55 protein-coding genes and 1 pseudogene (2 of these 56 running past the window's edge) are annotated in these 54,885 nt (G+C 70.3%); 33 read left to right on the plus strand and 23 right to left on the minus strand.

Going from position 1 to position 54,885, the window contains the following annotated elements:
- The 14 genes from ACX28W_RS24335 to ACX28W_RS24400 all read left to right on the plus strand — a co-directional run.
- Nucleotides 1-112, plus strand: the final stretch of a protein-coding gene (locus ACX28W_RS24335) for an aromatic ring-hydroxylating oxygenase subunit alpha (protein ID WP_459001437.1). 1,265 nt of this gene lie to the left of the window's left edge; 112 of the gene's 1,377 nt are visible here — the last part of the coding sequence; its start codon lies beyond the left edge, outside the window; its stop codon occupies nt 110-112.
- Nucleotides 105-752, plus strand: coding sequence for an isochorismatase family protein (locus ACX28W_RS24340; RefSeq protein WP_459001438.1), 648 nt, complete (start codon nt 105-107; stop codon nt 750-752). Before ACX28W_RS24335 ends, ACX28W_RS24340 begins: the two co-directional genes overlap by 8 nt.
- Nucleotides 749-2,032, plus strand: coding sequence for an NADH-ubiquinone oxidoreductase-F iron-sulfur binding region domain-containing protein (locus ACX28W_RS24345; RefSeq protein ID WP_459001439.1), 1,284 nt, complete (start codon nt 749-751; stop codon nt 2,030-2,032). The genes ACX28W_RS24340 and ACX28W_RS24345 overlap by 4 nt, the downstream gene beginning before the upstream one ends.
- Nucleotides 2,033-2,126: 94 nt before the next feature.
- On the plus strand, nt 2,127-2,321 hold the full coding sequence (locus ACX28W_RS24350; RefSeq protein WP_459001440.1) for a ferredoxin: 195 nt from the start codon (nt 2,127-2,129) through the stop codon (nt 2,319-2,321).
- Nucleotides 2,322-2,332: 11 nt separating this feature from the next.
- Entirely contained in the window at nt 2,333-3,088 is a 756-nt protein-coding gene (locus ACX28W_RS24355; protein WP_459001441.1) for an SDR family oxidoreductase, read from the plus strand.
- 25 nt (nt 3,089-3,113) lie between these two features.
- Nucleotides 3,114-4,133, plus strand: coding sequence for a M29 family metallopeptidase (locus ACX28W_RS24360; protein WP_459001442.1), 1,020 nt, complete (start codon nt 3,114-3,116; stop codon nt 4,131-4,133).
- Nucleotides 4,134-5,258, plus strand: a complete 1,125-nt coding sequence (locus tag ACX28W_RS24365) for a DODA-type extradiol aromatic ring-opening family dioxygenase (RefSeq protein WP_459001444.1) — start codon at nt 4,134-4,136, stop codon at nt 5,256-5,258.
- Nucleotides 5,251-6,123 (plus strand): nitrilase-related carbon-nitrogen hydrolase, encoded by an 873-nt coding sequence (locus tag ACX28W_RS24370; RefSeq protein WP_459001445.1) that lies wholly within the window; start codon nt 5,251-5,253, stop codon nt 6,121-6,123. Before ACX28W_RS24365 ends, ACX28W_RS24370 begins: the two co-directional genes overlap by 8 nt.
- Nucleotides 6,120-6,389, plus strand: coding sequence for a dihydrodiol dehydrogenase (locus tag ACX28W_RS24375; RefSeq protein ID WP_362080358.1), 270 nt, complete (start codon nt 6,120-6,122; stop codon nt 6,387-6,389). The genes ACX28W_RS24370 and ACX28W_RS24375 overlap by 4 nt, the downstream gene beginning before the upstream one ends.
- Nucleotides 6,389-7,213 (plus strand): GntR family transcriptional regulator, encoded by an 825-nt coding sequence (locus tag ACX28W_RS24380; RefSeq protein WP_459001446.1) that lies wholly within the window; start codon nt 6,389-6,391, stop codon nt 7,211-7,213. Before ACX28W_RS24375 ends, ACX28W_RS24380 begins: the two co-directional genes overlap by 1 nt.
- On the plus strand, nt 7,210-7,947 hold the full coding sequence (locus ACX28W_RS24385; RefSeq protein ID WP_459001447.1) for a maleate cis-trans isomerase family protein: 738 nt from the start codon (nt 7,210-7,212) through the stop codon (nt 7,945-7,947). The genes ACX28W_RS24380 and ACX28W_RS24385 overlap by 4 nt, the downstream gene beginning before the upstream one ends.
- A gap of 170 nt (nt 7,948-8,117) precedes the next feature.
- Nucleotides 8,118-10,019, plus strand: coding sequence for an oxidoreductase (locus ACX28W_RS24390; RefSeq protein ID WP_459001449.1), 1,902 nt, complete (start codon nt 8,118-8,120; stop codon nt 10,017-10,019).
- 83 nt (nt 10,020-10,102) lie between these two features.
- The gene (locus tag ACX28W_RS24395) at nt 10,103-10,912 is read left to right on the plus strand and encodes an SDR family NAD(P)-dependent oxidoreductase (RefSeq protein ID WP_459001450.1); all 810 of its coding nucleotides are present in this window, start codon (nt 10,103-10,105) and stop codon (nt 10,910-10,912) included.
- 190 nt (nt 10,913-11,102) lie between these two features.
- Nucleotides 11,103-12,107: a small ribosomal subunit Rsm22 family protein gene (locus ACX28W_RS24400; RefSeq protein ID WP_459001451.1), complete on the plus strand. Its 1,005-nt coding sequence runs from the start codon at nt 11,103-11,105 to the stop codon at nt 12,105-12,107.
- Nucleotides 12,108-12,128: 21 nt separating this feature from the next.
- Here the strand turns inward: ACX28W_RS24400 and ACX28W_RS24405 are convergent, their stop codons facing one another.
- Nucleotides 12,129-12,356: a DUF6243 family protein gene (locus ACX28W_RS24405; protein ID WP_459001453.1), complete on the minus strand. Its 228-nt coding sequence runs from the start codon at nt 12,354-12,356 to the stop codon at nt 12,129-12,131.
- Nucleotides 12,357-12,498: 142 nt separating this feature from the next.
- On the opposite strand from ACX28W_RS24405, the gene ACX28W_RS24410 reads away from it, so the two are divergent.
- Together ACX28W_RS24410 and ACX28W_RS24415 are read left to right on the plus strand one after the other, a co-directional pair.
- Nucleotides 12,499-13,140, plus strand: coding sequence for a TetR/AcrR family transcriptional regulator (locus ACX28W_RS24410; RefSeq protein ID WP_459001455.1), 642 nt, complete (start codon nt 12,499-12,501; stop codon nt 13,138-13,140).
- A 270-nt stretch (nt 13,141-13,410) separates the two neighbouring features.
- Entirely contained in the window at nt 13,411-14,136 is a 726-nt protein-coding gene (locus ACX28W_RS24415; RefSeq protein ID WP_459001457.1) for a bifunctional DNA primase/polymerase, read from the plus strand.
- 46 nt (nt 14,137-14,182) lie between these two features.
- Here the strand turns inward: ACX28W_RS24415 and ACX28W_RS24420 are convergent, their stop codons facing one another.
- The 7 genes from ACX28W_RS24420 to ACX28W_RS24450 all read right to left on the minus strand — a co-directional run bounded on the left by ACX28W_RS24420 (nt 14,183) and on the right by ACX28W_RS24450 (nt 21,634).
- A complete protein-coding gene (locus ACX28W_RS24420; RefSeq protein WP_459001458.1) occupies nt 14,183-15,196 on the minus strand; it encodes a hypothetical protein in 1,014 nt (337 codons plus the stop codon).
- Entirely contained in the window at nt 15,153-16,034 is an 882-nt protein-coding gene (efeU, locus tag ACX28W_RS24425) for an iron uptake transporter permease EfeU (protein ID WP_459001459.1), read from the minus strand. Before efeU ends, ACX28W_RS24420 begins: the two co-directional genes overlap by 44 nt.
- A 2-nt stretch (nt 16,035-16,036) precedes the next feature.
- Nucleotides 16,037-17,299, minus strand: a complete 1,263-nt coding sequence (gene efeB, locus ACX28W_RS24430) for an iron uptake transporter deferrochelatase/peroxidase subunit (RefSeq protein ID WP_459001461.1) — start codon at nt 17,297-17,299, stop codon at nt 16,037-16,039.
- A gap of 13 nt (nt 17,300-17,312) precedes the next feature.
- A complete protein-coding gene (gene efeO, locus ACX28W_RS24435) occupies nt 17,313-18,467 on the minus strand; it encodes an iron uptake system protein EfeO (RefSeq protein ID WP_459001463.1) in 1,155 nt (384 codons plus the stop codon).
- Between the two features lie 190 nt (nt 18,468-18,657).
- Entirely contained in the window at nt 18,658-19,521 is an 864-nt protein-coding gene (locus ACX28W_RS24440) for a heme ABC transporter ATP-binding protein (protein ID WP_459001464.1), read from the minus strand.
- Nucleotides 19,518-20,600 (minus strand): FecCD family ABC transporter permease, encoded by a 1,083-nt coding sequence (locus ACX28W_RS24445; protein ID WP_459001522.1) that lies wholly within the window; start codon nt 20,598-20,600, stop codon nt 19,518-19,520. Before ACX28W_RS24445 ends, ACX28W_RS24440 begins: the two co-directional genes overlap by 4 nt.
- Before the next feature lie 2 nt (nt 20,601-20,602).
- Nucleotides 20,603-21,634, minus strand: a complete 1,032-nt coding sequence (locus ACX28W_RS24450) for a heme/hemin ABC transporter substrate-binding protein (protein ID WP_459001465.1) — start codon at nt 21,632-21,634, stop codon at nt 20,603-20,605.
- Between the two features lie 129 nt (nt 21,635-21,763).
- Between ACX28W_RS24450 and ACX28W_RS24455 the strand changes: the two genes are divergently transcribed.
- The 4 genes from ACX28W_RS24455 to ACX28W_RS24470 all read left to right on the plus strand — a co-directional run bounded on the left by ACX28W_RS24455 (nt 21,764) and on the right by ACX28W_RS24470 (nt 26,279).
- Nucleotides 21,764-23,203 (plus strand): HtaA domain-containing protein, encoded by a 1,440-nt coding sequence (locus tag ACX28W_RS24455; protein WP_459001466.1) that lies wholly within the window; start codon nt 21,764-21,766, stop codon nt 23,201-23,203.
- A gap of 54 nt (nt 23,204-23,257) precedes the next feature.
- A complete protein-coding gene (locus ACX28W_RS24460; protein ID WP_459001467.1) occupies nt 23,258-24,793 on the plus strand; it encodes an HtaA domain-containing protein in 1,536 nt (511 codons plus the stop codon).
- A 238-nt stretch (nt 24,794-25,031) separates the two neighbouring features.
- A complete protein-coding gene (locus ACX28W_RS24465; protein WP_459001469.1) occupies nt 25,032-25,679 on the plus strand; it encodes a PhzF family phenazine biosynthesis protein in 648 nt (215 codons plus the stop codon).
- Between the two features lie 147 nt (nt 25,680-25,826).
- Nucleotides 25,827-26,279 carry a hypothetical protein gene (locus tag ACX28W_RS24470; RefSeq protein WP_459001470.1) on the plus strand — a complete coding sequence of 151 codons (453 nt, stop codon included), beginning with the start codon at nt 25,827-25,829 and terminating at the stop codon, nt 26,277-26,279.
- Between the two features lie 70 nt (nt 26,280-26,349).
- Here the strand turns inward: ACX28W_RS24470 and ACX28W_RS24475 are convergent, their stop codons facing one another.
- Nucleotides 26,350-27,972: an alpha/beta hydrolase gene (locus tag ACX28W_RS24475; RefSeq protein ID WP_459001471.1), complete on the minus strand. Its 1,623-nt coding sequence runs from the start codon at nt 27,970-27,972 to the stop codon at nt 26,350-26,352.
- A gap of 301 nt (nt 27,973-28,273) precedes the next feature.
- Between ACX28W_RS24475 and ACX28W_RS24480 the strand changes: the two genes are divergently transcribed.
- Entirely contained in the window at nt 28,274-29,236 is a 963-nt protein-coding gene (locus ACX28W_RS24480; protein WP_459001473.1) for an NAD(P)H-dependent flavin oxidoreductase, read from the plus strand.
- A gap of 485 nt (nt 29,237-29,721) precedes the next feature.
- Here ACX28W_RS24480 and ACX28W_RS24485 read toward each other — a convergent pair whose 3' ends face one another.
- Nucleotides 29,722-30,840 carry a DUF4037 domain-containing protein gene (locus tag ACX28W_RS24485; RefSeq protein WP_459001474.1) on the minus strand — a complete coding sequence of 373 codons (1,119 nt, stop codon included), beginning with the start codon at nt 30,838-30,840 and terminating at the stop codon, nt 29,722-29,724.
- 252 nt (nt 30,841-31,092) lie between these two features.
- Entirely contained in the window at nt 31,093-31,287 is a 195-nt protein-coding gene (locus ACX28W_RS24490) for a hypothetical protein (RefSeq protein ID WP_459001475.1), read from the minus strand.
- A 98-nt stretch (nt 31,288-31,385) separates the two neighbouring features.
- Between ACX28W_RS24490 and ACX28W_RS24495 the strand changes: the two genes are divergently transcribed.
- On the plus strand, nt 31,386-31,829 hold the full coding sequence (locus tag ACX28W_RS24495) for an NUDIX hydrolase (RefSeq protein ID WP_459001476.1): 444 nt from the start codon (nt 31,386-31,388) through the stop codon (nt 31,827-31,829).
- Here ACX28W_RS24495 and ACX28W_RS24500 read toward each other — a convergent pair.
- Complete coding sequence (locus ACX28W_RS24500; RefSeq protein WP_459001477.1) at nt 31,753-32,277, minus strand: CPCC family cysteine-rich protein; 525 nt, start codon at nt 32,275-32,277, stop codon at nt 31,753-31,755. The genes ACX28W_RS24495 and ACX28W_RS24500 overlap by 77 nt on opposite strands.
- Nucleotides 32,278-32,595: 318 nt before the next feature.
- The gene (locus tag ACX28W_RS24505) at nt 32,596-32,844 is read right to left on the minus strand and encodes a DUF7660 family protein (RefSeq protein WP_459001478.1); all 249 of its coding nucleotides are present in this window, start codon (nt 32,842-32,844) and stop codon (nt 32,596-32,598) included.
- 84 nt (nt 32,845-32,928) lie between these two features.
- Between ACX28W_RS24505 and ACX28W_RS24510 the strand changes: the two genes are divergently transcribed.
- Entirely contained in the window at nt 32,929-33,576 is a 648-nt protein-coding gene (locus tag ACX28W_RS24510; protein ID WP_459001479.1) for a hypothetical protein, read from the plus strand.
- A gap of 208 nt (nt 33,577-33,784) precedes the next feature.
- On the opposite strand, the gene ACX28W_RS24515 is transcribed toward ACX28W_RS24510, so the two are convergent.
- The 3 genes and pseudogenes from ACX28W_RS24515 to lepB all read right to left on the minus strand — a co-directional run bounded on the left by ACX28W_RS24515 (nt 33,785) and on the right by lepB (nt 35,967).
- Nucleotides 33,785-34,351, minus strand: a complete 567-nt coding sequence (locus ACX28W_RS24515) for a Uma2 family endonuclease (protein WP_451272076.1) — start codon at nt 34,349-34,351, stop codon at nt 33,785-33,787.
- Between the two features lie 757 nt (nt 34,352-35,108).
- A pseudogene (locus ACX28W_RS24520) lies at nt 35,109-35,233 on the minus strand (FtsK/SpoIIIE domain-containing protein); the annotation flags it as partial.
- A 68-nt stretch (nt 35,234-35,301) separates the two neighbouring features.
- Nucleotides 35,302-35,967 (minus strand): signal peptidase I, encoded by a 666-nt coding sequence (lepB, locus tag ACX28W_RS24525; RefSeq protein WP_459001481.1) that lies wholly within the window; start codon nt 35,965-35,967, stop codon nt 35,302-35,304.
- A 523-nt stretch (nt 35,968-36,490) separates the two neighbouring features.
- Between lepB and ACX28W_RS24530 the strand changes: the two genes are divergently transcribed.
- On the plus strand, nt 36,491-37,135 hold the full coding sequence (locus ACX28W_RS24530) for an SMI1/KNR4 family protein (protein ID WP_459001482.1): 645 nt from the start codon (nt 36,491-36,493) through the stop codon (nt 37,133-37,135).
- A 369-nt stretch (nt 37,136-37,504) separates the two neighbouring features.
- Here the strand turns inward: ACX28W_RS24530 and ACX28W_RS24535 are convergent, their stop codons facing one another.
- Both ACX28W_RS24535 and map read right to left on the minus strand, forming a co-directional pair.
- Nucleotides 37,505-38,173 carry a biliverdin-producing heme oxygenase gene (locus ACX28W_RS24535; protein WP_459001484.1) on the minus strand — a complete coding sequence of 223 codons (669 nt, stop codon included), beginning with the start codon at nt 38,171-38,173 and terminating at the stop codon, nt 37,505-37,507.
- A gap of 219 nt (nt 38,174-38,392) precedes the next feature.
- Complete coding sequence (gene map / locus ACX28W_RS24540; RefSeq protein ID WP_459001486.1) at nt 38,393-39,250, minus strand: type I methionyl aminopeptidase; 858 nt, start codon at nt 39,248-39,250, stop codon at nt 38,393-38,395.
- A 59-nt stretch (nt 39,251-39,309) separates the two neighbouring features.
- Here map and ACX28W_RS24545 point away from each other — a divergent pair, with 59 nt between their 5' ends.
- Nucleotides 39,310-39,546, plus strand: coding sequence for a hypothetical protein (locus ACX28W_RS24545; RefSeq protein WP_459001487.1), 237 nt, complete (start codon nt 39,310-39,312; stop codon nt 39,544-39,546).
- 304 nt (nt 39,547-39,850) lie between these two features.
- On the opposite strand, the gene ACX28W_RS24550 is transcribed toward ACX28W_RS24545, so the two are convergent.
- The gene (locus ACX28W_RS24550) at nt 39,851-40,453 is read right to left on the minus strand and encodes a hypothetical protein (protein WP_459001489.1); all 603 of its coding nucleotides are present in this window, start codon (nt 40,451-40,453) and stop codon (nt 39,851-39,853) included.
- A gap of 125 nt (nt 40,454-40,578) precedes the next feature.
- On the opposite strand from ACX28W_RS24550, the gene ACX28W_RS24555 reads away from it, so the two are divergent.
- The 3 genes from ACX28W_RS24555 to ACX28W_RS24565 are packed head-to-tail and all read left to right on the plus strand — an operon-like array spanning nt 40,579 to nt 42,668.
- Nucleotides 40,579-41,673 carry a sialidase family protein gene (locus ACX28W_RS24555; RefSeq protein ID WP_459001491.1) on the plus strand — a complete coding sequence of 365 codons (1,095 nt, stop codon included), beginning with the start codon at nt 40,579-40,581 and terminating at the stop codon, nt 41,671-41,673.
- 37 nt (nt 41,674-41,710) lie between these two features.
- A complete protein-coding gene (npdG, locus tag ACX28W_RS24560) occupies nt 41,711-42,415 on the plus strand; it encodes an NADPH-dependent F420 reductase (RefSeq protein WP_459001493.1) in 705 nt (234 codons plus the stop codon).
- A 28-nt stretch (nt 42,416-42,443) separates the two neighbouring features.
- Complete coding sequence (locus ACX28W_RS24565) at nt 42,444-42,668, plus strand: hypothetical protein (protein WP_459001495.1); 225 nt, start codon at nt 42,444-42,446, stop codon at nt 42,666-42,668.
- Here ACX28W_RS24565 and ACX28W_RS24570 read toward each other — a convergent pair.
- Complete coding sequence (locus ACX28W_RS24570) at nt 42,661-43,458, minus strand: site-2 protease family protein (protein WP_459001496.1); 798 nt, start codon at nt 43,456-43,458, stop codon at nt 42,661-42,663. The genes ACX28W_RS24565 and ACX28W_RS24570 overlap by 8 nt on opposite strands.
- Before the next feature lie 189 nt (nt 43,459-43,647).
- Here ACX28W_RS24570 and ACX28W_RS24575 point away from each other — a divergent pair, with 189 nt between their 5' ends.
- Nucleotides 43,648-47,271, plus strand: coding sequence for an AfsR/SARP family transcriptional regulator (locus ACX28W_RS24575; RefSeq protein ID WP_459001498.1), 3,624 nt, complete (start codon nt 43,648-43,650; stop codon nt 47,269-47,271).
- 22 nt (nt 47,272-47,293) lie between these two features.
- On the opposite strand, the gene ACX28W_RS24580 is transcribed toward ACX28W_RS24575, so the two are convergent.
- From ACX28W_RS24580 to panB, 3 genes are all read right to left on the minus strand, one after another.
- On the minus strand, nt 47,294-48,118 hold the full coding sequence (locus ACX28W_RS24580; protein WP_459001499.1) for an ABC transporter permease: 825 nt from the start codon (nt 48,116-48,118) through the stop codon (nt 47,294-47,296).
- On the minus strand, nt 48,115-49,155 hold the full coding sequence (locus ACX28W_RS24585; protein ID WP_459001500.1) for an ATP-binding cassette domain-containing protein: 1,041 nt from the start codon (nt 49,153-49,155) through the stop codon (nt 48,115-48,117). Before ACX28W_RS24585 ends, ACX28W_RS24580 begins: the two co-directional genes overlap by 4 nt.
- Nucleotides 49,156-49,336: 181 nt before the next feature.
- The gene (gene panB / locus ACX28W_RS24590) at nt 49,337-50,203 is read right to left on the minus strand and encodes a 3-methyl-2-oxobutanoate hydroxymethyltransferase (RefSeq protein WP_459001501.1); all 867 of its coding nucleotides are present in this window, start codon (nt 50,201-50,203) and stop codon (nt 49,337-49,339) included.
- A 234-nt stretch (nt 50,204-50,437) separates the two neighbouring features.
- On the opposite strand from panB, the gene ACX28W_RS24595 reads away from it, so the two are divergent.
- The 4 genes from ACX28W_RS24595 to ACX28W_RS24610 form a co-directional block, all read left to right on the plus strand.
- On the plus strand, nt 50,438-52,039 hold the full coding sequence (locus tag ACX28W_RS24595; RefSeq protein ID WP_459001502.1) for an MFS transporter: 1,602 nt from the start codon (nt 50,438-50,440) through the stop codon (nt 52,037-52,039).
- A gap of 124 nt (nt 52,040-52,163) precedes the next feature.
- Nucleotides 52,164-52,784, plus strand: coding sequence for a TetR/AcrR family transcriptional regulator (locus ACX28W_RS24600; RefSeq protein WP_459001504.1), 621 nt, complete (start codon nt 52,164-52,166; stop codon nt 52,782-52,784).
- Between the two features lie 201 nt (nt 52,785-52,985).
- Nucleotides 52,986-54,044, plus strand: coding sequence for an endonuclease/exonuclease/phosphatase family protein (locus ACX28W_RS24605; protein WP_459001505.1), 1,059 nt, complete (start codon nt 52,986-52,988; stop codon nt 54,042-54,044).
- Nucleotides 54,045-54,235: 191 nt separating this feature from the next.
- Nucleotides 54,236-54,885: the 5' portion of an MFS transporter gene (locus ACX28W_RS24610; RefSeq protein ID WP_459001506.1), read on the plus strand. 574 nt of this gene lie beyond the right edge of the window; 650 of the gene's 1,224 nt are visible here — the first part of the coding sequence; it begins with the start codon at nt 54,236-54,238; its stop codon lies off the right edge, out of view.

Below are 54,885 nucleotides of genomic sequence, written 5' to 3' on the forward strand. Positions count from 1 at the left end.
CGCCTACTGGACCCGCTACGAGGAGGGCGTGCAGCGCAACCTGTACCGCCACTACGCGGACATGATGCGTGCCGAGCCCGGCACCTGGCCGAAGTCGAGTTTCGATGAGTGACTGGATGGAGGCGGTGCGGGAGCAGTACCGCGGGCGGGGAGTGGGGGAGCGGCTGGCAGCGGGCCGGAAGCCCGGTGTGGTGGTCGTGGACCTCATCCATGGCTTCACCGACCCCGCTTGCCCCCCTGGCTCCGACCTGGACGCGGTGGTCGAACGCACGGCTGAGCTGCTGGAGCGGGCCCGCGCGGCCGGGCTGCCCGTCTTCTTCACCACGATCTCGTACGAGCCCCGTGACCTGGACGAACTCGTCTGGTTGCGCAAGATGCCCGCGCTGCGGGCGCTTACGGCGGGCTCGCCGTGGGTGGAGGTGGACGAGCGGCTGGTGCCCCGGGACACCGAGCCCGTGATCGCCAAGAAGGCGGCCTCGGCTTTCCACGGCACCGATCTCGCCCAGAGGCTGGCAGCCGCGGGGGTGGACAGCCTGATCGTCTGCGGCGCCACCACCTCCGGCTGCATCCGGGCCACCGTGATCGACGCGTGTGCGGAGAACTTCTCGGTGCGCGTTCCGCGCGAGTGCGTGGGCGACCGGGCCGAAGGGCCGCATGAGGCCAACCTCTTCGACATCGACGCCAAGTACGCCGATGTGGTGGGCCTGGACGACGTGCTGAATGAGGTGCTCGGCGAGGTGATGGCCGGATGACGCCGCCGACCGCGAGCCTCGCAGAGGCCGCCGGGCATGTGCTCGGTGCGGTATCCGGTCTGGCCGTGGACCGTCTGACCGCGGCGCACGCGCCCGGCATCGAGCCCCGCCTGGCCGCCGACCGCCCGCTCGACCTCGCCGCCGAGCAGGAACGCGGTACGTACGGACCGCCGACGTGCCCCGACGTGATCGCCGAACTGGAGGCCGCCGGACTGCGCGGCCGCGGCGGCGCCGGGTTCCCCGCGCACATCAAGTGGCGCGGGGTCGCGGAAGCCGACGGGCCCCGAGTGGTCGTGGCCAACGGCGAGGAGGGCGAGCCGAGTTCGTACAAGGACCGCTGGCTGCTGACACACCGGCCACACCTCGTGCTGGACGGGCTGCTGCTCGCCGCCCGCACCTTCGGAGCCGACCGGGCCGTCGTCTACCTCTCCCACCCCGAGACCGAGACCGCCGTCCGCGCCGCGATCGCCGAGTTCGACGCGGCGAACCTCGACCCGGCGACCGGGGTGCGCCTGGAGGTGCACGTCGTGGCGCCGACCTATGTGGCGGGCGACGAGACGGCGGTCTGCCGGTCCATCAGCGGAGGCCCGGCGCTGCCGACGGCCCGCCCGCCCCGGGTCGGCGAGAAGGGAGTGGACGGCCTGCCGACGCTCGTGTCGAACGTCGAGACGCTGGCCCACGCCGCCTGGATCGCCCGGAACGGTGCGGCGGCCTACCGCGCCCACGGCACCGCAAAGTCGCCCGGCACCACCTTGGTGACGCTCAGCGGCGCCTGCGCGCGGCCCGGTGTCTACGAGGTCCCCTACGGGCTGGCCATCGCCGAACTCTTCGAGCTGGCGGGCGGGTTCACCTCGCCTCCGGCCGGGTTCCTGATGGGCGGCTGGTTCGGTGGCCTGCTCGGACCGGCGCACGCGGAGACCGTCTGCACGTACGAGGACGTCGGCGTGGCCGGCTCGGGACTGGGCTGCGCGGCGATCACCGCGCTGGACTCCGACCGGGACCCGCTCGCCGTCGCGGCCGAGGTCTCGGCCTGGTACGCCGCCGAGTCCGCGCAGCAGTGCGGGGTGTGCGTCAAGGGCACCGCGTCCATCCGGGACGCCTTCGCCTCGCTCGGCGCGGGCACCGCCACGGCCCGGGACCGGGACAACCTCGCCCGCTGGGGACAGACCCTGCCCGGCCGGGGCGCCTGCGCCTTCCTCGACGGCTCCGCGACCTGGGCACGCACGGTGCTGGCGGAGTTCCCCGAGCACATCGGCGCCGGCGACACAGACCCGCAGTAGCAGCACCAGCAGCAGCACCGGACCACCAGCACAGGAACAGCACCACCCGCAACAGCAAGCAACACCCGCACCAGCGACACCGAAGGAGAGCCCCATGAAGGCAACCGTTGACTCCACCAAATGCAACGGATACGGCACCTGTGCGGACGAGGCGCCCACCGTCTTCCAGCTCGACGAGTGGGGCTACGCCGGTGTCATCGGCGAGGGGACGGTGACCGACACCGACAAGGATGCCGCCTGCAAGGCCGCCGAGGGCTGCCCCGAGCGCGCCATCACCCTGCACAACTGAACGGAAGAGTCATGGATCTCGGACTCAAGGGCAAGGTGGCCCTGGTCACCGCCGCAAGCAAGGGCATCGGGCAGGCGATCGCACGTCAGCTCGTCGCCGAGGACGCAGTCGTCGCCGTCAGCGCCCGTACGCCGGTCGAAGCGCAGGGCCAGACCTCGTATCCCACGGACCTGATGGACCCCGGGGCCGTCGAAAGGCTGATCCCCGAGGTGATCGCCGCGCACGGCGCGCTGGACATCCTGGTCGTCAACACACCAGGACCCAAGATCATGCCGGTGCTCGAGACCGAGCCCGCCGACTGGGACACCGCCTACAACCAGCTCGTACGACCCGCGGTGCAGCTGGCCACCGGCGCGGCCCGGGCGATGGCGGCAAACGGCGGCGGCTCGATCCTCTTCATCACCTCGACCTGGGTCAAGCAGCCCGCTGTCGGTGGCGGCCTTTCGGCGTCCATGCGCTCGCTGCTTTCGGCCCTGGCCAAGCAGATGTCGCTGGAACTCGCGGCGCGGGGCGTGCGCGTCAACCAGCTGATGCCCGGGGCCACCGGCACCGACCGGATGGAGAACATCGTGGCGGCCAAGTCGGCGGCCAACGGCACGACCCGTGAAGAGGAGATCGCGAAGGTCGTCTCCGCCATTCCGCTGGGCCGCTGGGCCGAGCCGGAGGAGATCGCCCGGGCCGCCGCCTACCTCGTCTCCCCGGCCGCCGCGTTCGTCACGGGCGAGACGCTCGCCGTCGACGGCGGCGCCATCCGCTCCACCCTCTGACCGACCTAAGGATTGGTAGTTAGACATGCCGAAGACCCTGCGTGAACTGTTCGTCGACCAGTACCGGCTGTGCAAGCTCGCCCCGAACGAGACGGTCGCCATCATCTCCGAGCTCGGCCAGAAGACCGAGTACTCCGAGGCCGCCGTGGCCGCCGCCCGGGACATCGGCGCCGGCGCCCTGGTGCTGACCGCCTCCAGCCTGTCCAACCCGATGCTGCCGCCGTACGAGGCCGACGGCCGCGAGGTCGCCGCGCTGCTGGCCGCCGCCGCGGAGTGCGACCTGGTGATCGACGTGACCGTCGGCGGGCTCATCCACTCCGACGTGCGCACCCGGATCACCGGCAACGGCAAGCGGATGCTGTTCGTCGCCGAGCCCGCCGACGTGCTGGAGCGTCTGATGGGCGACGACGACCTCCGCAAGACGGTCGAGGCCGGCGGCCGGCTGCTGAAGGCGGGCAGCACGCTGCGCGTCACCAGCGCCGCGGGCACCGACCTGACCGCCGACATCTCCGGCGAGGACCTTCCGATCACCCACCAGTGGGGCTACGTCGACGAGCCCGGCCGCTGGGACCACTGGCCGAGCGGTTTCGTCGCCTGCTTCCCGCGCGACCGCACCGCCGAGGGCACCATCGTGCTCCAGCCGGGCGACGTGCTGATCCCGTGGCAGCGCGCCGTGCGCGACACCGTCACCCTCACCGTCGAGAAGGGCTTCATCACCGGCGTCGAGGGCAAGGGCAACGACGCGTTCGTCCTGCAGGACTACTTCGACGCCTGGGAGGACCCGGAGGTCTTCGCGGTCTCCCACATGGGCTGGGGCGTGCACCCGATCGCCCGCTGGTCGGCCTTCGAGGTGTACGAGCCGCGCTCCCTGTACGGGCAGGAACTGCGCTCCACGGCGGGCAACTTCATGTGGTCCACCGGACCCAACCGCTTCGCGAACCGCGAGACCCCCGCACACCTCGACATCCCGATGCGCGGCTGCACCGTCGAGATCGACGGCACGGCGGTCGTCCGGGACGGCAAGCTGACCGGCGAGGGAGCGTAGATGGACACCCGCACACTCGAGCGCGCGATCCTCGCGCTCGGCAAGGACACGGGGCTGCTGGGCCGGTTCCGTGCCGACCCGGCCGGCGTGGGCGCCGCCGAGCTCGGTCTGGACGCCGAATGGGCCGCCGTGATCGCCGGAGGCGACCGCGACCGGCTGCGCTCGGCCGGGGTCGTGGACGGCATCACCATCCTGGTCAGCCGTTGGTTCGCCGACGACCTGGGCGACTCGACGAGCTCCGGCCGCTTCCACGTCGAGACGTCGACGCCGCTGCCCGACCCGGACGTGCCGGAGAACCTGGTGTTCGCCGGGGGCTGCTCGCACGTACCGGACCTGCTGGCCCGGCCCGAGGTGGACCCCGCCGACGCGGTGGCCCGGCTGACCGAGGGCTACCGGCAGCTGGCCGAGCGGATCGCCGCCGCCGAGCCCGACGTGCTCATCGTGACGGCGGACTGTCACTTCCAGAGCTTCAAGACCGGCGCCTTCGTCATCGGCACCGGCAAGGAGCACACCGGGTCGATGGAGTTCTTCAAGCGCCCCGACCTCGACCTCACCCTGACCGGCGCGCCCCATTACGCCCGCGCCATGGCCAACGCGATCCGCGCCGAGGGCATGGAGGTCGAGGAGTCCGAGCAGATCGACCTCGACCACGGCCTGATCGTCCCGCTGCGGCAGCTGCTGCCCCGCCCGGACCTGCCGGTGATCCCGATCATCACGCAGCCCGCGCGCTCCTTCTCCCCGTTCGGCGCCCGCGCCTTCGGCGAGGTGCTGCGCTGCGTGGTCGACGGGCGCGACCTGAAGGTGGCGATGCTGGCCACCGGCGGTCTGTCGCACTGGCTCGACCCGGGCAAGTTCGGCGGTGTGGACGTCGAGTTCGACACCTACATCCTGGAGATGCTGCAGGCCGGACGAGGCACCGACCTGGCGAACCTCGAGCCGTACGCCCTGCTCGACCACGGGCAGTACGAATTCCCCAACTGGCTGATCATGCTGGGTCTCACCGGCCCCGGCGTACGCGGCGAGGTGCTCGCGTACGAGCCCATGGAGGTGTCCGGCGGCGGCTGGACGGTCGTCGACATGCTCCTGCCGGATCGGGAGCCCGTGAAGGCGGGCAGCGGTGACTGAGCGGACACTGCGCGTCGGCCTCACCCAGTGGCACGCCACCCGGGACCTGGCCACCAACACGGCCACCGCCGTACGAATGGTGTGCGAGTGCGCCGCCGCAGGGGCCGATCTGGTGCTGCTGCCCGAGAACGGGCTGATGCTCGGTACCAACACCGAGATGCGTGAGGCAGCCCTCGCGGTGGACTCACTGGAGATCACCAGCCTGCGGCAGGCCGCCAAGGAGTCGGGAACGGTGGTCGTGCTGGGCGGCTTCAAGCGGCGCGGCCCGGACGGCATCCGCAACACGGCCCTGGTGATCGACGCCGACGGTGAGATCGTCGGCGGCTACGACAAGATCCACCTGTTCGACGCCCGCGTCGACGGCCGGTCCTTCGAGGCCTCCGGCGTCGAGACCGCGGGCGACCGCCCGGCGCTGCTACGCGTCGGCGGCACCACCGTGGGCCTGACGATCTGCTACGACGTGCGCTTCCCGGAGCTCTACCGGGCGCTCGCCCTGGCCGGCGCGGAAGTCCTGCTGGTGCCGGCGGCGTTCACGCAGCGGACCGGCGAGGCCCACTGGGAGGTGCTGCTGCGCGCACGCGCCATCGAGAACGCCGCCTACGTGGTGGCCTCGGCGACGATCCGGGGGCAGGGCGACGACGCCGACGACGCCTTCCCCACGTACGGGCACGCCCTCGCGGTGGGCCCCTGGGGTGAGGTGCTCGCCGACCTCGGTGAGCAGGCGGCGGCCTGGCAGGTCGTCGACCTGGACCTGACCCAGGTGGCAGCGCGCCGCCAGGCCCTGCCGGTGCTGAACGGTGTGAAGACCAGCGCTTATGGGGTCCCTCCTGAGATCATTGATGCAGATGCGAGGGAGGGAACATGACCACCGAACCGCCGCTGGGTGAGGGCGTCGTCCGGGCCGGCGAGAGCTTCGGCATCGGCAACGAGTTCACCGGAGTGCAGGTACGCAAAGTGTGGACGCGACAGGGCGAGCGGCTGGAGCTCTTCGTGCCCAAGCGGGGCTACCGCATCCTGCTCGACGCCATGCAGCTGGAAATCATCGCCGCCCAGGAACCGGGCCGCTTCAGCGAGCTGTTCGCCATCTCGTTCGGAGCCGAGGAGCCGGCGCCGGGGGAGGACGACGTCTGATGGCAACGGGAACCAGACCGGGGACGACGGTCGAGGAGATCTACCGGACCCTGCGGGAGCGGATCATAGAAGGGCAGTACATGCCCGGCTTCCGCATGTCGCAGGGCGCGCTCGCCGCCGAGCTGGAGACCTCCCGCACCCCGCTGCGTGAAGCACTGCACCGCCTGGAGGCCGACGGCCTGGTGGTCGCCGAGGCCAACCGCGGCATGGAGGTCGCGCCGACCAGCCCGGCCGACGTGGAACAGCACTACGTGCTGCGGCTGCTGGTGGAGCCGCCGACGATCTCCGGCATCATCGACCAGCTCACCGAGGACGACCTCGAACGGATGACGCGGGACCTGGAGGCGATGGAGGCGGCCCGCCACCGCATCCGCGACTTCCAGGAGGCGCACCACAGCTTCCACCGGAACGCGCTGCGCCGCTACCCGAAGGCGCTGGCCGAGCTCACCGAGTCGCTGACCCTGAAGATCTACCGCCACCAGCGCCTCTATCTGTCGCATCCGCACGCCCCCGAGCACTTCACCAGCGTCGACCGCCGGTTCCTGGAGGCCGTCCGCGACCGCGACACCGAACTCGCCCGCCAGATCCTGGAGTTCCACCTCATCGACGCCGCACTCGGCCTGGTGCTGGACAGCGACCCGGACCACCGGTTCGACGCGCTGCTCGTCGCGACCAGAGGCCTCGGCATCGAGCTGGGCACCACACCCGACAACCGGGTGGACCGCCCCGCATCGCTGCGCTGGCGCCGTCTCGGTGCACGCGCCGACCTCGAACTGCACACGTCCAACCTGCGCCTGCCGCGCACCGAAGGAGACAGCTCATGACCGCGACCCGGGTCGGCCTCATCGTGCCGAGCTCGAACACCACGATGGAGACGGAGATCCCCGCGATGCTCCGGGCCCGCGAGGAGATGCGCCCCGAGCGGTTCACCTTCCACTCGTCCCGGATGCGGATGCAGCAGGTGACCCCGGAGCAGTTGCGGGACATGGACGACCAGTCGCTGCGCTGCGCCCGCGAACTTGCGGACGCCGAGGTCGACGTCATGGCCTACGCCTGCCTCGTCGCGATCATGGCGCGGGCCACCGGCTACCACCGCGAGAGCCAGCGGCGCCTGGCCGAGATCGCGGAGGGCACCCCCGTCGTCTCGTCCGCGGGCGCGCTGGTGGAGGGCCTTGAGCACCTCGGCGCGAAGAAGATCTCGGTGATCGCGCCGTACATGAAGCCGCTCACCCAGACCGTCTGCGACTACATCGAGGCCGAGGGCGTGGAGGTCCACGACTCGATCAGCCTGGAGGTCCCGGACAACCTGGAGGTCGGACGGCTCGACCCGGCGCAGCTCGTCGACATCGCCGCCAAGGTCGACACCTCGGGCGTGGACGCCCTGGTGCTCAGCGCGTGCGTGCAGATGCCCTCGCTGCCGGTGGTCGAGCAGATCCAGAACGCCTTCGACATCCCGGTGGTGACCGCCGCCGTGGCCACGGTCTGGAAGACGCTGCGGGAGCTCGGACTGGACCCGGTCGTGCCGCGCGCGGGGTGGCTGCTGGCTGATCGCGGCTGACCTTCTTTGGCGCTGCTTGTGCATGCACTTGTGCATGCACAAGCAGTCAGGGGGATCCGGCGCGGGCAGGCGCCGCCTTCGCACCACACGCACGAGCCCGGACTCCTCCCGCCCCGACCCGGTCGGAGCCGTCCGGAACCGCTGAGGAACCGAACCAGGAGATGGATGCCATGGCACTGCACACCCTGTTCCGCCCCGGCCGCATCGGCTCGCTCGAACTGAAGAACCGCGTCATCAAGTCGCCCCAGACCACCGCCCTGGCCAACCAGGACGGCACGGTCACCCAGCGGCTGGTCAACCACTACAAGAGGCTGGCCGAGGGCGGTCCCGGCCTGATCATCGTCGAGTACAGCTACGTCGACGACGACGCCAGCAAGTCCATCCATGCACAGCTGGGGATCTCCCGCCGTGAGCACATCCCCGGCCTCGGCTGGCTCGTCGACGAGGTCCACGCGGCCGGGGCGAAGATCGGTATCCAGCTCGAACACTGCGGCCGGCAGAAGTTCCTCGGCACCCAGCCGATCAAGACCGCGTCCGAGGTCTCCTGGGACTACGTCGAGTCCCAGTACGGCGAGCGGCCCCAGGTCCTGACCGAGGAGGAGATCCAGGGAGTCGTCGCGTCCTTCGCGGACGCCGCCGAGCGCGCCTGGCTGGCCCGGTTCGACCTGGTCGAGGTGCACGCCGGCCACGGCTACCTGCTGACCAACTTCCTGTCCCCGCACACCAACAAGCGCACCGACCGCTACGGCGGCTCCTTCGAGAACCGCGCCCGGCTGACCCTGGAGATCGCCACCGCCATCCGGGAACGCGTGCCGCGCGACTTCCCGCTCAGCGTCCGCCTCTCGGTCACCGACTACGAGGACGACGGCATCCCGATCGAGGAGACCGTCCAGCTGGCGCAGCTGCTGCAGGCCGCGGGGGTCGACGTCATCCACGCCTCCGGGGGCCATCACGCACTGATGGAGTACGAGGTCAGCCCCTGGTACATGCCGCGCGCCCTGCACCGCTGGGGCTGGGAGAAGATCAAGCCCGAGGTGACGATCCCGGTCATCGGCTCCGGTTCGCTGGTCACCCCTCAGGTCGCGGCCGAGGCACTGGAGGGCGGCGCCGACTTCGTCTCCCTCGGCCGGGCGATGCTGGCCGACCCGGACTGGACCCGCAAGGCCCAGGAGGGACGGCTGCTGGACATCGTCCCGTGCATCCGGTGCAACGACGGCTGCCTCGACCGAGGGCTCAACGCGGGCCGCAGCACGGGCTGCACGGTCAACCCGTCGATGGGGGAGGAGTACCGCTACCCCGTCGAACCGGCGGCCGTCCGCCGCCGCGTCGCGGTGGTCGGCGCAGGCCCCGCCGGGCTGCGCGCCGCCGCTGTGCTCGCCGACCGGGGCCACGACGTGACGCTCTACGAGCCCGGGGAGCTCGGCGGCGCTCTGGTGCCCGCGACGCGCTCGTCGTCCAAGCAGGATCTCGCGGGACTCCGCGACCACCTCGTTCACCAGGTGCGTTCCCGCCCCGTCGAGATCGTCGCCGAGCACGCCGACGCCAAGACGCTTGCGGACGGGGGCTTCGACCTGGTCCACGTGGCCACGGGCGCGGTCCCGCGGGAGCTGCCGGGCGTGCGCCTGGCCCGGGATGTCACGGATCCGACGGACGTCGTATCGCCCGTCGTGGTCGTCGGCGGCGGGATGACCGGAGCCGACACGGCGCTGTGGCTGGCCGGCGCCGGACACGAGGTCACCCTGGCGGAGGCCGGACCGGGGATCCTCGGCAATCGTGAGGTCTTCACCGACGCGATGGTGCTGCCGCAGATCCTCGCCGACATGGGCGTGACGATCCTCACCGGCGCCGAGGTGACGGAGTGCGGCGAGGACGGAGTCCGCACCGCGGACGGACGGCTGATACCCGCCGCCACGGTCCTGGCCGCCATCGGCAACGACAGCGGCTCCGGGCTCGCGACCGCGCTGCGCGAGGCCGCCCCGGACCTGGAGGTCGTCACGCTCGGCAGCGCCGCGCGCAACGGACGCGTCTTCGACGCCCTCCACGGGGCGTTCTTCGAGGCCCGTCGCGCGTGATCTGGTCCCCGTGTGCCGCCCCCGGAGAGGGGCGGCGCACGGGACGGGGTTCCATAAGCAAACGCAGAACAAGGAGGTCTCTCATGGGTGCACTGGACGGGCAGGTCGTGGTGTTCACCGGCGCCGGATCGGGCATCGGACGGGCGGTCGTCACCCGCTATGTCGCGGAAGGCGCCCGCGTGGTGGCCGTGGACGTCTCCGACACCGTCGAGCAACTGGCCAAGGAACTCGGCGACGCCGTCGTCCCGGTGGTCACGGACGTACGGTCCTGGGAAGGCAACGTCCGGGCGGCCGCTGCCGCCAGGGAGACGTGGGGACGCATCGACGTGTTCGTCGGGAACGCCGGTATCACGGACGGGGCCCAGCCTCTGGAGGAGATCCCCGGAGAGCGGCTCACCGACGCCTTCTCCGAACTGTTCGGCGTGAACGTCCTCGCACCGATGCTCGGCGCACGGGCCGTGATCGACGATCTCGTGAAGTCCCGCGGAAGCATCATCCTGACCGGCTCGTTCGCCAGCTCGAACGCCGCGGGTGGCGGCGTGCTCTACACGGCGTCCAAGCACGCGGTGCAGGGGCTCGTCAGGCAGCTCGCGTACGAACTCGCACCGGACGTCCGGGTCAACGGCGTGGCACCGGGTGTGGCGCCGACCCGGCTGCGCGGCACGACCTCCCTAGGCCAGACGGCCGCCGACTCGGTGCTTGACGGCACCCGGGAGGTGCTGCCGCTGCAGGAGGTGCCGGACGTCGACGCGTACAGCGGGATCTTCACCCTGCTGGCATCCCCGTCGCAGTCGGCCGCGATGACCGGGACCATGGTCACTGCCGACAGCGGACTGTCGATCCGGGGGCTGGCGCGCCCGGGCGGCCGGGTCCCTGACACCGCGGGAGGGTGAGGGGCGGCACCGTTGCGGAGCATGGCGATTGACGTCGACGCGGCGGCGCCCTGGGCACTCTCAGCCCGTCCGGCGTTTGAGGACGAGGCCGTTCAGGCCGAACGGGGGTCTGGGGGCGGAGCCCCCAGGGAGGGACGGGTAGGGGCGGCGGGGGCGAAAACCCTCAGTTCGCCGACCGTAGAATCGCGGGGTGAACGCCCCCGTTTCCCCCGCCGAGACCCTGCGCGCCGCCCTCGCCGGGCTGCTCGACGGACTGCCGCCGAAGGCCGCCGCTCAGGCAGTCGACCGGCTGATCGCGAACTACCGGGGCACCACCCCGACGCACACCCCCATCCTCCGCGACCGCTCGGACGTGGTCGCGTACGCCGCGTACCGGATGCCGGCGACGTTCGAGGCGGTCCGGTCGGCGCTGGCGGCGTTCGCGGACGCGGCGCCCGGGTGGACACCGGCGAGCCATGTGGACGTCGGCGGCGGCACGGGCGCGGCGACCTGGGCGGTGCAGGCGACCTGGGAGGAAGCCCGCCCGGTGACCGTGCTCGACTGGGCCGAGCCGGCACTCGCGCTGGGCCGTGAGATCGCCGCCGCCAACCCGGAGCTGAAGTCCGCCGAGTGGCACCGCTCTCGTATCGGAGCGGCGCTCACCATCGAGAGCACTGATCTCGTAACCGTCTCCTACGTCCTGGGCGAGCTCACCGACGCCGACCGCGCCTCGGTCGTGGACGCCGCTGCGGCCGCCGCCCAGGCCGTGGTGATCATCGAGCCCGGCACGCCCGACGGCTACGCGCGTGTCATCGAGGCCCGCGACCGCCTGATCCGCGCCGGATTCCACATCGCCGCCCCCTGCCCGCACAGCGCGGCCTGCCCCATCGTCCCCGGCGAGGACTGGTGCCACTTCTCCGCCCGGGTCAGCCGCTCCTCCCTGCACCGTCAGGTCAAGGGCGGCTCCCTGGCGTACGAGGACGAGAAGTTCAGCTACGTGGCCGCCACCCGCTTCCCGCCCGCCCCGGCCCCCTCCCGCGTCGTACGCCGACCGCAGATCCGCAAGGGTCAGGTACTGCTGGACCTGTGCGAGACCGAGCCGTCCCTGCGCAGGGAAACGGTCACGAAGCGCCACGGGCCGCTGTACAGGGCGGCCCGTGACGCGGACTGGGGTGACGCCTGGCCGCCCCCGGCTGAGGACAGCCAAGACCTCTAGGCGTGCACCCCGTCCGACCCCTCACGGCGTCGTGTCGGTCGTGCCGGTCGTGCCGGTCGTGCCGGTCTTGTCGTTCGCGTCGTTCGTACGTTGTTCCTGGAGCTTGCGCAGCAGCTCCCGCTTCTGGGTCTGCGGGTCGCTCGCGCCGCCGATCCGCTTGCCTCGGCCACCGCCCCGCAGGGCATTCCGGCCGAGGTTGCTGCGCGTACCGCCCACTCCCAGCATGTTTCCGGCTCCGCCTCGGGCCATGGCATGTCTCCTTCCCGCTCTTCCGGCCAGTTCTCCGGCCGGTTCCTCCGGAACACTCGACGAGACGGCACGCATCGTCTCGCCGCGTTGCTACCACCCTGCGGCGAGACGGTCCGTCTTGTCAACCTGATAAATTCGAACCATGGCCCTGAAATCCACGTCCGACCAGTCCGCCCGTAAGCCCGCCCCCGACTCCACCCGCCGCAGCGAGAAGTCCCGACGGGCGATCTTCGACGCCGCCCTCGCGCTCGTCGGCGAGGTCGGCTACCCCAAGACCACGATCGAGGGCATCGCCGCCCGTGCCGGAGTCGGCAAGCAGACGATCTACCGGTGGTGGCCGTCGAAGGCCGCGGTGCTCCTGGACGCCTTTCTGGACCTCGGCGTGCAGTCCGCCCAGGAGGCCGGCCAGAAGGTGTACGAGATTCCGGACACCGGCGACCTGGCGACCGACCTCAAACTGGTCCTGCGCGCCACCGTCGACGAGCTGCTGAACCCCAGGTTCGAGATCCCCTCGCGCGCCCTGGCCGCGGAAGGCGTCGTCAACGAATCGCTCGGCGTCGAATTCGTGGCCAAGCTCCTCGAGCCGCAGCTCCAGCTGTACGTGAAGCGGCTGCGGTCCGCCCAGGGCAAGGGCGATCTGCGGCCCGACCTCGACCCCCGCGTCGCCCTGGAGCTCTTCGTCTCCCCGCTCGCCCAGCGCTGGCTCCAGCGCACCGGTCCGATCTCGTACGCGTACACGGACACCCTCGTGGACTACGCCCTCCACGGTCTCGCCCCGCGATGATAAATCCAGTCAAAGCGTCCCATCGCGCCTGATACGAGCCAGGGGGACGCATCGCCCCACCCACCCCGGATGCGGGCTCTGTCCACCCGAGGCGCAGGATGGTGGGACCATAGTGCTTGTCGAAGGTGTTTGGTGAAGGCGTTTTGAGGGCGTATTGAAGGCGTTCGTCTTGAAGACTCCGCTCTTGAGGGCGTTGCTCCTGAAGGCGTTGCTCTTGAAGGCTTTGGCTTTGAAGGCGTCTGTCGGCACGACTGCTAGGCGAGGAGATTGATGAGCGCAGAGTTCGGCCGCCGCTCCGGTGCGCAGGGCAGGATCTCCCAGTGGCTGCGTCGCCGCCCCAAGGAGACCGTCGGTGACGGCGGGCGTGAGGCTCTGCTGCTCGCCGCTGCCGCCGCGGGGCTGCCGCTCGCGCAGGCCGCGTACCCCACCGCCTACCGCTGCTCGTGTGACCGCGTCGGCTGTCCCACTCCTGGGCGCCACCCCGTTTCCTTCGCCTGGCAGACCCAGTCCACGACCGACCGCGCCCAGATCGAGCGGTGGGCCCGGCACCAGCCGCAGGCCAACTTCATCACCGCGACCGGCATGGTGCACGACGTTCTCGACGTGCCGGTCGACGCGGGCCGCGAGGCGCTGGAGCGGCTGCTCGCCACCGGCGTCGAGGTCGGACCCGTCGCCGAGAGCGGCGACGGGCGCATGTTCTTCTTCACCCTCACCCGCGGCACGCCCGAGGACGAGGACGAGTGGTGGCCCTGCGAGCTGGACTCCCACCCCGAGACGACGGACGAGCACCCGGGCCTGCGCTGGCACTGCCGCGGCTCGTACGTCCTCGTGCCGCCGGCCCAGCTCCCCGGTGACCTGACGGTCGACTGGGTGCGGGGCCCGGAACACCCGCTCCCCGACCCCCTGAGCCTCCTCGAAGCCCTGACGGACGCCTGCGCCCGCCACGCCGGGGAGGACGAGTCGGACCAGCTCGCGGCCTGGCCCCACCGCCACTGAGGCGCCGACGGGGAGCCGAAGGCCTGACCGGCGGGGAGCCGAGGGCCTACTCGCCCTTCGCCCCCGTCAGCCCCTCGACCCGCCCCAGCACCGATACCCGCTGGTCCTTCGCCGTCTTCCCCGGGTCCAGGACCGCCTGGTTGGAGACGAACTCCAAGGTGAGGGCCTGCTTGATCTCGCCGGTGGTCAAGGCGTCGACGTCCGCGCTGAGGGTGGGGATCTCCGTGCCCGGCGCGGCGGTCTGCTTCTCGTAGCGCTGCGTGGTGAAGAACACCAGCGCCCCGCCGTCCGTCGTACGCAGACCCACCGGGGCGTAGTCGCCCGAGGTCAGCGGCTCGTCGATGTACTGCCGGGCGAGGCCGGGCCTGCTGGCGTTCTTCTCGCGCTGCTCCCGGTACAGCGAGGTGTGGGTGCCGGGCGCGAAGCCGTCGCCGCCGCTCTTCAGATACGTCGCGTACGACTGGCTCAGCTTCTCCGGCTCGATCGCGAGGGCCGCGTCGTCCGCCGTGACCGGCTGCGCCCAACCGTCCTCGTTCTGCTGGAACTTCGGTACGTCGGCGGCGGCCAGAATGGTCAGATACGAGACCTGCCACACGTCGTTCGCGCTGCCGCGGGTGAAAACCAGCATCCAACGACTGCTCGCCACACCCTTGTTGGCCGCGGTGTCGGCCACGAACCAGCGCGGCCAGCCCGCCTTCTCGGGTATCGCGAACTTCGCGTCGGTCAACTCCAAGGGCGCGTACGACGGGTTGCCGCCCGGATTGTTTACCTGCCCGGCCTTCAGCTTCCCGCCGTCGATGGCACCGAGGGCGCCAGTGACCCGGTCCGCGTCCAGCGAGGCGTCGTTCGCCTTGTCGGCCTTGTTGTACGCGGTGGTGAAGTCCTTGAGCGCGCGGGCGGCCTCGGCGCGCGTCGCCGCCGGCACGACCTCCCGCTCGCCGTGCACCACCACGCAGCCGCTCGCCGTCAAGGACAGAACGGTCACCGCGCCCGTTGCCAGGGCGAATTGGTTGAGGCTACGAAGCCTTTGAGGGCTGCGAGCCGTGCGATCCCTGCTCATCAGGTACCTTCACCTTCCCCTTCCCGGAGGCGAACCCTACCGGGGCGAGGAAGATCGCGAGCGTCGGGATCAGGTACAGCGCCCACACCGTGACCTGAAGGACCGTCGGATCGGGCTGGAAGTTGAACACGCCCTTGAGGAGAGTGCCGTACCAACTGTCCGGCGGAACCGTGCCGCTGATGTCGAACGCCTTGTTCGTCAGGCCCGGCAGGAAGTCGGCCTCCTGAAGGTCGTGGAAGCCGTACGCGAGCACGCCCGCGGCCACGACGACCAGCATGCCGCCGGTCCAGGTGAAGAACTTCGCCAGGTTGATGCGCAGCGCGCCGCGGTAGAACAGCCAGCCGAGCACCACTGCTGTGGCCAGGCCGAGCAGCGCGCCGAGCAGTGGCCTGAACGTGCCGTCCTCGGAGCCGGCCGCGTGCACCGACGTCCACACGAACAGCGAGGTCTCCAGACCCTCCCGGCCGACTGCCAGGAACGCGGTGGCCACCAGCGCGCCCGTGCCCATCAGCAGCGCCGAGTCCAGCTTGCCGTGCAGCTCCGCCTTCAGATGCCGAGCGGTGCGCCGCATCCAGAAGACCATCCACGTCACCAGGACCACGGCCACGATCGACAGTGAACCGCCGAGCGCCTCCTGCGCCTTGAACGTCATCTCCTGCGAGCCGTACTCGAGGGCGAAGCCGAATCCGAGCGAGAGCAGCACCGCCACGGCGATGCCGATCCAGATCGGCCGCAGGGCTTCGCGGTGCTCGGTCTTCACCAGATAGGCGACGAGGATGCAGACGACCAGGCTGGCTTCAAGACCCTCGCGCAGACCGATCAGATAGTTCGCGAACACGGCTACGCCTCCTCGGAGAACAGCGCCCGGCCCCACCAGTCGTCCTTGTCCCGGACGCCCGGAGGGATCGCGAAGATCGCCGAACCCACGTGCTGGATGTACTCGTTGAGCGGATCGATGGCCAGGCTGCGCTGCACCGGGATGAAGCCCGTGCGCACATCGCGCTGGTACGCCAGGAAGAACAGGCCCGCGTCCAGGCGGCCCAGGCCGTCCGTGCCGTCCGTGAAGGAGTAGCCGCGGCGCAGGAGCGTCGCCCCGTCGTTGGAGTCGGGGTGCGCGAGCCGTACGTGCGCGTCGGGCTTCATCGCCTTCAGGAACGGCTCGTCGCGCTCCTTCGCCTTGCCGACCGGGGCGCCCTCGCCCTTGTCGCGGCCGAAGATGTCCTCCTGCTCCTGGAGTGGAGTCCGGTCCCAGGTCTCGATGTTCATCCGGATCCGGCGCGCCACGAGGTACGAGCCCCCGGTCATCCAGTCGGGCCCGGCGGAAGCGCTCACCCACACGTGCTTCTTCAGCCGGTCCGTCTCCGTCCCCGCGATATTGCGGGTGCCGTCCTTGAAGCCCATGAGGTTACGAGGGGTCTGTGCGTCCGGCGTCGTCGACGAGGTCTTGCCGAAGCCCAGCTGGGACCAGCGCATGACGACCTTGCCGAAGCCGATCCGGGCGAGGTTGCGGATCGCGTGCACCGCGACCTGCGGGTCGTCCGCGCACGCCTGGATGCACAGATCGCCACCGCTACGGTTCTTGTCGAGGTTGTCGCCGGCGAACTTCGGCAGGTCGACGAGCGCCTCCGGCCGCCGGTCCGCGAGCCCGAACTTCTCGAACAGGGAAGGCCCGAAGCCGATCGTCAGCGTCAGCCGCGACGGCTTGAGGCCGAGCGCCTCGCCGGTGTCGTCCGGCGGCGCCTCGGCCAGACCGCCGTACGCGCCCTCGCCGACCGCGCGCCCGGCGGTGACCCGCCGCGCGGCCTCGGTCCAGTCCTTCAGCAGCTGGACGAACTCGGCGCGGTCGTCCGTCTTCACGTCGAACGCGGCGAAGTGCAGCCGGTCCTGCACCGGCGTCGCGATGCCTGCCTGGTGCGCGCCGTGGAAGGCGATCGCGGCACCGGACTCGGCGGCGGCCGGGTCCACGTCGCTGCCCGTACGGGTCATCGCGACCGTGCCACCGGCCGCGGCGGCACCGAGCGCGAGCCCGGCACCACCCCAGCCGATCAGCGAACGCCGGGAGGGGGAAGAAGAGCCGCTGGTGGTCTCTGTGGTTTCCGTCATGGTGGCCCCTCGCTTACTTCACGACGGCGGCGGCGAGCTTGGACAGGGGCTCGGCGAGCGCGTTGACCGCGTCGGAGAGTTCCTTGCGGTCGGCGGCGCCGACCTTGTCGTACGAGGTGAACTCGTAGGAGGTCGTGTCCTCGCGGTACTGGTCGAGCAGCGTGTTCAGCGCCGCGAACTGCTGGTCGAGCTCCTTCGTCAGCGCCGCGTCGTTCTCGGCGGCGACCTCCTTCAGCAACTCGTACGACTTCTCCGCGCCCTCGACGTTGGCCTTGAAGTCGACCAGGTCGGTGTGCGAGTAGCGCTCCTCCTCGCCGGTGACCTTGCCGGTGGCGACCTCGTCGAGGAGTTCCTTGGCGCCGTTGGCCATCGAGGTCGGGGTGATCTCGGCGGTGCCGACCTTGTCCTGCCAGACCTCCAGATCGCTGACCAACTGGTCGGCCAGCTCGGAGTCCCGGTCGGTGAGCTTCTTGTCCTTCCAGAGCGAGCGCTCCAGGCGGTGCCAGCCCGTCCAGTCCTTCTCCAGGTCCTGGCCCTCCTCCAGGCCGTCCTCGCGGAGGTCGACCTTCGGGTCGATGTCGCCGAAGGACTCGGCGACCGGCTCGGTGCGCTCCCAGCCGATGCGCGAGGGCGCGTACGCCTTCTTCGCGGCCTCGAGGTCTCCGGCCTTGACGGCGTCGGTGAAGACCTTGACCTTGGGCAGAGTCTCGTCGGCCTGTGCCTGTGCGTACGAGCGATAGGCGGCGACGGCCTTGTCGAGGCGCGGGTCGCGCTTGGCGACCGTGCCGCCGCCGGTGGCCTTGACGTCCTGGCGGATGCCGTCGCCCGTCATGCCGGGCTTGCAGGCGATCCGATAGTCGCCGGCCTTCACCTCGGCGGTGACCGTCTGCTTGGTGCCCGGGCCGATGTTCTCGCGCTCGGTGACGATGCGGTCGTCCGGGAAGAGGAGATAGATCTCGGTCACCTTGGAGCCCTTGTTCTCCACGGCTATCTCGACATGCCCGGCGGGGAACTCCTTCTTGGACACCTCGCACTTGGAGTCGGTGGCGGTCACCTCGATGACGCGGTCACCGCTCGTGGCGTCGCTCTTCTCGGTGCAGCCCGTGATGGCGGTCAGAGCGGCCGCGGTGGCGGCGGCGGTGACAACGGAGAGTCGGACGGCGCGCATTCAGGCTCCCAGGGAACGACGGGCAGACCGCACGGAAGGGCCCGCACGGCACGGTGAGGTCGACCTAACTTATCTGAGCCTTACCTCACTCATACCCGTCCGTCCGGTGATTCATCTCTCACAGGAGTCGCACAGAAACGGCTTGATCACGGTGGCTCAAAGTGGACCCCATGGGAGGGTCAAGAACGGGTCAAGTGTCCCGTTCGGGGGTCACCAGAGCGGCGCCGGTCCGGGGATGCGGGAACACCTCGACGGGCTGGCGGTAGACGTCGCTCAGCAAGTCGCCGGTGAAAACCGCGGATGGTGGACCGTCAGCCGCGACGCGACCGGCGCACAGAATCGCGACCCGGTGCGCATACGCGGCCGCGAGCCCCAGATCGTGCAGCACCACGACCACCGCGTCCCCGGCGTGCGCCCTTTCCCGGCACACCCGCAGCACCAACTCCTGGTGTCTGAGGTCGAGAGCGGCGGTCGGTTCGTCGAGCAGCAGCAGGGGGGCGCGCTGGGCGAGCACCCGGGCCAGCGCGACCCGGGCCCGCTCACCACCGCTGAGGGCGGAGAAGGGGCGCGTCGCGAACTCGGTCACTTCCGTGGCCGCCATGGCCTGGGCGACGGCCGCGTCGTCGTCCTCCGGCGCACTCGCCCACGGGGCGCGGCCCATGCGTACGACCTCTTCGACCGCGAAGGGGAAGGAGAGGGCCGCGGACTGGGGGAGGACGGCCCGGCGCAGCGCGAGTTCGGGCGCCGACCACTGGGTGGCCGGGCGGCCGTGGACGCGTACGACTCCTGCGGAGGGCCGCAGATCGGCGGCCAGGGCGCCCAACAGGGTCGACTTCCCCGCGCCGTTGGGGCCGACCAGCGCGAGGACCTCACCGGCGCGGGCGGTGACGTCGACGCCGTGCAGCACCTCGCGGACGCCGAGGCGGACATGGAGTCCTTCGGCCTCGGCGAGTACGTCGCCGGGGGAGACCGGGGGCGGGGGCTTCGGCCTTTCCCGGATGAGGAAACTCCCTTCCCGAACGAGGGAACTCCCTTCCCGAACGAGGAACCTCATGCCCAACCTCCTTGCTTGCGGCGGGTCCTGCGCAGCAGCCAGAAGAAGAACGGGCTGCCCACCAGAGCGGTGAGAACGCCGAGAGGGAGTTCGGCGGGTGCGGCGATCGTGCGGGCCGCGAGGTCGGCGGCGAGCAGAACGACCGCACCGCCGAGCGCGCTGCCCGGGACGAGGAAGCGGTGCCCGGGCCCCGCCGCCATCCGCAGCAGATGCGGGACGACCAGCCCGAGGAAACTGATGATCCCGGAGACGCTCACGGCCGCCGCGGTCAGCAGTGCGATGACGAGCACGAGCACGATCCGCAGCCGCTCCACGTCCACGCCCAGGTGCCGGGCGGGCCGTTCGCCGAGCGCGAGCAGGTCGAGCCGGCGGGCGAACAGCGGCGCGAGGGCCAGTCCGGCGACCGCGCAGGGCAGCACCGCGAGCACCTTGGGCCAGGTGGCCTGGGAGAGCGAGCCGAGCTGCCAGAAGGTGATCTGGTTGACCTCCGCGGTGTCCGCGAAGAAGAGGAACAGCCCGATCAGCGCGCCGGCGAAGGCGTTCACCGCGATCCCGGTGAGGATCAGCGTCACCACCTCCGTACGGCCTCCGGAACGCGACATCGCGTACACCAGCAGAACCGTGCCGAGCCCCGAGACGAAGGCGAAGGCCGGGACGGTCCACGTGCCGAGGAAGTTCAGACCGAGCGCGATCGCGGCGACCGCGCCGACCGCCGCTCCCGACGAGACGCCGATGACCCCGGGTTCGGCCAACGGGTTGCCGAACACTCCCTGCATCAGCGCGCCCGCGCAGCCCAGCGAGGCGCCGACGAGCAGCGCGAGCACGATCCGCGGGAAGCGGACGTTCCACAGGACCGACTCGGGGACCCGCTCGAGTTCGGAGCCGCCCAGGCCGACGCGGTGCATCACGGAGCCGAGGACGTCACCGGTGGGGATCGGATAGGCGCCGAGCCCGGCGGCGACGGGGACCAGCACGAGCAGGGTGAGGACGAGCCCGGCGGTGAGGAGCCAGGCGGTACTGCGGGCCTTCTTGCCGCGTACGGGAGTCTCGGCCGCCTCCGCGACCCCCTCCTTGACCAGGGTCACTTGGCGTCCCCGTACAACTGCTCCACGATCGACTTGAGCACCTGGTCCGTGCGAGGCCCGTAGTTGAGGAGGACTCCGTCCTCGATCGACACGACCCGGCGCTCCATTCCGGCCGGGGTCTGCGCGACGCCGGGGATCTTGACGAGCCCGTCGATCCCGCCGACCGACTCGAGTCCCTTGGTCATCACGAGGATCGCGTCCGGTGCGGCCTGCGCCAGCGCCTCGGTGGTGATGGCGGTGAAGTCCTTCTTCAGCCCCGACTCCGCTCCGGCGTCGACCGCGCCGGCCGCTTCGAGCAGCGAGGTGGCTCCGGAGCCCTTGCCGCCGATGAGATAGACGGAGGCGGTGCCGCGCAGATAGAGGAAGGCGACGCGCGGGTGGTCCTCCTGTGCGGGAATCTCCTTGCGTACGGCGGCGATCCGCTGCTCCGAACGCTGGGTCAGCCGCTTCCCCGAGGCCGGTACGCCGAGGGCGTCGGCCACCGCTTCGATGCGCGGGCCCACGTCGTCGAGGCCCTGGGCCGGATCGACGACGAGGACCGGGACGCCCGCGTCGCGGATCTGCTCCATGGCCTCCTCGGGCCCGGTCGTCGTCTCGGCGAGGACGAGGTCCGGCTCGAGGGAGAGCACGCTCTCCGCGGAGACGTCATGGTTGCGGGTGACGATCGGGAGCTTCTTGGCCTGGGTGAAGGTGGCGGTGATGTCACGGGCGACGACCCGGTCGCCGAGCCCGAGCGTGAAGACGATCTCGCTGAGGCTGCCGGAGAGGGGGACGATCCGGTCGGCGGCCTTGATCGTCACCTGCTTCCCGTCGGACGAGCCGACAGTGACGGGGAGTCGGGGCTTCGCCGGGTCCGTGAGGGGTTCCACTCGATCGGCGGTGGAGGCGGTGGCGGCGGAGGTCTTCTTCGCGGACTCCGCGCTCTCTGCGGAACCTCCGCATCCCGTCGCGGCCGACAAGAGAGCGAGCGCGGACAGCAGGACGCCCGCCATTCGTGTGCCCCGCCGATGCGCTGTCCCGTCCCTCATCCTCGTCCATCCATCCTCTCGGTCCTCTTCCGACACCTGCCCGGATAGCTTAGGTTAGCCTTACCTTCCCCGCTCGCCTTTCCTGTCATGAGTGGCCGGTTGCTGACCCCTGGATCCGGAGGACAATCCATGCCCGTGCGTCTGAGGGCCCTCATCACCGCGGTGAGTGTGGCCGTGCTCGGAGCCCTGCTGGGGGTGCTGCTCCCCGCCACCGCCGCGCACGCCGCCGGACGCACCGTGCAGGGCGGCCGGCTCGACTGGGGCCTCAAGTCCTCCTTCCAGAGCTATGTCACCGGGCCCATAGCCAAGGGGAGTTTCTCCCTCACCGGCGGTGCGGCCACGGTCGGCGGCAGCCAGTTCCGCTTCCACTCGGCGACGGGCACGTACGACGGCGACACCGGCGCCTTCACCTCCTCCTTCTCCGGCGGGGTCCACTTCGTCGGGCACCAGGAGGACGACGGCACGTACCAGCTCGACCTCACGATCAGCCGCCCCACCGTCCGCATATCCGGCGGCAGCGGCACGCTCTACGTCGACATCATCAGCAAGGCGAAGGGCACCGGGACGGTCACGACGTCCTCGCAGGTGCCTTTCGCCTCCCTCTCCGTCGGCGGCATCGACATGAAGGGCGGCGGCAACGCCGTACAGCTCAACAACCTGCCCGCCACGCTGACTTCGCAGGGTGCCGAGTCCTTCGCCGGGTACTACACGGCGGGGACCGCGCTGGACCCGGTGAGTCTGTCCGCCGACGTCCGGGCGGCGGCCACGCCGAAGGCGTCGACCACGCCCACGGCCACGCCCACTCCCACGAAGTCCGCCGAGAAGAAGGAGACTTCGGGCGCGATCGCGAACGGCGCCGTCGACTGGGGCGTACGCCGCACCTTCCGCGAGTACGTCACCGGGGACATCGCCCAGGGCAAGTGGACGCTGTCCTCCGGGGCTCAGGACGGCGGCGCGCTCTTCCGCTTCCCCGGCGGCGAGGGGACTTACGAGAAGGAAGACCGCTCACTGGAGGCGGAGTTCGAGGGCGCGGTGCGCTTCACCGGCGAACAGGGCCTCGATCTGAAGCTGAGCGGCGTCCGGGTCACCGTCGAGGACACCAAGGGCACGCTGTACGCCGACGTGATCAGTGCGGACTTCACCGGCAAGAAGGTCGCGCTCGCCACCTTCACCGCGAAGAACTTCACCCCGCGGGACGACCTCGTCGAGCTGACCGAGGCGCCCACGAAGCTCACCGCCAAGGGCGCGAAGGCCTTCGGCGGGATGTACCAGGCGGGTACGGAGATGGACCCCCTCTCGCTCGCCGTCGCCCTCACCGACGACGCGGCGCTGCCCGCCCTGCCCGACCTGGGCAGCTCGGCCACCGAGAGCGCAACCCCTTCGGCGCCCGAGACGGCGACCGAAGCCAAGACCGACAGGACCGAGAACGCCGCGAGTACGTCCGACGGCACTCCGCTCCTTCCCCTCGGCCTCGGGGTCGGTTTCCTGCTGGTGCTGGGCGCGGCCTCCGCGATCGCCGTCCGCAGGCGCCGTACCCGACCGGCCGCCGCAGTCCCCGATGAGGACTGACCCCCCTGCACAGTCCGTCACTTGACGGACCACCCACCAAGGAGAACCACCGTCATGTCCGCCAGAGCACGCCGCCCCCTCGCCCTCGCCGCAGCCGTCGCCACGGCCGCCGCGCTGGGCGCCACCGCGCTCGCCACCGTCGGCGCGTCCACCGCTGCGGCGGCCGACGTGCCCCTCATTGGCTACGAGTTGACCTGGGGCATCAAGCAGTCGTTCCGCTCGTACGTGACGGGCGCCTACGCGCAGGGCACCTTCACGACGACGGGCGGCGCCACGCAGGCCGCGGACAACGGTGCCTTCACCTTCGTGGACGGCACCGGCACCTACGACTCCACGGCGCACACGCTCGACCTCGGTTTCAAGGGCAGCCTGAGCATCGTCTCCAAGGCGCACGGTTTCGACATCTCCCTGTCCGACGTGAAGTTCGACAGCGCCACCACGGAGATCACCGCCGACGTGACGAAGACGAGCGCGCCGGCGGGTGCGACGCCGGTCACGACGAGGGCGGACGACGTGCCGCTCGCCACGGTCACCGTCACCCGCGAGATGACGGACATGGCGACCACGCTGACGGCGGAGGCGGCGGACGTCCTCGGAAGCGACAGCTACGAGGGCGCGGCCGGGGACCCGCTGACGGTCGTACAGAAGACGGCATCCCCGTCGCCGAGCCCGTCGGCGTCCACGTCGACCTCCCCGTCGCCGTCCCCGTCCACGTCGACCTCCGCGTCGCCTTCCCAGAGCGCGTCCCCGACGGCGTCCGCCTCGTCCTCGTCCTCTGCGTCCACCAGCGCGAGCCCGTCGCCCTCCGGCTCGGAGGCCGCGACCGAGGGCGAGATCGTCGACGGCACGCTCGGCTGGGGTGTGAAGCAGTCCTTCCGTACGTACGTCGTGGACGGCGTCGCGCAGGGGAAGATCACCGCGTCCGGCGGCGCGACCCAGGCCGCCGACAACGGCGTGTTCACCTTCCCGGACGCCTCCGGCAGCTACGACACCGACGCCGGCACCCTCGCCGCCTCCTTCGAGGGCGAGGTGAACTTCAAGGGCCATGAGGACAACGGCACTTACGGCCTCGACCTCACCCTCAGCGACGTCAAGGCGGAGCTGAACGGCGGCTCCGGCGAACTGACCGCCGACGTCGACAGCCTCGGCGAGAAGTCCGAGGACGTGGTCCTCGCCGACCTCGACGCCAAGTCCACCGAGTTGACCGTGACGGACGACGTCATCACCCTCGACGACGTCACGGCCACGCTGACCGAGGCGGGCGCGGAGGCGTTCGGCGGCTTCTACCCGACCGGCACCGAACTGGACCCGGTGGACCTGGCGGTGGCGGTGAGCGAGGACGCCGAACTTCCCGAAGGGGACGGCGAGTCGGGGACCGGCGGCGCGGGCGGGTCCTCCGGTACGTCGGGCACCACGGGCGGCACCACCGGTGGCACGGGGACGACCGGGTCCACGACGGGCGGCGTGAGCGGTTCGCTCGCCTCCACCGGGTCGGAAGTGCCGGTCGGCGCGCTCGGGGCGGCGGCCGCGGTGACCGTCGCGGCGGGTGCGGGTGTGGTCGTCGCCGTGCGCAGGCGACGTACGGCCTAGGCCCTGTCGTCAAATTCCCGCCTGCCTCGCGACGCCATGCACGTGCTCTCGCCGCACCGGGCACAGACCCACGTACAACCAGTACGAGGGCCTGCGCCCGGCGCGCCGAGAGCACGCACCTGACGCCGCGAGGCCCGCCCTCCGGGCGGACGACGGGAATTTGACGACAGGACCTAGCCGAGGGGCACCTCTGTGGCCTGGGAAGACGTCTCGGCGCCGGTGATGTTTGAATGCCGGGGTGACTGATTTCGACGTACTGCGCGTCTTCTGCGGGCCCGGCGGTGGACATGGCAACGAGCTCGGTGTGGTGCGCGAGGGCTCGGTGATGCCGGATCGCGACGAACGACAGGCGTTCGCGGCGAAACTCGGGTTCAGCGAGACCGTGTTCGTCGACGACCCCGAGCGCGGGGTCGTCGACATCTACACACCGACGCTGCGGCTGCCGTTCGCCGGGCATCCGTGCGTCGGGGTGGGCTGGCTGCTCGACATTCCCGAACTGGTCACCCCCGCCGGGGTGGTGGGGGTGCGGCTGGACGGGGAGTTCAGCTGGATCGAGGCACGGGCGGAGTGGGCGCCGGGGCGTACGTTGCGGCAGTACGCGTCCGCCGACGAGGTCGACGCACTCGCCGTCCCGGCGCCGGGGGAGTGGGTCTACGCCTGGGCCTGGGAGGACGAGTCGGCCGGTCGGGTGCGCGCTCGTGGCTTCCCCGGCCGGGACGACGGGATCCCGGAGGACGAGGCCACGGGGGCGGCGGCACTGCTGCTGACGGACCGCCTCGGGCGGGCGCTGAACATCGTCCAGGGGGCGGGGTCGCAGATCCTTACGGCGCCGCAGCCCGGGGGGTGGGTCGAGGTGGGGGGCCGGGTGCGGTTGATGCGGGGCTGACGGGAGGGCTGAGACGGGCGGGTGTGGCAGGAGTGGTACGGCGTACTGTGCTGCTGGTGTCGCGATGAGGCGTGGTGCGCGAGATGTCGAGGGGGGACCGTGAGGGCAGGAGTTCACGAGACGACGTCTCCAACGGGTCGTACGAGGATGGTGCTCCGCCGAGCGGCGGTACACCTCGCCGCGATGCATCTGAGCGGAGCGCTGCTGCTGCTCACCTTCCTTGTGCCACCGGTCTGGGTTCTGGACGCTTACGGGGTAGCCCCGGCCCATGATCCTTCGGCGGACGTGCCGCCGTTCATGATCCTCCTGGCAGCCGTGTTCGGCTGTGTGAGCTTCCACGTGGCGGTGCAGATCCCCTCGGGGCTGCTGGGTACTTGGCTTGGTCGCAACCGTGCGGCCGGCGTCAGTTACGTGCTCGTCCTGGCGGTGGCGGGTGTGCTCACGATCGTTCTGCTGTGGGGAGTCCTGGGGGCCGGCAGTGTCGCCCACATCCTTCCCCTGTGGGCCGACTTCATGGCGCGCGGCTCGTTGGCCATGGCTGCGTATGTCTGGCTGAGCCGCCGCCTCCGGACTCGGCAGAGAACAAGATCGCCCCGCTGAGGTGGTCCCAGCAGGGCGATTTGTCGGCGAGGTGTCGCGGTTGGTCTCCCCCTGCGTCGCGGCCCCGCCGCTACTCGCAGACTGTGCCGTCCTCCGGCATCTTGCCGTCGAGCAGATAGGCGTTCACCGCGTTCGTCACACAGGTGCTGGTGCCGTAGGCCCCGTGCCCCTGCCCCTTGTAGGTGAGCTCGACGCCCACGTCCTCGCCGAGCTCGTCGGCCATATGCCGGGTTCCCTCGTACGGGGTGGCCGGGTCGCCGGTGGTTCCGACGAGCAGGATCGGTGCGGACCCCTCGGCGGCGACCTGGGGGTCCCTGTCCTCGCCCTTGACCGGCCAGTCGGTGCAACCCATCAGGGCCCAAGCCATGTACTCACCGAAGACGGGGGAGGCCTTGCGGAACTCGGGCAGCTTCGCCTCGACGTCGTCGGCCGTATAGCGCTGCTCGTAGTCCGCGCAGTTGATCGCCGTCCAGGCGAGCGACCCATTGTTGTAGTGGCCGTTCGAGTCGCGACCGTTATAGCTGTCGGCGAGCGCGAGCAGCGTGTTCCCGGTCTTCTCCTGCTCGGCTTCCTGGAGGGCCAGCGTCAGGTCCGGCCAGACGTCCTGAGAGTAGAGCGCCGCAGAGATGCCTGTCACCGCCAGGTCGTGGGTCAGCTTGCGGCCGTCGGCGGTGGGCAGCGGCCGTGCATCGAGCCGTTTCAGCAGATCGGTGATTTTCTTGCGGCCCTCCTCGACGCTCTTGCCGGTCGGACAGCCGGGCTGCCACGCACAGTCCTCCAAGTAGTTGTCCAGGGCGAGCTGGAAGCCCTTGGTCTGGGCGAGCAAAAACTGCAGCGAGTCCTGGGTGGGGTCGAGGACGGCGTCGAAAGCGGCCCGGCCCACGTTCTGGGGGAACAAGTGGGCGTAGACTCCGCCGAGTTCGGTGCCGTATGAGACGCCGTAGTAGTTGAGCTTGTCGTCGCCGAGGACGTGGCGCAGCAGGTCCATGTCGCGGGCCCCGTTGGTGGTGGCGACGTGCGGAAGCACCTTGCCCGAGTTCTTTTTGCAAGCCGCCATGAACTTGTCCCCAAGCGCCTGGGCGGCCTTCGCGTCCTTGTCGTTGCCGGGGGTGCTGTCGAGCTGGTAATAGGCGTCGGTGTCCTTGTCGTTCAGGCAGCGCACGGGCGCGCTGGCACCGACGCCGCGCGGGTCGAAGCTCACCAGGTCGTAGCGGGCGTGCAGATCGCGGTACTCCTTCACGGCCCAGGGGAACGTGGACACGCCGGACGCACCGGCGCCGAAGTTGAAGACGAGTGAGCCGATGCGCTCCTGTCCGTCTTGCGGGCGCGCCTTCGCGCGGATCAGCGCCAGCTTGATGGTGGCGCCGTCCGGATCGGCGTAGTCGAGCGGGACCTTGAGGGCGGCGCACTCCCAGGGCGTGCCGTCCGGCAGCTTTCCCGGCGCTCCGGCATCCGCGCCCTGCAGGGCCGTGGGGGCCGGGCAGGCCTTCCAGCTCAGCTTCTGCCCGGTGAGCGAGTCGGGCAAGGGTCCGCCTGGGCTCGCGGATGCGGAGGCGGTGGGGGACTCGGCCCCGGGCGTTGTCTCCTCGCCGTGCCCAGTGCCTGCGATGACGGTACCGGCGACCAGGAGGACGGAGGAGGCAAGCGTGCCCGCTCGTATGGACGTCGTCGCGGAAGCTGCCGTGGACCTCATGGCTCTCATTCGGTCACCTCTCTTGAATCACCTCTTTTGTCCCATTTCTTCAGTAGAACAAGTTCTCGAGCGTGACGCGACTGCATGTCCGTACGCCTGGCACTCTGTTCATGCTTCAAGCGCTCGGATCGCTTCCGTGCGCCTGAGGTGGGTGGAGGGCAGCCGGCCTGACAGATTGTCGGACTGCCGTGCTCTGGTGCGTGCCTGCGCTCTCGGGGGGCCGTCCCCGCTGAGCTGCAAGGGCAATTGACGGCTGCTCTACGCGCCTCGCGGGGGCGCGCTGAGGGGGATGATGGCGGCCATGGCGCTGACGACGCGGTTCACGGAGTTGTTCGGTGTGCAGCACCCGATCGCGCTGGCGCCCATGGGCGGATCGGCCGGCGGTTCACTGGCGGCGGCCGTCTCTCGCGGCGGCGGGCTTGGGATGCTGGGCGCCGCGAACGGGGACCCGGAGTGGCTGGCCCGCGAGCTTCCGCTTGTTGCGGAAGCCGCCGGGACGCCGTGGGGCATCGGTTTCCTGACCTGGCAGATCGACGTCGGCGCGATCGAGCGGGCGCTGGAGCACCAGCCCAGTGCGGTGATGTTGTCCTTCGGGGACCCGAGCCCGTTCGCTGAGCGCGTCCGCGCGGCGGGCACGGTGCTGATCCTTCAGGTGACCGATCTGGAGGAGGCCGAACGGGCGGTCGACCTGGGCGCCGATGTCATCGTGGCGCAGGGCACCGAAAGCGGTGGGCATGGGGCCCGACAAGGGCGTTCTACCTTGCCGTTCGTGCCGGTCGTGGTGGATCTGGCGGCACCCGTGCCGGTACTGGCGGCCGGCGGGATCGCCGACGGCCGCGGTGTCGCGGCGGCCCTGGCGCTGGGCGCCGCGGGGGCGCTCGTCGGCACCCGTTTCCAAGCCACGACCGAGGCCCTGGTGGATCCCTCGACCGCCAAGGCGATCGTCGAGGGGCGTGGCGAGGACACCGAGCGCAACAGGGTGCTCGACATCGCCCGAGGCTCGCAGTGGCCGTCGAAGTACAGCGCTCGCACCCTTGGCCACCGCTACCTCGACCAGTGGCGGGGCAGGGAAGCCGAACTCGCCGCAGACCCCAGGGCCAGGCAGGACTACCAGCACGACGTGGCGCAGGGAAACATCCCCTCGCTGCCGATGTGGGCCGGCGAGGCCGTCGACCTGATCACCGACCTGCCCTCCGCAGCCGACCTTGTGACCACCCTGGCCGCGCAGGCTGAAGAAGCACTCGACCGTGCCGGAAGACGCTGACCTGACCGGAACCGACTGGCGGGCGGCGCAGCCACTGGCCGGGACTTGCGGAATTTCTGGTGGCCGCCGTCAACCGCGAAAGCCATGCGCGTACTCTAGATCAGCGATCCGCGTGAGTGATCAGCCCGACGAGCCGTTCCTCCAGATCGTGGTCCGCGCGGCCACCTCGGCCCCAACGACTACGAACACCCACACCACGCCGCCGAGTTCACGCTCGCTGCATGACACACGAACCCGTGTCCACCATCACGTGCCATCGAGGCGATCCAGTCGTCGCGCACTCGCTTGGCCAGGTTCGTCGAGCGCGGCGAGCCGGGCGGCCTCGGGCGCGGCGCGCGGGGTTGTTCACGACCTTTACGCCAGGCGGCAGGCGCTGGGCGGCGGTACGGAGGCGGCTGGCCGACGCCGGCGGGGAGGACGTACGAACTTCCTCGCCGACTCCCTTGGCCGGCTGTGGCGGCACGCCGCCGGCGCGGAAGCCGCGGTCAGGTCCACTCTGACGTGGGCCTCCGCACGGCGTGACTCACCGCGCGGGCCAGTTCCGGGCGGCCCAGGACGTCCGTGCTGTCGAGGAACTGGTCCACAGAGCCGACGGGCGGCAGATTGCGCAGGGCCGGGTCCGTGATACGGGCCGTGAGGGCCTTGGTGAAGCGGTCGGCGCGCAGGACCTGGAAGGGCCTGGAGTGGTAGGGGCGGGTGGCGGGGTCGACCCGGTCCGTCAGGTTCAGCTGGTTGTGCAGGCCCGCGACCGTCTCGTACGCGTGCGCAAGACGCTGCTCGCGGGTGCGCCAGTCCGTGGCGGCGAGGGTGGCGGTGAGGTCGGGGGTGAGGCGGGGGCCCCAGGGGGTGCGAGCGAATGCGCTGCCGAGCCACTTGCTGTAGGGCGGATAGCGGCGGTCCATCAGGAGGCACAGGCGCATGAGGTCGCGCACGAGGCGGGCGGCGACCACGGCGGATCCGAGCTCGTCGCCGACCTCGCCGCAGCGGCCGACGAAGGCTTCCTCCTGGGATATGCGCTGCCACTGGCAGGCCATGACATGGAGCCAGACGTCGTGCGGGTACCAGCGGAGGGCCGTCCGTAAGGGGATGAGCTCGCCGAGGCCGTCGTGGAAGACGGCGCCGCCGGTGGCTTCGGCGAGGAGTTGGGTGGGGGTGGCGAGCCAGTCCGCCGGGGTGATGCCGGACGAGGGGACGAAGCCGAGTACGTCGGTGAACCAGGCCGAGGGGTGGGTGACTTCGACGCGGTGGTGAACGGGGCGGTCGGTGGCCTGCATGACGCGGATGTCGTGGTCACCGGTGGGGGCGAAGTTGGTGGGGTAGCCGTGGAAGGTCTTCGGGAGGTGCTCGGCAAGTACGTGTCTGATGCGTCCCGCGTGCCGGGAGACGTCCCGGCGGCGGAGGAAGAGCTGCAGGCGGGGGCCCCATTCGTGGTCGGCGGAGCGTGGGGTGTCGAAGCCGAGCACCTCGGAGCCGCTGCCCAGGCGTGCTGCGGAGTGAGGGATTCCGGGGGCGGCTTCCTCCAGCAGGGGGCGTACCGCTTCGGTGTAGAAGCGGCGGGAAAGTTCCAGGCCGGGGATGAAGGTCGGCATATTCGTGATGCTCATGCCAGGAAGCCGTGCCCATTTTGTGTCGGGGCATGCGAGGTATTTTCACGTCGTCATTCACCCTGCCTCGTCCGGCCCGTCTCCCAGTGCCGCGAGGGTCTCGCTCGTCAGCCCTCGGCTCGTCGGGCACGGTCCGTGGGACGCCGTGATCGACACGTCCAGCTCTGACCTCGCGCCGCATGACGTCCTGTTGGCCACCACCGCGCTCCGCGGCAAGGCCCAGCGCTGGGTCCATATCTCCACCGTGTCCGTCTACGAAGGGTGGCCGCACCAGCCGTTGACGGATGCCTCGCCGCTGCTCGAGTGCCCCGCGGACGCCGACGAGTGCAGGGCTGCCACCTGGCCGTTGAGGATCATCAGGGCTTGGAGCTGCGCAGGCGCCTGCGTGCGGTCCCTCCGCCGCTCAACCTCCTGGCGCAGAGCGTCGGCCTTCTCGAAAGCCCTCACCGGCGCGAGGCAGTGATAGCTCCGCGCGAGGGTGACGACCTGGTCGTGGAGCCACTACCGTCGGTGGTCTCAGCCACCAGCCCGACCCCCCAGGAAACATGAGCGGACAACAGGCACAGCCCGTCATCGACACACACGTCATCGTTCGCGACGGAGACAAGATCCTCTTCTCGCAGAGGGGCGGACCCTATGGTCGCGGCCGATGGCACATGCCGTCCGGCAAGCTCGACGAGGGCGAGCCTTTGACCGTTGGCGCGGCCCGCGAACTACGCGAAGAAACGGGCATCATCGTCGACCCCGCTCACCTTCGCATGGTCCAGGTGGTGCACCACCGGCAGGGCGAGGACGTCGAGCGGATCGGCTTCTTCTTCGAGGCCACGAAGTGGGAGGGCCGGCCCGTCAACAAGGAGCCGGAGAAGTGCCTCGCACTCGAATGGTTCACCATCCACGACTTGCCCGACGACATCATCGAGTACCCAGAAGCCGGCTTGCTCGGCTATCTGAGCGAGGCCAGTCCCCTCGTTGAGCACGGCTGGAAGTAGCGCGCGTTTCGGGCCAGGCGTACGCGTGCCTGGCCCGACCGCCCGGACCGGCCGCCCCTCCGCTCGGCCTGGCGTCGCGTACGAACTGGGCGCAGTACTCGTTGCAGGCGCCCAACACTTCGAAGTTCCGGCGTGCCTGGCGCAAGCTGAGATCGTGGTGGGGACCGCCGCGCACCTCGTCGGCGTCACGCTCGTCCTGGCCGTCGTCCTCCCAGTAGCAAACGTCGCAGATCTCGAATGCTGCACGCTCGGTCAGGGTGATGAAGCCGCAGCATGGGCAGCGGTACGGCCCGTCCTCGGCGCTCCCACGAACAATCATGAAGGTCACTTCTGCATCCTGGTCGGCAGGTACCGCGGGAGCGATGGCTTTTTGAGCGTTGGCGTGCACGCTTTCCAACTGTGTTGGTGGGGCCTCGGGCAGTGTGAGGGGGCGTTCACCTGCGTTCATGGGCGGTTGGACCGCGAGACCAGCCCGGCGTGCGGTCCTTCATGAACGGCCGTGAACGGGGCTGAATGAGACGGAAACTGACACCACCACAGAGCCGAGCGGCCCAGATGGTCACCGCATAGCGCTCTCAGCTTGGGAAGCTTGGGTCTTCTGGAGGCGGTAACTGTTCTGACCTGGGGTGGGCCTGGAACGGAGTCCGGGTGGCTGCCGACTTGTTCCCCGCTGTTCCCCGCTGTTCCCCGTGGTTCTCTGCGAGATCTGGCACGCATCTGGCACATTCATCCGGTGCCTCGCCGACGCTGCCCAGGCGTGCGCGTTCTACTCGTACACGGTCGCCGCCCGCAGGGCCCGCGCAAAAAAACTCCAGTCACCGTTGGTTGGCAACTCGCGGCCGGCATTGCTGTACCAGCCGTCCGCGTCGTCGATCCATGCAGCCAGGGCCTCCAGGAACCCAGCGATGTCCTGGTTCTCCCACCGCTCGCCCTCCTCGGCTTGGCTGCGGTGCAGGGCACGGACGAAGGACGCAAGGTCTTCTCTACTGCTGACGTGGTCAGGAGACGCGGTCATGCGCGGCACCCTACTCGGTCACGTCCAACTGGGCCGGAGAGGTAGCCCAGGCCACCGAGCGTCTACGCGCCTACGATGCAGGCCATGGGGACATCCGATTCCGCACCACTCATACGCGCCTGTTGGCTCTCATGGCTCGCGGTCGAGACTGTGGATCAGGCGGAGTTGGTGAAGGCCCTCGGCTTGACGGATATACGGGAGACCACCTGGGCCGATGGCGTGGAACTCATCGACGAGGTGGCACACGACGAGGAGGAGCCGTTCTCCACAGTCGTCGTTACTCCACCCATGCAGGGGTGGACCCTGGTCGTCGGACCGTACTTCGGCCTGCCCTATCTGCAGCAGACAGCGCATGTCACTGACCTGTGCCGAGAGTTGAGTGCGTACTTCGGCAAAGCCCAACTCTTCTTCCACAGTGAGCAGAACGACGGGGAGGCCTGGCTGATCGCCGAACGCGGACGGATCCTCAGGCGTTGGATCAGCGAGTACCCGGCGCTCGCCCTGGGCGAACCGTTCGGCGTCGAGCGACAACTCCTCGACGCCTACGGCATCGCGGGCAAGCCCGAGGATCTCGACCCCAGCAGCGACCTGGCCGGCGACTGGGCGGCGACCTGGGGGGATTGCTGGGCGACGACGGTCGCAGAGGAATCCAGCATCAACCCCACCACAGCCACCGCCGATACGGGCTCAATCAGCAGCATGTTGGTGGCAGCCGCTCCACCCTTCGAGTAGGCGCACCGCCTGCCACCGAAGGGGTTGCCGCCGACCACCTTAGGAGTGGGATCGCGTCCTTGCCGGGTGGTGCCCGGCGCTGCCGCGCGGTGCTGTTTCCCCTGGTCGGAACGGCACGGCGAGCCACTTGATCCGGCTCATGCCGCCCTGTGTCGGACCGTCCGCTCACGCATCGCTCACGCGCTGTTGGCTGCCGAGCAGCGCCTGGTCAGACCTGCCCGAGGTCGATCTCCACCGGGAACGGGGCCACTACCTTGAGGACGCCGGTGAACACGTCTCCGTCCCGGTAGGTCTTCGTCGCGGGGTCGAGAACGTAGGTGTACACGAGAGGAACGCCTGTCGCGGCCTGCTCGATCCGCCAGTAGAAGCCGATGCCTGCCTTGGCGTACTGGTCAACCTTCACGATCCGGTCGGTGGTCTCCGAACCTGGCGACACCACCTCCGCGACCAGCAGCACGTGCTCGGGGCGGGTTGGGGTGATGTCGATGGTGTCTGCCTGGTACACGACGACGTCGGGGCGGCGATTGGTGAGCGGGACGTCCTGAAGCCGGACGTCGAAGTCGGTGTCGGCGTTCCATTCCGGGCCCGCGGCGGCATCCAGGGCGTTCGCCAGAATCCGGGCCAGACGGTTGTGCCGCTTGGACGCACTCGGACTCACGACGACCATCCCGTCCACGATCTCGATACCGGCGCACTGCTCCTCGGACCACGACTCGTACTCCTCCGCCGTGATCTGCTCATGCATCCACGCCGGGGCCATCATCTCGGCCGTCATGAAGCACCTCCCGGACACTGTGCCGCGGGCCCGATCCCGCTGGATCGAGCGTACTGTCTGCCGTCCGCCCGGCACGCTGATCTCGCTCACGTCCCCTCCGTCGGTCGGCATCCGACCAGCGAGCCCACGACAGGCGAGGAACCAGTGCTGGCCCGCGGAACGTCCCGGGTCGGCAGCCGCGCCGTCGTCGAAGGACTGTACGGAGCGTTCACGACGCTGCGCCGGGCTACTGAACGAGGTGCGCCCCACCTGGTTGCCCTACGGAACGGACACCCGCTCACCGGCGAACCGGCGAGGGCGGCACCCCGCCCGTTCAGCCCCGGCAGCCTGCAGACGCTGGTCCCCGACATCACCGAACGCGACGTCTGCGGCCGGGCTGTGCTCGCCGGCCTATGAGACCTGCGGGCCTCCGCACGACAGGTGCACGTCGAAGAGTTCGGTCTGGCCTGAACCGGAAAGGGTCCCGACGTCCAGACCTGGGCGCAGCCCCGCCTCCAGGCTGAGCAGCATCCGGTCGCTCACGTAAAACGGCCCCGGACGAGGAGTCCGAGGCCGATTAGAGCGCCTCCCTGTGGGAGAACCCCCAGGTGCGGCGTAACACGTTGTGCCCCCGGCAGGATTCGAACCTGCGACACCCGCTTTAGGAGTTCGATCTCCGTCGCGTCTGGCGGACTCCAACTGTGGGCATTCAGGCCGTCGGCGGCCACTGAACACTGCGGCTGTCCATGCCCGTTGATGTCAGCGGTGGATGTCAGCGCAGGGCCGCACCCTGCGCGGCCAGTCCGGCGGTCAGGTTGCGCTGGTGGACCGATTTGCCACCTCGGTCGCACCAAGAGTCAGCGAGTCCGGGATGGCCCGGTAATCCCGGTAGTGGACGCTGCCGCCGACCGCGCCCTGACACGCCGAGCCGCCGCGCTCGCGCCGGCCACCACACAAATACTCAAGATCACTTAGGCCACGGGCCACGGCGGCACAGCCGCGAGCGGCCGCCGGACACGCCGCCCGGCCGCGTACCCCCCGATCCCCAGGCCGATCCCGACCAGGGTCTGCACGATCCCGAGGACCCCGAGCGCCACCAACACCGCTGGCACAGTGAAACCCTTCTGCACGCGCCCGAGCACCCCGGAGGCCGCGACGCTGCCCGACTGCTCGTCGAGGAAGAACCGCGAGTCGTTCGAGTTCCCCCGGTGGTCGCCCAGCAGGAACAACCGCCCGTCCGGCACCTGCACGTCGTACGGTCCGGTCCCCGGGTTCACTTCGCCGCGCATCACATACGGTTCGTCGACCGGCTTCCCGTTCACCGTGATCCGATTCCCGTCGCACACCACGTGATCGCCGCCCAATCCGATGACCCGCTGCAGGACCGGTCCGCCCTGATAGCGATCGGGCACTTGGACCAGTACGACATCACCCCTGCGTATCTCGCCCGCGTCGATCCGCTCGATGACCAGCCGCTCGCCCGAACGGTACGTGGGCTCCATCGCCTCGCTCATGACGGTGACCCCCTGGTAATTCGTGAGGAAGTACCCGATGCCCCCCAGCGCCAGGACCAGCCCGAGTGGCACCAGCACCCAGGCCGCGACTCCCAGCCCGCTGCCCACTCGCCGCTGCTGCATGAAAACCCCTCCCTTGAACCGCCCGAGGCCGGGCGGACCAGCAGAGGCTAAGCGGTCTCGGGGCGGGAACGCACCTCACTCCCCAAGGCCGCATAGGTCGGTGGAGTCTTTGGCCCAGTCAAGTGCTGGCGCAGGGGCCCTGGAGCACCAGTTCGGAAGACGCCGTGTGCAGACCGCGGCTGACCTGCCAAGTTCCTGACCTGGTCCGGAGCGCGACTGTCGCCGCTGTTCCCCGTCGGTCCCCGGAAGATCCCGCCGGACCGGGCATGGAACGGGCACGCCCGCCACAACCCCCTCCGCGGGGCTCAGTAGCCGAAGAAGTGACGCGGCACCTTCCTGACCTGCACGCACTCCAGCCGCCGCCCTTCTGGCCTGCGGGTCAGCGGTCGGCGGCTGTCGTCGCCTGTCATCGTTGAGTACCCTCGCACGGCCCAGGGACGGCCCCAGTTGGATGTATCGGGGTCACGGCCACCGTCTGGCTGTTCTCAGGGGGTGTCAGCACCGGGTGGCAGGATGCCGTGCCATGACCGCACCGATCAGTGAGTCGTGGACGCGAATCGAGAACTGGCTGGCCGAGCACGCGCCGGCGACCTACGCCGCGCTGGCGCCGCCCGCGGATCCGGCGGACATCGCCGCAGTCGAACGCGTCATCGGCCGGCCACTGCTGAAGCCCTTGGTGATGTCGCTGCTGCGGCACGACGGTCTCCTCAACCAGCGATTCTCGCTGCTGCCAGGGTTCTACAGACCGATGAGTGCACGCGAGATAGCGGCTGCGTGGCAACTTCTCACCGGCTTCTACGACAAAGGCACTGCGGATGAGAAAGGAGAGGAGGCGGACTACGACTTCATGAAGATTGGGGCCAGCAGCGTGCTGTACGGACATCCGCAGTTGATCCCCATCGCGCGGGACCTCGGCGGGGGTCACCTCGTCTTGGACCACCGTCCCGAGATCGACCGGGGGCGCGTCCACGAAGCCGAGGCCGTGGAAGGCATTATGCGCGTATCACACGAGATGTGGACGTCCCTGCCGGTGCTCATGGAGGCGATCGCCACGTCTCTCGAGACCTCCCAGCCCCTCAACGACTACACACCGGTAGTGGACGAGGAACAAAGGCTGTACTGGGACTTCATACCGCTGCGCAGTGACCGGACCTTGCATCGGTCATGACACAGCAGCGGATAGTGAGGTCGGTGGAGTCTCAATGGGCGAGTCAAACGGGCGGGGCGTCGCCCATCGGTTGAGGGCGGCGCCCCGCCTGGGACAGGTTCGAGCCTCATCGCAGCAACGCCAGAGGGTCCTTACCTACCCGGTAAGGACCCTCTGACCTGCTACCTAGCTGTCGGGGTGGCGGGATTTGAACCCACGACCTCTTCGTCCCGAAGCAACTTGGGATGGCAGTCGCGCGTCGGTCATCTATGGATGATCTCACTCGCCCGGTGTAGATCACCGCTTTAGGAGAGCAGGGGTCTGGGGACGGAGCCCCCAGGAAAGGGATGGGTCGGGTAGGGCGGCCGGGGCGAGGGAACGGCTTTGGGGCTACGCGGTCAAGGGGAACTCGGAGCCCAGCGCGTGGAAGACCGCCGTGTTGAGGGCGAATGCCCGCTTGCACTCAGTGATGATCCGCTGCTGCTCCAGATCGTCGGCGAGGACTCCGTCCAGCAGCTCGCGGTAACTCCGCTTGAACGCCGCCGGGTTGGTGATGTCCTCGAAGACGTAGAAGCGGACCCCGTCGCCCTTCCTGACGAAGCCCCAGGTCCGCTCGGCCTTGTCGCGGACGATCTGGCCGCCGGAGAGGTCGCCGAGGTAGCGGGTGTAGTGGTGGGCGACGTAGCCGCCGGGCCAGGTACGGGCACACTCCGTGACGCGGGCGGCGTAGGCCTGGGTCGCGGGCAGGGCGGTGAGCGTCGCGCGCCAGTCGGGGCCCCGGAGATGGGCCAGGTCGCGCTCCAGCGCGGTGCGACGCAGCAGCTCGGGCTGGATGAACGGCCCGGCCACCGGATCGGACGCCAGCCGCTCGGTCTCCGCCTCCAGTGCCTCGTACACGAACCACAGTTGCTCGGTGTAGCGCGCGTACGCCTCGACGCCGAGCCTGCCGCCGAGCAGGTCGCTCATGAACGTCGAGGTGTTCGCCTCCATGTGCAGCTCGTGCGAAGCGGTGCGGAGGAGAGTCGAGAAGGGGGTGCTCGACGTGTCCGTCGCGTTCATGGGGCCTCCGGTGCCGAAGGGGGAGGGGCGAGAGTCACTGACATTTTCTATGGTTAGGCTTACCTAAGTCAACCTTGTTCCCGACATCCTGTCGGTAAAAACGTACCCGGATTCCCGATCAGACCCACATAAGAAGGCAGACCCTGCCTGAAGAAGTCGGACCACATGAGAAAGCCCGCCCTGTGGACAGGGCGGGCTGAAGCGGTGGAACGACGTCCGCTACGGCAGGGTCAGGATCTCCGCGCCGCTGTCCGTCACCACCAGCGTGTGCTCGAACTGCGCCGTCCGCTTACGGTCCTTCGTCACGACGGTCCAGCCGTCGTCCCACATGTCGTACTCATGCGTACCGAGCGTGAGCATCGGCTCGATGGTGAAGGTCATTCCGGGCTGGATGACCGTCGTCGCGTGCGGGCTGTCGTAGTGCGGAACGATCAGCCCGGAGTGGAAGGACGAGTTGATCCCGTGTCCGGTGAAGTCCCGGACCACGCCGTAGCCGAAGCGCTTGGCGTACGACTCGATGACACGGCCGATGATGTTGATCTGGCGGCCGGGCTTGACCGCCTTGATCGCGCGGTTGAGGGACTCGCGGGTCCGCTCGACGAGGAGCTTCGACTCGTCGTCGACGTCGCCGACGAGGTACGTCGCGTTGTTGTCGCCGTGGACGCCGCCGATGTACGCCGTCACGTCGAGGTTGACGATGTCGCCGTCCCGCAGCACCGTGGAGTCGGGGATGCCGTGGCAGATGACCTCGTTGACGGAGGAGCACAGCGACTTGGGGAAACCGCGGTAGCCGAGGGTGGAGGGGTAGGCGCCGTAGTCGCACATGTACTCGTGTGCGACCCGGTCCAGCTCGTCCGTGGTGACGCCGGGCGCGATCAGCTTGGCGGCCTCGGCCATCGCCCGCGCGGCGATCCGCCCGGCGACCCGCATCGCCTCGATCGTCTCGGGGGTCTGCACCTCCGGACCGGTGTACGGCGTGGGGGCGGGCTTGCCCACGTATTCGGGGCGCCTGATGTTTCCCGGGACGGGACGGGTGGGAGAGAGCTCTCCTGGTGCAAGCAGCGACTGGCCAGACATGCCAGCGAGTCTAACCAGCGGGCATGGGGGACCATTGTCCGTGGCGAAAGGAGCCGGTCATGGCCCTCTTCAAGAAGCGGACCGTCGGCAAGCCCGGCGAGTGGTACTACTGCCTGGTTCACCAGAAGGTCGAGGAGGGCCCCGAGTGCCCCGCCAAGGACCGCTTCGGCCCGTACACCACCCGTCAGGAGGCCGAACAGGCGATGCAGACCGCCCAGGAACGCAACCTGGAGTGGGAGACGGACCCCAAGTGGCACGACGCGACGGCACCGGACCCGGACGGGGACCGGGACTGAGGCAGTCGGGATCGCTGAGACGGCCGGGATCGCTGACACAAGCCGGGATCGCTGAGACAGTCGGGACCGCTGAGACAGCCGGGACTGGCGAGGCAAGCGGGACCGACGAGGCCACCGGGACCTGGCGAGGCCACCGGGACCGGCGAGGCGAGCGGGACTGAACGAGGCGACCGGGACCGACGAGACGGCTGAGACCAGCGAGACGGGTGCGACAGCCGGGGCCGACTCGGCCCTCGGGCGGGAACCTGGTTCGGCGCCGGATTCCGGACCCAAGGGCGGCGAACCCGAGGCCCCGTCCGGCGTCCTACCACCGAGCCGTCGGCGGCGCCGTCAGCTGGTCCGCGAGCCGGGAGAGCCGGTCGCGGAAACGGCGGCGGCCCCGGGGCGAGGGCAGCGAGTTCTCCCCGGCCGCCGCGCTGACGAGGTGCTGAACGGTGTCGAGGTCGAGCTCCTGACCCGGCGGCACGGTCAGGGACTCGTGCGCCATCGCCCCCAGCTCGCGGTCCCCGGCGTCGAGCGCGAACACCGTCGCCCCGGCCCGCCGGGCGTCGTGGATCCGCTCCAGCAGCGGCGCCCCGGGCGCGGACGGGGACACCACGAGCAGGCTCTCCCCGCGGCGTGCGGCCTCGACGCGGCCGAGTCCCACCGCGAGGTGGGCCGGGTCCGAGTCCCGCGCCCCGTGCCGCACCAGCGTCGGCGACAGCTCCGGCGTGCCCGACCACGCCGCCTCGTCCACCAGATGCGCGGCCAGATGCCATGGCTCGTACTCCGCCGTGCCCACGAGCAGCAGCCCGCCCCCGTACGTCACCACGGACCCCCGCAGGGCTCCCGCGAACCGCCGCGTGGCACCCAACCACTCGGTCCCGGCGAGAACTTCGCGCAACAACGCCACCCGTACGGCATCCATACGACCGCATCCTGCCGCAACCGGCCACTCGTGATGAGGAGTTCACCACGAATTCGCCCGACGTGGGCAAGGGGCCCAGTCACCGGAGAGATCACCGATAACGACGTCGCACGAGGAGTCCGCCCATGGCACTGGTCACCGTCCCCTTCCGCGCGGGCCGTGAGGGATACGCGAGTTACCGGATCCCCGCGGTGGTCCGCACCGCCTCCGGCACCCTCCTCGCCTTCTGCGAGGGCCGGGTCGACTCCGCCCGCGACCACGGCCACATCGACATCGTGCTGAAGCGGTCGACGGACGGCGGCCGCACCTGGGGGCCGCTCCAGGCCGTCGCGAACAACGGCACCGACCTCGCCGGCAACCCCGCCCCCGTCGTCCTCGACACCGGCCGCGTCCTGCTCGTGCACGTCCGCGCGGCCGCCTCCGTCACCGAGGACGAGATCCGGCGCGGCAAGGTGAACGACGTCGACGGGCGCCGGGTGTGGGTGCAGCACAGCGACGACGACGGAGTCACCTGGACGGGCCTGCAGGAGATCACCAAGTCGGTGAAGAAGGCGGGCTGGCGTTGGTACGCCACCACGCCCGGCCACGCCCTCCAGCTCAGCACCGGCCGGGTCGTCGTCCCCGCCAACCACAGCGTCCCGCCCACCGGCACCGACGTCGGTGACGAGCCCCAGTACTACGGCGGCCACTGCCTGCTCAGCGACGACCGCGGCGAGACCTGGTCCATCGGCTACGTCGACGACAGCGCCACCGGCTACGTCAACGCCAACGAGACCACCGCCGCCGAACTCCCCGACGGCCGCGTCTACTTCAACACCCGCACCCAACACTCCAACCCCCGCCCGCCCTCCCCGCCACCCGGCAACCGCGCCGACGCCCACTCCGAGGACGGCGGCAGGACCCTCGTCAAGCCCTTCCGCCCGCAGGCCGGCCTGGCCGGCCCCGTCTGTCAGGCCGGCGTCCTCCAGCTCCGCGACCCCGACCTGCTCCTCTTCTCCGGCCCCGCCGCCCCCGCCGCCCGCGCCCTGATGACCCTCCGCGCCTCCGTTGACAACGGCAGGACCTGGCGGTCGGCGTTCACGGTCGACGGCCTGCCCGCCGCGTACTCCGACCTCGTCCGTGTCGACGCGTCCACGGTCGGACTTCTCTACGAGACGGGCGACTTCGGCGCGTACGAGACCATCACCTTCCGCGGGGTGCCCGTGACGGAGCTCACCTGAGCCGGTGGGAGAGCCGGGGCGGACGTAAAGTCGGCCCATGACCTCTACCGACAGTGCACAGAAGGCCCCCGCCAAGGACCCCTGGGACCTTCCCGACGTGTCCGGGCTCGTCGTCGGCGTGCTCGGCGGCACCGGCCCGCAGGGCAAGGGCCTCGCCTACCGGCTCGCCAGGGCCGGCCAGAAGGTGATCATCGGCTCCCGCGCCGCGGAGCGCGCGCAGAGCGCCGCCGAGGAGCTCGGGCACGGCGTCGAGGGCGCCGACAACGCCGAGTGCGCGCGCCGCAGCGACATCGTGATCGTCGCCGTACCGTGGGACGGGCACGGCAAGACCCTGGAGTCCCTGCGCGAGGAGCTGGCCGGCAAGCTCGTCGTCGACTGCGTCAACCCGCTCGGCTTCGACAAGAAGGGCGCGTACGCCCTGAAGCCCGAGGAGGGCAGCGCCGCCGAGCAGGCCGCCGTCCTGCTCCCGGACTCGCGCGTCACGGCCGCCTTCCACCACCTCTCCGCCGTCCTGCTCCAGGACCCGGAGATCGAGGAGATCGACACCGATGTGATGGTCCTCGGTGAGGAGCGCGCCGATGTGGAGATCGTGCAGGCGCTGGCCGGACGCATCCCCGGCATGCGCGGAGTCTTCTCGGGCCGGCTGCGCAACGCCCACCAGGTCGAGTCGTTGGTCGCGAACCTGATCTCCGTGAATCGGCGCTACAAGGCGCACGCGGGCCTGCGGGTCACCGACGTATAGAGGTGTGACGTATAGAGGGTGTACGGGCATGGGGGACACTGGACGCCGTAAAACGTCCTCGTCCGTCCGTCAGGAGTCGACCCCCATGCCCCGCCTCGCCCTCTACGCGCTCGCTGTCTGTGTCCTCGCCGTCGCCGCGGCCGTCGTCTCCTTCGTCCAGGGCAGCTGGCTGGGGATCGTGTGGGTGCTGCTGGCCGGGCTGTCGTCCAACATGTGCTGGTACTACGCGCGGCGCGGCAGGTCCGTCAGTTGACCGAGCAGAACTCGTTGCTGCCCTGCCAGAAGCGGAAGAGCTCCTGACCGCAGTACGTCTCCAGGTCGCTGATCCCCAGGCTGCCCAGGACCGAGTCGACCAGGTCGAAGAACGCGCTGTTGACCGACGGGACCCACAGCAGCGCGAACACGAACAGCAGGCCGAACGGCGCGAACGGCTCCACCTGGCGCTTGATGTTGTACGACAGCCAGGGCTCGATGACGCCGTAGCCGTCCAGGCCCGGCACCGGCAGGAAGTTCAGGATCGCGGCCGAGACCTGGAGCAGCGCCAGGAAGGCGAGGGCGTACTGGAAGTCGCGCGGCACGCCGTCCAGGGCGTCCAGCCAGAACGGCGCCGTGCAGACGATCGCGAACAGGACGTTCGTCAGCGGGCCCGCCGCCGAGATCAGGCTGTGCTTCCAGCGGCCCCGGATCCGGCTGCGCTCGATGAACACCGCGCCGCCCGGCAGACCGATCCCGCCCATGATCACGAAGAGCACGGGCAGCACGATGCTCAGCAGGGCGTGCGTGTACTTCAGCGGATTCAGCGTCAGATAGCCCTTGGCGCCGATCGAGATGTCGCCGCTGTGCAGCGCGGTGCGCGCGTGCGCGTACTCGTGCAGACAGAGCGAGACGATCCAGGCGGCCGTCACGAACAGGAACACGGCCACGCCGGGCTGCTCGGCGAAACCGGTCCATGTCGCCCAGCCGGTCACCGCCGTGACGGCCACGATCCCGACGAAGACGGGGCTGATCCTCCGGTCGCTACGGCGGGTCGCGGCGGTGGTCATGGGGCTCCCTGGACTGGTGCGCGTGTGCTGGGCCTGCCCGACCGTACCGGGCTCATGCCGAAAACGTCTCGCGATCGGCCATTGGTTCCGGAGAAGGTGGGGGCGTGAGGGGCGCGGGGGCGCCCGCGACCGACGGCCGTCATGTGAGGGCAGTCACGTGACGGCGACCACCTGACGGCACCAGAGACAATGGACCCCGTGCATTACCGCATTCTCGGCACCACCCAGGCACTTCGCCCCGACGGCACGGCCGTCCCGGTCGGCGGGGCGCGGCTGCGTGCCCTGCTGACCGTGCTCGCGCTGCGGCCAGGCAGGACCGTGCCCGCGGCCGTCCTGGTCGACGAGGTGTGGGACGGCGACCCGCCCGCCGACGCGCCCGGTGCGCTGCAGGCGCTGGTCGGGCGGTTGCGCAGGGCGCTCGGGCCGGACGCGGTGGACTCGGCGGACGGCGGCTACCGGCTCGCCGCGGCGGCCGACGACATCGACCTGCACCGTTTCGAGCGGCTGGCGGGCGAGGGTATCCGTGCGCTCGCCGACGGCGACCCCGCGAAGGCGGCCGCGGTCCTCGACGACGCCCTCGGCCTGTGGCGCGGCCCCGCCCTCGCCGACCTCCCGGACCGCACCGCCGAGGCGGCCCGCTGGGAGACCCGCCACCTCGATGTGCGCCGCGCCCAGCTCACCGCGGCCCTCGCCCTCGGCCGCGCCGAGCAGTCCCTGCCCGAACTCATCGCCCTGTGCGACCTCCACCCCCTGGACGAGCCCCTCCACGCCCTGCGCCTGCGCGCCCTGCGCGACGCCGGCCGTCCCGCCGAGGCCCTCGCCGCGTACGAGTCGGTGCGCGGGCTGCTGGCCGACCGTCTGGGCTCGGACCCGGGGCCCGAACTGCGCTCCCTGCACAGGGAGTTGCTGGCGCCGGCCGATGGGGACGCCGCGGCGGGGCATGGCCAGGGTGTGCACGGCGGGGGCACCTGGAACACCGCCGCGCACCGCGCCGGTCAAGACGGTTCTGGCGTCCGGACCGCGGGAGCCGGCACCCCGGCCCCCGACGGAGGAGGCGCGGCGCAAGCGGTGGGGCGGGACGGAGCCACCGGTCGGGCCGCCACCCCGTCCGGCGCGCGCGTGAGCGGCTCGGCGGCGGCCGGCGCCCGAACTCCGGCCCCGGGCGCCTCCCCGCGCCGCGACGGCGCCCCCGCCCCCGCCCCCGCGGAAGGCACCACCCCCGCGGAAACCGACGCTTCCCCCGCCGAAGGCAGCGCCGCCCCCGCCCTGGGGTCCGCCGACCTCTCCCGTACCCGTCCCACCCCCACACCCCCGCCCCCCGGAAACCTCCGCGCCCGTCTCACCTCCTTCGTCGGGCGGGCGGCCGACATCGACACCATCCGGAGTGACCTCGCGTCCGCCCGGCTCGTGACGTTGCTCGGGCCGGGCGGGGCCGGGAAGACGCGGCTGTCGCAGGAGGCGGCGGAGGCCGTGGCGTACGCGGCGCGGGACGGGGTGTGGCTGGCCGAACTCGCCCCGGTCGACGACCCGGAGGCCGTACCCGAGGCCGTACTCACCGCCGTAGGAGCGCGCGAGACCGTGCTGCGCGGCGCCGGCGCCGAGGAGATGCGGGCCGTCGACCGGCACGACGACCCCCTCAGCCGACTCGCCGAGCACTGCGCCAGGCGCCGCATGCTGCTGATCCTCGACAACTGCGAGCACGTCGTGGACGCCGCCGCGCATCTGGTCGAGGAGCTGCTGGAGAGGTGTCCGGAGCTGACGGTGCTCGCCACCAGCCGTGAACCCCTCGGCGTACCGGGGGAGTTGCTGCGGCCGGTGGAGCCGCTGCCGCAGCCGTTCGCGTTGCGGCTGTTCGCCGACCGGGGGGCCTCCGCGCGGCCCGGTTTCCGGATCGAGGACGACCCGGACGCGGTCGCCGAGATCTGTCGCCGCCTCGACGGGCTGCCGCTCGCCATCGAACTCGCCGCGGCCCGGCTGCGGATGCTCACCCCGCGGCAGATCGCCGACCGGCTCGACGACCGGTTCCGGCTGCTGACCTCCGGCAGCCGTACCGTGCTGCCGCGCCAGCAGACCCTGCGGGCCGTCGTCGACTGGTCCTGGGACCTTCTCGACGAGGACGAACGAGACGTCCTGCGGAGGCTGTCCGTCTTCGCGGGCGGCTGCGACCTCGCCGCCGCCGAGGCGGTCTGCGGGCCCGCCGTGCTGGAGGCGCTCGGTTCGCTCGTCGACAAGTCCCTGGTCGTGGCCGCGCCTTCGAACGACGCGGGGATGCGCTACCGGCTCCTGGAGACCGTCGGCGAGTACGCGGGCGAGCGGCTCGACGAGGCCGGGCAGCGTGCCGCCGCCGAGCGCGCCCATCTCACCTACTACCGCGAACTCGCCCGCACCACCGACCCTCAACTGCGTGGCTCCGGCCAGCGCGCCGCGATCGAGCGGCTGGAACGGGAGTCGGAGAACGTCCGCGCCGCCCTCCAGCACGCGGTCGCCACACAGGACGAGCAGGAGGCACTCTGCCTGGTGCTCTCGCTGACCTGGTACTGGCAGATGCGCGACCTGCGCCTGATGGCCCGCCACTGGTCCCGCGAGGTCATGGCGCTGGGCCCCGACCCCTTCACGGAGCCCGTCCGACCGGCCGCCCCACTGCGCGAGAGTTGCACGGACGCCCCGCCGCCGATGCGCCCCGAAGTCCTGGAAGAGGCCCGCCGCGGCGTGCACCTCGTCCATCTCGCCTGCATGGACATGGACCTGGCGGCCTGGGAGACCCCGCAGGCCAAGCAGAAACTGCGCGTCATCAGCCAGACCTACCGGCCGGGCCTCCCGCAGACCTGCCGCACTCCCGGCACTCTCTGGTTCTACGCCGTGCTCCTGACCGGCGACATGGACCGGATGCGCTCCGTCATCGACGAGACCGTCCGCACCTGCCGCGAACTCGGCTACGACTGGGAACTCGCCTCCGCCCTCCAGCTGCGCGCCAACATCCTCGCCAACCGTGCCAGTTGGGCGGGCGACGCGACCCGCGACGCCAATGAGGCACTGGACCTGTTCACCGGGATGGGAGACTCCTGGGGCGCCGCCGAGGCGCTGTCCGCCCGCGGCGAATCGAATGAGCGCCGGGGCGAGTACGAGCTCGCCGCCGCGGACTACGCGGAGGCGATCACACACGCCGAACGGCTCGGCGCGCACGCCCAGACGGCCGTGCTCAGCGCCCGCCTCGGCGGCGTGCTCATCGAGGGCGGCGACGCCGAGCGCGGTGAGCGCATGCTGTGGGACGTCCTGGCGAAGGTCGAGGGAATCCTCAGCGAGGCCATGCCCGCCTCCCGGCTGTTCCTGGCGATGTGGCTCGGCCGCACCGGCCGGATCGCCGAGGCGCGCGAGCAGATGCGCCTGCTGCGCGCGAACTTCGAAGGCGTCAACTTCGTGGTCTTCGACGGTTTCGTGCTGGGCGTCGAGGCCTTGCTGGACGCGCGCGAAGGGCAGTACGCGGCAGCCTTGGAGAAGGTGCGGACGGCGATGGCACGGGCGGGTGACACGCTGTCGCAGATGATCGCGCCGCACCTGCCCTCCGCGCATCTGACCACCGCCGCCATCGCCATCATGGGCGAGGACGGCGGGCGCCGCGCCCCCGACGCGGCCCGGCTCCTCGGTGCCGCCGACCATCTGCTGCCGGCCGACCACTTCGTGGGCCCGACGGAGGACGAGGTGCGCGCCCGGGCCGAGGCCGACGTGCGGGCCGTGCTCGACCCCGCGACGTTCGAGGCCGCGTACGCCGAGGGCGGCGGGCTCTCCGTGGAGGAGGCCGCCGCCCTCATCTGACGCGGACCGGGGTTGCCCGACTTCAGCTCTTGGTACGGAACTTGTGGACGGCTATCGGCATCATGACCGCGGTGAGGCCGACCGCCCAGATCAGCGTCACCAGCACGTCGTGGGCGATCGGCTGGCCGCCGTTCATCAGGCCGCGGGCCGCGTCCGCCAGCGACGAGAGCGGGTTGTAGTCGGTGAAGGCCTGGAGCCAGCCGGGCATGGTGTCGGTCGGGGCGAAGATGGACGAACCGAACTGCAGAGGGAACAGCACGAGAAACCCCATTGCCTGAATCGACTGGGCGTTCTTCATCACCACGCCCATGGTCAGGAAGATCCACATGATGCCGAAGCCGAAGACCGCCGCGAGACCGATGGCGGCGAGCAGCCCGGCGACGTTCGACACGGACAGGCCGAGGATGAAGCCCACCGTGAGCAGCACGGTCGTGGCGACCAGCATGCGGCCGATCTCGACCACGATCTTGGCGATCAGGACCGAGGAGCGGGCGATCGGCAGGGACCGGAAGCGGTCCATCACGCCCGTCTGGAAGTCCTGGCTGAAGCCGGTGCCGACCCCCATGGCGATGTTCATGCCCATCATCGCCATCAGGCCGGGGACCACGTAGTTGACGTACTCGTCCTGGTTGCCCTTGCCCGCGATCGAGCCGCCGAAGACGAACACGAACAGCAGACAGAAGACGATGGGCATCAGGATCGCGTCGAACATCGACTCGGGGTCCTGGCGGATCCACAGCAGGTTGCGGCGGACCAGGGCGCCGATGTGGCGCAGGTTGGCGCGCAGACCGATCCGGCCGTCCGCGAGCTCGGCGGTGGCGGGCGGGGTCAGGGTGGCGGCGCTCATACGGCGACCTCCGCGAACTCGGGGGAATCGGGGGACTTGGCGGCGGCGTCCTGTGGGGCACTGGCCTTGTGGCCGGTGAGGGACAGGAACACCTCGTCCAGGCTGGGCAGTTCGGTGGCGATCCCGCCGAGCGTGATGCCGCGGGCGGCGAGCGCGCCGACCACCGCGGTCAGCTGCTCGTCGCTGAGGATCGGGACGAGCACGGTGCCGGTCTCGACGTCCACGGTCGCGCTGCCCGGGCCGGTGAGGCCGAACTCGTCGAGCGCCAGCGCCGTCGGGCGCAGCTCCAGCGGGTCGGCCGGGCGGATGCGCAGCGTACGGCCGCCGACCCGCGCCTTCAGCTCGTCGATGCGGCCGCTCGCGATGACCTTGCCGCGGTCGACGACCGTCAGCTCGGAGGCCAGCTGCTCGGCCTCCTCCATGTACTGGGTGGTGAGCAGCACGGTGGCGCCGTCGGCGACCATGCGCTTGACCTCCTGCCAGACCTCGTTACGCGTACGCGGGTCGAGTCCGGTCGTCGGTTCGTCCAGGAACAGGACGGCCGGGTTGCCGATCATGGAGGCGGCCAGATCGAGCCGGCGGCGCATACCCCCGGAGTACGTCGACGCCGGGCGCTTGGCGGCCTCGGTGAGCGAGAAGCGCTCCAGCAGCTCGTCGGCGCGGCGACGGGCGTCCTTGCGGGACAGGTCGAGCAGCCGCCCGATCATGTACAGGTTCTCCCAGCCGGGGAGCTTCTCGTCCACGGAGGCGTACTGGCCGGTGAGGCCTATCACGCGGCGCAGCTGGCGGGGCTGGCGCAGCACGTCGTAGCCGGCCACCGTCGCCTGGCCGGAGTCGGGGGTGATGAGGGTGGACAGGATGCGCACGAGGGTGGTCTTGCCGGCGCCGTTGGGACCCAGCACGCCGAGGACGGTGCCCTCGTGGACGTCCAGGTCCACGCCGTCCAGTGCCTTGGTCTCGCCGTAGTGCTTGACCAGCCCCCGCACGGTGACGGCACCCCTGGTGCCGATGCCGGGGTTCTTGTCGATTCGCGTCATGCCGACAAAGATGCCAGCCGCCACCGACAACCCACCGACAAGCCGCCGACAGACCGCCTACAGGGGCGTACGGTCGCCGATATATCGTCGGCAGCGGCCTCATCGGAAACGGCGACAGCCCGCCGACGGGGGATTTCGGCGGGCTGCCTTCGTGCCACAGTGGCTCAGGGGCTGCTGGGTCCTAGTGGACGGAGTGCTCTTCCAGCGGGAACGTTCCGCCGACGACGTCATCGGCGAACGCCTTCGCCGCGTTGCCCATGACCTGGCGCAGATCGGCGTACTGCTTGACGAACTTCGGCACCTTGCCGCCGGTCAGGCCGAGCATGTCGGTCCAGACGAGGACCTGCGCGTCGGTCTGCGGACCCGCGCCGATGCCGACCGTCGGGATGTGCAGGGTCCGCGTGACCTCGGCGGCGAGCTCCGCCGGGACCAGCTCCAGGACGACGGCGAAGGCGCCCGCGTCCTGGACCGCCTTGGCGTCGCGCAGCAGCTGCTGGGCGGCCTCCTCGCCGCGGCCCTGGACGCGGTAGCCCATGGCGTTCACGGACTGGGGCGTGAGCCCGATGTGGGCCATGACGGGGATACCGGACTCGACCAGCAGCTCGATCTGGCGGTGCGAGCGCTCGCCGCCCTCCAGCTTCACCGCGCCGACCCCGGCCTCCTTGACCAGGCGGGTGGCCGAACGCAGGGCCTGGACCGGGCCTTCCTGGTACGACCCGAAGGGCAGGTCGGCGACGATCAGGGCGCGACTGGTGCCCCGTACCACCGCGGCCGACAGCATCGTCATCTCGTCGAGGGTGACGGGCACGGTCGTCTCGTACCCGAGGTGGCAGTTGCCCGCAGAGTCGCCGACGAGCATGACCGGGATGCCGGCCTCGTCGAAGACGGACGCGGTCATCGCGTCGTACGCGGTGAGCATGGGCCACTTCTCGCCGCGCTCCTTGGCGGCGGCGATGTCGCGAACAGTGATACGGCGCGTGCCCTTCCCCCCGTACAGCGCCTTGCTGCCGTCGGAGGGCTTGGTCGGGGCAGCCGAAAGCTGCGTCATTGCAACGGCTCCTTACGTCATCTCGAGGCGCCCTGACGGCGTCCCCGGATCGCCTCCATGGTGGCACCTCGTGCCACCGCGTGCCAGACCGGGGCGCGGACATGCGTCTGCGCCTCCACTCGCCGCACAAGGTCTCGGTGTCGCCGGGCAAGGTCTCCGCAGAAGTCGTAGGGTCTCTGTAAAGGATTTACGATACGATACGGTTCCGTATCGAATCTCGTTAGGGTCTGCCCCATGACGACTTCCGCTGCCGCCGCCGAACGGCGGGTGCCTGAAACGGTGCACAGGCGCCGCTGGGTCATTCTCGGCGTGCTCATGCTCAGCCTGTTGATCGTGGTGCTCGACAATTCGATCCTCAACGTCGCGATCAAGACGATCTCGACTCCCGCTCCCGCCGGGCTCGGCGCCACCCAGAGCGAGCTGGAGTGGGCCATCAACGCCTACACGCTCGTCTTCGCCGGGCTGCTCTTCACCGCGGGTCTCCTCGGCGACCGGCTCGGCCGCAAGAAGGTGCTGCTCGCCGGCCTCGCCGTCTTCGGCATCGGTTCGGCGCTGGCGGCGGAGGCCGGTTCGCCGGTCCAGCTCATCGTGTTCCGCGCCGTGATGGGTATCGGCGCCGCCTTCGTGATGCCCGCCACCCTCGCCGTCCTCATGAACGTCTTCGAGCGCGACGAGCAGCCCAAGGCCATCGGCATCTGGGCCGGCGGCGTCGGCGTCGCCATCGCGGTCGGCCCGATCACCGGCGGCGTACTCCTCGACCACTTCTGGTGGGGCTCGGTCTTCCTGGTCAATGTGCCGATCGTGCTGCTCGCGATCATCCTGATGTTCTGGCTGGTTCCGGACTCCCGCGACCCGAAGCCCGGCCGCGTCGACCTGGTCGGTGTCGTGCTGTCCGTCGTCGGGCTCGTGCTGCTCGTCTACGGCATCATCAAGGGCGGCCAGGTGGCCGACTTCACCGACGCGACGGTCCTCGGGGCCATCGGGGCCGGGCTCGCCGTGCTCGTCCTCTTCGTCGTCTACGAGAAGCGCAGCGACCACCCGTCGATAGACGTCACGTACTTCAAGAACAAGGTGTTCTCGGCGGCCATGTCCGCCGTCGCGCTCGTCTTCTTCGCGCTGATGGGCGTGACCTTCTTCTCCGTCTTCTACACCCAGAGTGTGCGGGGCTACTCGCCGCTGCAGACCGGCCTGCTGATGCTGCCGCTCGCCGCGGCCCAGTTCTACTTCGCGCCGCGCGCCCGCCTCGTCGTCGACCGCATCGGTCACAAGGCCACCTGCACCGGAGGCCTGCTGCTTCTCGGCGCGACGCTGGGCGCGTTCGCCCTGCTGGAGGCGGACACGCCGATCTGGATCCTCGAAGTCGTCTTCTTCCTCATGGGCGCCGGAATGGCGCACATCATGACCCCGACGAGTGTCGTCATCATGCAGGCTCTGCCGCGCGAGAAGGCGGGCTCCGCGTCCGCCCTCAGCAACACCTTCCGCCAGGTCGGCGGCGCCCTCGGCATCGCCATCCTCGGCTCGGTCCTCTCCACCGCCTACCGCAACGACATCGACGACCACCTCTCCCTCCTCCCGGCCGGCCTGCGCCACACCGCGGGCGAGTCCATCGAGGCCACCCTCGGCGTCGCCGCCCGGCTCGGCCCCAAGGGCGACGCCCTGATCGCCCCGGCCAACGACGCCTTCCTGCACGCCATGCACGTCACCGCCCTGTGCGGCGCGGCGGTCGCGGTCTTCGGCGCGGTGATCGTCGCCCTGTTCCTGCCGGGCCGCACACCGGCCGGGCGGCAGGAGGAGGGGGAGGGGGAGGGGGAGCTGGTGGGAGTGGAGCGGCAGTAAAGGAACACCCCGGCGCATCGAGGAACCATCGATCGAGGAACCATCGCCGGAATCGAGGAACCATCGCAGGCATCGAAGAACCAACGCAGGAATCGAAGAACCATCGCAGGAACGGAGCCGACGCGTGAGCCTCGCCGACAGCCGACCCGGGCAGGCGGGCCCCGCCAGGGGACGCCCCCGCAGCGAGGCCGTGGAGCGCTCGATCATCGAGGGCGTGATGAAACTCCTGGAGGACGGCGTCCCCCTCGCGGACATCTCCATAGAACGCGTCGCCCGCACCGCGGGCGTCGGCAAAGCGACCATCTACCGCCGCTGGAGCGGCAAGGAGGAACTCTTCGTCGACGTCCTGCGCGCCACCGAACCCCCGGACCCGCAGCTCCCCGGCACCTCGATGCGCGACGACCTGATCGCCCTGCTGGAACCACTGCGCCGGCGAGGTCTGGCCAGCCGCTCGTCGGTGATCCTGCACAACGTCTACGCCCAGATGAAGAGCAGCCCCAAGGTCTGGGCCGCCTACCACGCGACCGTCATCGCCCCGCGACGCCGGACCACCTTCGAAGTCCTGCGCCGCGGACAGCGCGACGGCGAACTCCGCCAAGACGTCGACATCGAGCTGCTCAACGACCTCTTCATGGGCCCCATGCTCGTACGCGCGGTGCTGCGCCCGGACGCCGAGCTCCCCGAGGACCTCGCGGCGCAGATCGTCGACAGGGTGCTGGAGGGATTGCGCCCCGACCAGCCGTAGTTCGCCCGGCCGACCGGCGCACCGCATGTGAGCGTTTCGTCACAGAGGGCGCGCGTGATGCCCGCATTCGGAACTTCAAACGCCGAGTTGTACGTCCCAGTGGCCGTACGGCCGTCATGGGACGGCAGGAAGGACACCGATCATCCCCTAGGGTCGTAGCGCGGGAGAGACGGTGTGCACGGCAGTTTGTGAGGCGACGGTATGGCGCAGGCGTACATGACGGAGACGGGCAGCGGAGGCTCGGGGCCCGAGCGCCGGGGACCCCGACTTCGACGCCTGCTGGACAAGTGGCGCCGCCTGCTGGGCAAATGGCGCGGTGACCGTGGCATCTGGCGCCGCGGCCTCATCCTCGCCGTGTTCGCGCTGCTCCTCGCGCTGGTGATGGTGCTGCACGCGCAGGTCCCGAATGTCGTCGGCAACCTCGGCAGCCTCATGGAGACGTTTCTCCCGTGGCTGGGCCTGTGCATCCCGGTCCTGCTGATCCTCGGCTTCCTGCGGACGTCCGCGACCGCCCTGATCGCCGCCCTGGTGCCCGCGATCGTCTGGCTGAACCTCTTCGGCGGACTGCTCACCGACAGGACCGGCAGCGGCGGCGACCTGACCGTCGCCACGCACAACGTCAACGCGGAGAACCCGGACCCGTCAGGCACCGCCCGTGACGTGGCCGCGTCCGGTGCGGACGTAGTGGCCCTGGAGGAGCTGACGGCCACGGCGGTGCCGACGTACGAGAAGGCGCTCGCCCCGACGTACAAGTACCACTCGGTGGAGGGCACCGTCGGGCTGTGGAGCAAGTACCCGCTGACCGATACCGAGCCGGTGGACATCAAGCTGGGCTGGACCCGTGCGATGCGGGCGACGGTGACGGCACCGGCCGGACAGGTCGCCGTGTACGTCGCCCACCTGCCCTCGGTCCGGGTGAAGCTGGAGGCCGGGTTCACCGCCCGCCAGCGCGACACCAGCGCCGACGCGCTCGGTGAGGCCATCGCCGGTGAGCCGCTGCCGCAGGTCGTTCTGCTCGGCGACCTCAACGGCACGATGAACGACCGCGCGCTGAACGCCGTCACCTCGCAGCTGCGCTCCACACAGGGCGCGGCGGGCAGCGGCTTCGGGTTCAGCTGGCCGGCGTCGTTCCCGATGGCCCGGATCGACCAGATCATGGTCAAGGGCGTCGCGCCGGTGACCTCCTGGACCCTGCCCGAGACCGGCAGCGACCACCTTCCGATCGCCGCGCGCGTCAAGGTCACCGCAACCGGATCTTAACCTCCAGGAATACTGGGCCTGAGAGCCTTTGTTCCATAGTTGAACTTAAGCTGCCCGTGCACAGCGGTGTGCACGGGCACGTCCCTGTCTGTACGTGCTTCGCCGCTCGTTGTACGTGCCTCTCCGCTTGTTGTACGTACTTCGCCGCTCGTTGTACGCGCTCCTCCGCTCGCTCCCCTGAAAGGTCCCTCATGCCTCTGGCCCTGCTCGCCCTCGCCGTGGGCGCCTTCGGCATCGGCACCACCGAGTTCGTGATCATGGGCCTGCTGCCCGACGTCGCGGACGACCTGGGCATATCCATACCCAGCGCGGGACACCTGGTCTCCGCGTACGCCCTCGGCGTGGTGATCGGCGCCCCGCTGCTCGCCGCGGCCACGGCCCGGATGTCCCGCCGCAAGGTCCTGATCGCCCTGATGGTCCTCTTCGTGGCCGGCAACGCGCTCTCCGCCTTCGCCCCGGACGAGCACTGGCTCCTCGCCGCCCGCTTCCTCAGCGGCCTGCCGCACGGCGCCTTCTTCGGCGTCGGCGCCGTCGTCGCCACGAACCTGGCCGCCCCCGAGCGCAAGGCCCGCTCCGTCTCGCTGATGTTCCTCGGTCTGACCGTCGCGAACATCGTGGGTGTGCCGGCGGCCACGTTCATCGGCCAGCTCCTCGGCTGGCGGGCGGCCTTCCTGGGCGTCAGCGTGATCGGCCTGGCGGCGATCGCCTCGCTGGCACTCCTCATCCCGCACGACCACACGCACGCTCCCACCGGCGGCCTGCGTGGCGAGCTCGCCGCCCTGCGCTCCCTCCCCGTCTGGCTGTCCCTGGGTACGACCGTGGCAGGCTTCGGCGCGCTCTT

The organism is Streptomyces sp. SD15, assembly GCF_054462255.1.

Excerpts from the sequence above, each read along its gene's own strand:
- ACX28W_RS24340 (WP_459001438.1), top strand. The coding sequence starts at position 105 with ATGAGTGACTGGATGGAGGCGGTGCGGGAGCAGTACCGCGGGCGGGGA.
- ACX28W_RS24345 (WP_459001439.1), top strand. The coding sequence starts at position 749 with ATGACGCCGCCGACCGCGAGCCTCGCAGAGGCCGCCGGGCATGTGCTC.
- ACX28W_RS24350 (WP_459001440.1), top strand. The coding sequence starts at position 2,127 with ATGAAGGCAACCGTTGACTCCACCAAATGCAACGGATACGGCACCTGT.
- ACX28W_RS24355 (WP_459001441.1), top strand. The coding sequence starts at position 2,333 with ATGGATCTCGGACTCAAGGGCAAGGTGGCCCTGGTCACCGCCGCAAGC.
- ACX28W_RS24360 (WP_459001442.1), top strand. The coding sequence starts at position 3,114 with ATGCCGAAGACCCTGCGTGAACTGTTCGTCGACCAGTACCGGCTGTGC.
- ACX28W_RS24365 (WP_459001444.1), top strand. The coding sequence starts at position 4,134 with ATGGACACCCGCACACTCGAGCGCGCGATCCTCGCGCTCGGCAAGGAC.
- ACX28W_RS24375 (WP_362080358.1), top strand. The coding sequence starts at position 6,120 with ATGACCACCGAACCGCCGCTGGGTGAGGGCGTCGTCCGGGCCGGCGAG.
- ACX28W_RS24380 (WP_459001446.1), top strand. The coding sequence starts at position 6,389 with ATGGCAACGGGAACCAGACCGGGGACGACGGTCGAGGAGATCTACCGG.
- ACX28W_RS24385 (WP_459001447.1), top strand. The coding sequence starts at position 7,210 with ATGACCGCGACCCGGGTCGGCCTCATCGTGCCGAGCTCGAACACCACG.
- ACX28W_RS24390 (WP_459001449.1), top strand. The coding sequence starts at position 8,118 with ATGGCACTGCACACCCTGTTCCGCCCCGGCCGCATCGGCTCGCTCGAA.
- ACX28W_RS24395 (WP_459001450.1), top strand. The coding sequence starts at position 10,103 with ATGGGTGCACTGGACGGGCAGGTCGTGGTGTTCACCGGCGCCGGATCG.
- ACX28W_RS24405 (WP_459001453.1), bottom strand. The coding sequence starts at position 12,356 with ATGGCCCGAGGCGGAGCCGGAAACATGCTGGGAGTGGGCGGTACGCGC.
- ACX28W_RS24410 (WP_459001455.1), top strand. The coding sequence starts at position 12,499 with ATGGCCCTGAAATCCACGTCCGACCAGTCCGCCCGTAAGCCCGCCCCC.
- ACX28W_RS24415 (WP_459001457.1), top strand. The coding sequence starts at position 13,411 with ATGAGCGCAGAGTTCGGCCGCCGCTCCGGTGCGCAGGGCAGGATCTCC.
- ACX28W_RS24420 (WP_459001458.1), bottom strand. The coding sequence starts at position 15,196 with ATGAGCAGGGATCGCACGGCTCGCAGCCCTCAAAGGCTTCGTAGCCTC.
- efeB (WP_459001461.1), bottom strand. The coding sequence starts at position 17,299 with ATGACGGAAACCACAGAGACCACCAGCGGCTCTTCTTCCCCCTCCCGG.
- efeO (WP_459001463.1), bottom strand. The coding sequence starts at position 18,467 with ATGCGCGCCGTCCGACTCTCCGTTGTCACCGCCGCCGCCACCGCGGCC.
- ACX28W_RS24440 (WP_459001464.1), bottom strand. The coding sequence starts at position 19,521 with ATGAGGTTCCTCGTTCGGGAAGGGAGTTCCCTCGTTCGGGAAGGGAGT.
- ACX28W_RS24450 (WP_459001465.1), bottom strand. The coding sequence starts at position 21,634 with ATGAGGGACGGGACAGCGCATCGGCGGGGCACACGAATGGCGGGCGTC.
- ACX28W_RS24455 (WP_459001466.1), top strand. The coding sequence starts at position 21,764 with ATGCCCGTGCGTCTGAGGGCCCTCATCACCGCGGTGAGTGTGGCCGTG.
- ACX28W_RS24460 (WP_459001467.1), top strand. The coding sequence starts at position 23,258 with ATGTCCGCCAGAGCACGCCGCCCCCTCGCCCTCGCCGCAGCCGTCGCC.
- ACX28W_RS24470 (WP_459001470.1), top strand. The coding sequence starts at position 25,827 with ATGGTGCTCCGCCGAGCGGCGGTACACCTCGCCGCGATGCATCTGAGC.
- ACX28W_RS24475 (WP_459001471.1), bottom strand. The coding sequence starts at position 27,972 with ATGAGGTCCACGGCAGCTTCCGCGACGACGTCCATACGAGCGGGCACG.
- ACX28W_RS24480 (WP_459001473.1), top strand. The coding sequence starts at position 28,274 with ATGGCGCTGACGACGCGGTTCACGGAGTTGTTCGGTGTGCAGCACCCG.
- ACX28W_RS24485 (WP_459001474.1), bottom strand. The coding sequence starts at position 30,840 with ATGAGCATCACGAATATGCCGACCTTCATCCCCGGCCTGGAACTTTCC.
- ACX28W_RS24495 (WP_459001476.1), top strand. The coding sequence starts at position 31,386 with ATGAGCGGACAACAGGCACAGCCCGTCATCGACACACACGTCATCGTT.
- ACX28W_RS24500 (WP_459001477.1), bottom strand. The coding sequence starts at position 32,277 with ATGAACGCAGGTGAACGCCCCCTCACACTGCCCGAGGCCCCACCAACA.
- ACX28W_RS24505 (WP_459001478.1), bottom strand. The coding sequence starts at position 32,844 with ATGACCGCGTCTCCTGACCACGTCAGCAGTAGAGAAGACCTTGCGTCC.
- ACX28W_RS24510 (WP_459001479.1), top strand. The coding sequence starts at position 32,929 with ATGGGGACATCCGATTCCGCACCACTCATACGCGCCTGTTGGCTCTCA.
- ACX28W_RS24515 (WP_451272076.1), bottom strand. The coding sequence starts at position 34,351 with ATGACGGCCGAGATGATGGCCCCGGCGTGGATGCATGAGCAGATCACG.
- lepB (WP_459001481.1), bottom strand. The coding sequence starts at position 35,967 with ATGCAGCAGCGGCGAGTGGGCAGCGGGCTGGGAGTCGCGGCCTGGGTG.
- ACX28W_RS24530 (WP_459001482.1), top strand. The coding sequence starts at position 36,491 with ATGACCGCACCGATCAGTGAGTCGTGGACGCGAATCGAGAACTGGCTG.
- ACX28W_RS24535 (WP_459001484.1), bottom strand. The coding sequence starts at position 38,173 with ATGAACGCGACGGACACGTCGAGCACCCCCTTCTCGACTCTCCTCCGC.
- map (WP_459001486.1), bottom strand. The coding sequence starts at position 39,250 with ATGTCTGGCCAGTCGCTGCTTGCACCAGGAGAGCTCTCTCCCACCCGT.
- ACX28W_RS24545 (WP_459001487.1), top strand. The coding sequence starts at position 39,310 with ATGGCCCTCTTCAAGAAGCGGACCGTCGGCAAGCCCGGCGAGTGGTAC.
- ACX28W_RS24550 (WP_459001489.1), bottom strand. The coding sequence starts at position 40,453 with ATGGATGCCGTACGGGTGGCGTTGTTGCGCGAAGTTCTCGCCGGGACC.
- ACX28W_RS24555 (WP_459001491.1), top strand. The coding sequence starts at position 40,579 with ATGGCACTGGTCACCGTCCCCTTCCGCGCGGGCCGTGAGGGATACGCG.
- npdG (WP_459001493.1), top strand. The coding sequence starts at position 41,711 with ATGACCTCTACCGACAGTGCACAGAAGGCCCCCGCCAAGGACCCCTGG.
- ACX28W_RS24565 (WP_459001495.1), top strand. The coding sequence starts at position 42,444 with ATGGGGGACACTGGACGCCGTAAAACGTCCTCGTCCGTCCGTCAGGAG.
- ACX28W_RS24570 (WP_459001496.1), bottom strand. The coding sequence starts at position 43,458 with ATGACCACCGCCGCGACCCGCCGTAGCGACCGGAGGATCAGCCCCGTC.
- ACX28W_RS24575 (WP_459001498.1), top strand. The coding sequence starts at position 43,648 with ATGGACCCCGTGCATTACCGCATTCTCGGCACCACCCAGGCACTTCGC.
- ACX28W_RS24580 (WP_459001499.1), bottom strand. The coding sequence starts at position 48,118 with ATGAGCGCCGCCACCCTGACCCCGCCCGCCACCGCCGAGCTCGCGGAC.
- ACX28W_RS24585 (WP_459001500.1), bottom strand. The coding sequence starts at position 49,155 with ATGACGCGAATCGACAAGAACCCCGGCATCGGCACCAGGGGTGCCGTC.
- panB (WP_459001501.1), bottom strand. The coding sequence starts at position 50,203 with ATGACGCAGCTTTCGGCTGCCCCGACCAAGCCCTCCGACGGCAGCAAG.
- ACX28W_RS24595 (WP_459001502.1), top strand. The coding sequence starts at position 50,438 with ATGACGACTTCCGCTGCCGCCGCCGAACGGCGGGTGCCTGAAACGGTG.
- ACX28W_RS24605 (WP_459001505.1), top strand. The coding sequence starts at position 52,986 with ATGGCGCAGGCGTACATGACGGAGACGGGCAGCGGAGGCTCGGGGCCC.